This window comes from Halorubellus salinus (genome assembly GCF_020567525.1).
Lineage (GTDB): Archaea > Halobacteriota > Halobacteria > Halobacteriales > Natrialbaceae > Halorubellus > Halorubellus salinus.
Map to the genome: position 1 here is coordinate 54,697 of NZ_JAJCVI010000006.1, position 57,671 is coordinate 112,367.

At 59.9% G+C, this 57,671-nt stretch carries 50 protein-coding genes and 1 pseudogene (1 of these 51 running past the window's edge); 11 read left to right on the top strand and 40 right to left on the bottom strand.

Going from position 1 to position 57,671, the window contains the following annotated elements; genetic code table 11:
* Together LI336_RS16850 and LI336_RS16855 are read right to left on the bottom strand one after the other, a co-directional pair.
* Positions 1-1,010: the beginning of an LUD domain-containing protein gene (locus LI336_RS16850; RefSeq protein WP_227134332.1), read on the bottom strand. Its footprint begins 1,177 nt before the window's first position; only the first 1,010 of its 2,187 coding nucleotides appear in the window; it begins with the start codon at positions 1,008-1,010; the stop codon falls past the left edge of the window.
* On the bottom strand, positions 1,007-1,552 hold the full coding sequence (locus tag LI336_RS16855) for an LUD domain-containing protein (protein WP_227134333.1): 546 nt from the start codon (positions 1,550-1,552) through the stop codon (positions 1,007-1,009). The genes LI336_RS16850 and LI336_RS16855 overlap by 4 nt, the downstream gene beginning before the upstream one ends.
* Positions 1,553-1,696: 144 nt before the next feature.
* On the opposite strand from LI336_RS16855, the gene LI336_RS16860 reads away from it, so the two are divergent.
* A complete protein-coding gene (locus LI336_RS16860; protein ID WP_227134334.1) occupies positions 1,697-2,446 on the top strand; it encodes a hypothetical protein in 750 nt (249 codons plus the stop codon).
* A 21-nt stretch (positions 2,447-2,467) separates the two neighbouring features.
* Here the strand turns inward: LI336_RS16860 and LI336_RS16865 are convergent, their stop codons facing one another.
* The 9 genes from LI336_RS16865 to LI336_RS16905 all read right to left on the bottom strand — a co-directional run bounded on the left by LI336_RS16865 (position 2,468) and on the right by LI336_RS16905 (position 14,462).
* Positions 2,468-3,289 carry an ABC transporter ATP-binding protein gene (locus LI336_RS16865; protein ID WP_227134335.1) on the bottom strand — a complete coding sequence of 274 codons (822 nt, stop codon included), beginning with the start codon at positions 3,287-3,289 and terminating at the stop codon, positions 2,468-2,470.
* Positions 3,286-4,182, bottom strand: coding sequence for an ABC transporter ATP-binding protein (locus LI336_RS16870; RefSeq protein ID WP_227134336.1), 897 nt, complete (start codon positions 4,180-4,182; stop codon positions 3,286-3,288). Before LI336_RS16870 ends, LI336_RS16865 begins: the two co-directional genes overlap by 4 nt.
* Entirely contained in the window at positions 4,179-5,369 is a 1,191-nt protein-coding gene (locus tag LI336_RS16875; protein WP_227134337.1) for a branched-chain amino acid ABC transporter permease, read from the bottom strand. The genes LI336_RS16870 and LI336_RS16875 overlap by 4 nt, the downstream gene beginning before the upstream one ends.
* Complete coding sequence (locus LI336_RS16880) at positions 5,366-6,397, bottom strand: branched-chain amino acid ABC transporter permease (RefSeq protein ID WP_227134338.1); 1,032 nt, start codon at positions 6,395-6,397, stop codon at positions 5,366-5,368. Before LI336_RS16880 ends, LI336_RS16875 begins: the two co-directional genes overlap by 4 nt.
* Before the next feature lie 7 nt (positions 6,398-6,404).
* Positions 6,405-7,676, bottom strand: coding sequence for an ABC transporter substrate-binding protein (locus LI336_RS16885; RefSeq protein ID WP_227134339.1), 1,272 nt, complete (start codon positions 7,674-7,676; stop codon positions 6,405-6,407).
* A gap of 112 nt (positions 7,677-7,788) precedes the next feature.
* Positions 7,789-9,195, bottom strand: coding sequence for an FAD-binding oxidoreductase (locus LI336_RS16890; protein WP_227134340.1), 1,407 nt, complete (start codon positions 9,193-9,195; stop codon positions 7,789-7,791).
* 283 nt (positions 9,196-9,478) lie between these two features.
* Entirely contained in the window at positions 9,479-11,440 is a 1,962-nt protein-coding gene (locus LI336_RS16895; RefSeq protein WP_227134341.1) for a hypothetical protein, read from the bottom strand.
* Positions 11,437-11,922, bottom strand: coding sequence for a hypothetical protein (locus LI336_RS16900; protein WP_227134342.1), 486 nt, complete (start codon positions 11,920-11,922; stop codon positions 11,437-11,439). The genes LI336_RS16895 and LI336_RS16900 overlap by 4 nt, the downstream gene beginning before the upstream one ends.
* A 119-nt stretch (positions 11,923-12,041) precedes the next feature.
* Entirely contained in the window at positions 12,042-14,462 is a 2,421-nt protein-coding gene (locus LI336_RS16905) for a hypothetical protein (RefSeq protein WP_227134343.1), read from the bottom strand.
* Between the two features lie 141 nt (positions 14,463-14,603).
* Here LI336_RS16905 and LI336_RS16910 point away from each other — a divergent pair, with 141 nt between their 5' ends.
* Entirely contained in the window at positions 14,604-16,016 is a 1,413-nt protein-coding gene (locus tag LI336_RS16910) for a sugar transferase (RefSeq protein ID WP_227134558.1), read from the top strand.
* Between the two features lie 35 nt (positions 16,017-16,051).
* Here LI336_RS16910 and LI336_RS16915 read toward each other — a convergent pair whose 3' ends face one another.
* Both LI336_RS16915 and LI336_RS16920 read right to left on the bottom strand, forming a co-directional pair.
* Entirely contained in the window at positions 16,052-17,395 is a 1,344-nt protein-coding gene (locus LI336_RS16915; protein ID WP_227134344.1) for a nucleotide sugar dehydrogenase, read from the bottom strand.
* Positions 17,392-18,387 (bottom strand): GDP-mannose 4,6-dehydratase, encoded by a 996-nt coding sequence (locus LI336_RS16920; RefSeq protein WP_227134345.1) that lies wholly within the window; start codon positions 18,385-18,387, stop codon positions 17,392-17,394. The genes LI336_RS16915 and LI336_RS16920 overlap by 4 nt, the downstream gene beginning before the upstream one ends.
* Before the next feature lie 130 nt (positions 18,388-18,517).
* Here LI336_RS16920 and LI336_RS20435 point away from each other — a divergent pair, with 130 nt between their 5' ends.
* Together LI336_RS20435 and LI336_RS16930 are read left to right on the top strand one after the other, a co-directional pair.
* The gene (locus tag LI336_RS20435; protein WP_227134559.1) at positions 18,518-18,883 is read left to right on the top strand and encodes a twin-arginine translocation signal domain-containing protein; all 366 of its coding nucleotides are present in this window, start codon (positions 18,518-18,520) and stop codon (positions 18,881-18,883) included.
* Positions 18,880-20,130 carry a hypothetical protein gene (locus LI336_RS16930; protein WP_227134346.1) on the top strand — a complete coding sequence of 417 codons (1,251 nt, stop codon included), beginning with the start codon at positions 18,880-18,882 and terminating at the stop codon, positions 20,128-20,130. The genes LI336_RS20435 and LI336_RS16930 overlap by 4 nt, the downstream gene beginning before the upstream one ends.
* 38 nt (positions 20,131-20,168) lie before the next feature.
* Here the strand turns inward: LI336_RS16930 and LI336_RS16935 are convergent.
* A pseudogene (locus LI336_RS16935) lies at positions 20,169-20,839 on the bottom strand (IS6 family transposase).
* A 348-nt stretch (positions 20,840-21,187) separates the two neighbouring features.
* Here LI336_RS16935 and LI336_RS16940 point away from each other — a divergent pair.
* The 4 genes from LI336_RS16940 to LI336_RS16955 all read left to right on the top strand — a co-directional run bounded on the left by LI336_RS16940 (position 21,188) and on the right by LI336_RS16955 (position 26,254).
* Positions 21,188-22,633, top strand: coding sequence for a flippase (locus LI336_RS16940; RefSeq protein WP_227134347.1), 1,446 nt, complete (start codon positions 21,188-21,190; stop codon positions 22,631-22,633).
* A gap of 141 nt (positions 22,634-22,774) precedes the next feature.
* The gene (locus tag LI336_RS16945; protein WP_227134348.1) at positions 22,775-23,602 is read left to right on the top strand and encodes an IS5 family transposase; all 828 of its coding nucleotides are present in this window, start codon (positions 22,775-22,777) and stop codon (positions 23,600-23,602) included.
* 130 nt (positions 23,603-23,732) lie between these two features.
* Entirely contained in the window at positions 23,733-25,079 is a 1,347-nt protein-coding gene (locus tag LI336_RS16950; RefSeq protein ID WP_227134349.1) for a hypothetical protein, read from the top strand.
* Between the two features lie 47 nt (positions 25,080-25,126).
* Complete coding sequence (locus LI336_RS16955; protein ID WP_227134350.1) at positions 25,127-26,254, top strand: glycosyltransferase family 4 protein; 1,128 nt, start codon at positions 25,127-25,129, stop codon at positions 26,252-26,254.
* A 17-nt stretch (positions 26,255-26,271) separates the two neighbouring features.
* On the opposite strand, the gene LI336_RS16960 is transcribed toward LI336_RS16955, so the two are convergent.
* The 6 genes from LI336_RS16960 to LI336_RS16985 all read right to left on the bottom strand — a co-directional run bounded on the left by LI336_RS16960 (position 26,272) and on the right by LI336_RS16985 (position 34,365).
* Entirely contained in the window at positions 26,272-27,387 is a 1,116-nt protein-coding gene (locus LI336_RS16960) for a prenyltransferase/squalene oxidase repeat-containing protein (protein WP_227134351.1), read from the bottom strand.
* On the bottom strand, positions 27,384-29,210 hold the full coding sequence (locus LI336_RS16965; RefSeq protein WP_227134352.1) for a heparinase II/III family protein: 1,827 nt from the start codon (positions 29,208-29,210) through the stop codon (positions 27,384-27,386). Before LI336_RS16965 ends, LI336_RS16960 begins: the two co-directional genes overlap by 4 nt.
* A gap of 1 nt (position 29,211) precedes the next feature.
* On the bottom strand, positions 29,212-30,627 hold the full coding sequence (locus LI336_RS16970; protein ID WP_227134353.1) for a sulfatase: 1,416 nt from the start codon (positions 30,625-30,627) through the stop codon (positions 29,212-29,214).
* Positions 30,628-30,716: 89 nt separating this feature from the next.
* Positions 30,717-31,997: a nucleotide sugar dehydrogenase gene (locus LI336_RS16975; protein ID WP_227134354.1), complete on the bottom strand. Its 1,281-nt coding sequence runs from the start codon at positions 31,995-31,997 to the stop codon at positions 30,717-30,719.
* Positions 31,994-33,082: a non-hydrolyzing UDP-N-acetylglucosamine 2-epimerase gene (wecB, locus tag LI336_RS16980; RefSeq protein ID WP_227134355.1), complete on the bottom strand. Its 1,089-nt coding sequence runs from the start codon at positions 33,080-33,082 to the stop codon at positions 31,994-31,996. The genes LI336_RS16975 and wecB overlap by 4 nt, the downstream gene beginning before the upstream one ends.
* Before the next feature lie 59 nt (positions 33,083-33,141).
* Positions 33,142-34,365: a glycosyltransferase family 4 protein gene (locus LI336_RS16985; protein WP_227134356.1), complete on the bottom strand. Its 1,224-nt coding sequence runs from the start codon at positions 34,363-34,365 to the stop codon at positions 33,142-33,144.
* A gap of 220 nt (positions 34,366-34,585) precedes the next feature.
* Here LI336_RS16985 and LI336_RS16990 point away from each other — a divergent pair, with 220 nt between their 5' ends.
* Both LI336_RS16990 and LI336_RS16995 read left to right on the top strand, forming a co-directional pair.
* On the top strand, positions 34,586-36,136 hold the full coding sequence (locus LI336_RS16990; protein ID WP_227134357.1) for a DUF4330 family protein: 1,551 nt from the start codon (positions 34,586-34,588) through the stop codon (positions 36,134-36,136).
* 78 nt (positions 36,137-36,214) lie between these two features.
* A complete protein-coding gene (locus LI336_RS16995) occupies positions 36,215-36,616 on the top strand; it encodes a hypothetical protein (RefSeq protein ID WP_227134358.1) in 402 nt (133 codons plus the stop codon).
* Between the two features lie 12 nt (positions 36,617-36,628).
* On the opposite strand, the gene LI336_RS17000 is transcribed toward LI336_RS16995, so the two are convergent.
* From LI336_RS17000 to LI336_RS17075, 16 genes are all read right to left on the bottom strand, one after another.
* Complete coding sequence (locus LI336_RS17000; protein ID WP_227134359.1) at positions 36,629-37,786, bottom strand: phage NrS-1 polymerase family protein; 1,158 nt, start codon at positions 37,784-37,786, stop codon at positions 36,629-36,631.
* 42 nt (positions 37,787-37,828) lie between these two features.
* Positions 37,829-39,895 (bottom strand): VirB4 family type IV secretion system protein, encoded by a 2,067-nt coding sequence (locus LI336_RS17005; RefSeq protein WP_438267295.1) that lies wholly within the window; start codon positions 39,893-39,895, stop codon positions 37,829-37,831.
* Positions 39,892-40,899: a TraC-like domain-containing protein gene (locus LI336_RS17010; RefSeq protein WP_227134360.1), complete on the bottom strand. Its 1,008-nt coding sequence runs from the start codon at positions 40,897-40,899 to the stop codon at positions 39,892-39,894. The genes LI336_RS17005 and LI336_RS17010 overlap by 4 nt, the downstream gene beginning before the upstream one ends.
* The gene (locus LI336_RS17015; protein ID WP_227134361.1) at positions 40,896-42,131 is read right to left on the bottom strand and encodes a TrbL/VirB6 family protein; all 1,236 of its coding nucleotides are present in this window, start codon (positions 42,129-42,131) and stop codon (positions 40,896-40,898) included. Before LI336_RS17015 ends, LI336_RS17010 begins: the two co-directional genes overlap by 4 nt.
* Positions 42,132-43,002: 871 nt before the next feature.
* Positions 43,003-44,703 carry a DUF8186 domain-containing protein gene (locus LI336_RS17020; protein WP_227134362.1) on the bottom strand — a complete coding sequence of 567 codons (1,701 nt, stop codon included), beginning with the start codon at positions 44,701-44,703 and terminating at the stop codon, positions 43,003-43,005.
* Between the two features lie 5 nt (positions 44,704-44,708).
* A complete protein-coding gene (locus tag LI336_RS17025) occupies positions 44,709-45,101 on the bottom strand; it encodes a hypothetical protein (protein ID WP_227134363.1) in 393 nt (130 codons plus the stop codon).
* Between the two features lie 668 nt (positions 45,102-45,769).
* Positions 45,770-46,135 (bottom strand): DUF7995 family protein, encoded by a 366-nt coding sequence (locus tag LI336_RS17030; RefSeq protein WP_497007374.1) that lies wholly within the window; start codon positions 46,133-46,135, stop codon positions 45,770-45,772.
* A 65-nt stretch (positions 46,136-46,200) separates the two neighbouring features.
* On the bottom strand, positions 46,201-47,451 hold the full coding sequence (locus tag LI336_RS17035; RefSeq protein ID WP_227134365.1) for an RNA-guided endonuclease InsQ/TnpB family protein: 1,251 nt from the start codon (positions 47,449-47,451) through the stop codon (positions 46,201-46,203).
* A gap of 281 nt (positions 47,452-47,732) precedes the next feature.
* On the bottom strand, positions 47,733-48,221 hold the full coding sequence (locus tag LI336_RS17040) for a DUF8154 family protein (protein WP_227134366.1): 489 nt from the start codon (positions 48,219-48,221) through the stop codon (positions 47,733-47,735).
* Positions 48,214-48,903: an HTH domain-containing protein gene (locus LI336_RS17045; RefSeq protein WP_227134367.1), complete on the bottom strand. Its 690-nt coding sequence runs from the start codon at positions 48,901-48,903 to the stop codon at positions 48,214-48,216. The genes LI336_RS17040 and LI336_RS17045 overlap by 8 nt, the downstream gene beginning before the upstream one ends.
* A 169-nt stretch (positions 48,904-49,072) precedes the next feature.
* Positions 49,073-49,432, bottom strand: a complete 360-nt coding sequence (locus tag LI336_RS17050) for a MarR family transcriptional regulator (protein ID WP_227134368.1) — start codon at positions 49,430-49,432, stop codon at positions 49,073-49,075.
* A 184-nt stretch (positions 49,433-49,616) separates the two neighbouring features.
* Complete coding sequence (locus tag LI336_RS17055) at positions 49,617-50,090, bottom strand: SWIM zinc finger family protein (protein ID WP_227134369.1); 474 nt, start codon at positions 50,088-50,090, stop codon at positions 49,617-49,619.
* Positions 50,091-50,108: 18 nt separating this feature from the next.
* The gene (locus LI336_RS17060) at positions 50,109-51,035 is read right to left on the bottom strand and encodes a transcription initiation factor IIB (RefSeq protein ID WP_227134370.1); all 927 of its coding nucleotides are present in this window, start codon (positions 51,033-51,035) and stop codon (positions 50,109-50,111) included.
* Between the two features lie 222 nt (positions 51,036-51,257).
* The gene (locus tag LI336_RS17065) at positions 51,258-51,599 is read right to left on the bottom strand and encodes a type II toxin-antitoxin system PemK/MazF family toxin (RefSeq protein ID WP_227134371.1); all 342 of its coding nucleotides are present in this window, start codon (positions 51,597-51,599) and stop codon (positions 51,258-51,260) included.
* Positions 51,596-51,955, bottom strand: a complete 360-nt coding sequence (locus tag LI336_RS17070; RefSeq protein WP_227134372.1) for a MarR family transcriptional regulator — start codon at positions 51,953-51,955, stop codon at positions 51,596-51,598. The genes LI336_RS17065 and LI336_RS17070 overlap by 4 nt, the downstream gene beginning before the upstream one ends.
* 187 nt (positions 51,956-52,142) lie before the next feature.
* Positions 52,143-53,126 carry a M48 family metalloprotease gene (locus LI336_RS17075; protein ID WP_438267296.1) on the bottom strand — a complete coding sequence of 328 codons (984 nt, stop codon included), beginning with the start codon at positions 53,124-53,126 and terminating at the stop codon, positions 52,143-52,145.
* Positions 53,127-53,299: 173 nt separating this feature from the next.
* On the opposite strand from LI336_RS17075, the gene LI336_RS17080 reads away from it, so the two are divergent.
* Complete coding sequence (locus tag LI336_RS17080; protein ID WP_227134373.1) at positions 53,300-53,659, top strand: hypothetical protein; 360 nt, start codon at positions 53,300-53,302, stop codon at positions 53,657-53,659.
* A 657-nt stretch (positions 53,660-54,316) separates the two neighbouring features.
* Here the strand turns inward: LI336_RS17080 and LI336_RS17085 are convergent.
* From LI336_RS17085 to LI336_RS17100, 4 genes are all read right to left on the bottom strand, one after another.
* On the bottom strand, positions 54,317-55,276 hold the full coding sequence (locus LI336_RS17085) for an SOSS complex subunit B family protein (protein ID WP_227134374.1): 960 nt from the start codon (positions 55,274-55,276) through the stop codon (positions 54,317-54,319).
* A gap of 568 nt (positions 55,277-55,844) precedes the next feature.
* On the bottom strand, positions 55,845-56,297 hold the full coding sequence (locus LI336_RS17090) for a type II toxin-antitoxin system VapC family toxin (RefSeq protein ID WP_227134375.1): 453 nt from the start codon (positions 56,295-56,297) through the stop codon (positions 55,845-55,847).
* Positions 56,298-56,564, bottom strand: a complete 267-nt coding sequence (locus tag LI336_RS17095) for an AbrB/MazE/SpoVT family DNA-binding domain-containing protein (protein WP_227134376.1) — start codon at positions 56,562-56,564, stop codon at positions 56,298-56,300.
* A 582-nt stretch (positions 56,565-57,146) separates the two neighbouring features.
* A complete protein-coding gene (locus LI336_RS17100) occupies positions 57,147-57,647 on the bottom strand; it encodes a hypothetical protein (RefSeq protein ID WP_227134377.1) in 501 nt (166 codons plus the stop codon).
* Between the last annotated feature and the right edge of the window lie 24 nt (positions 57,648-57,671).

Sequence of the window (57,671 nt, forward strand, 5' to 3'; positions counted from 1 at the left end):
CCGACCTGCTGGAAGTTCGCGCACGAGTTCGAGCACGCACCGCACCGCACGCAGTAGAGGGTCTCGCGGAGGTCGTCGTCCTCGCGCATCGCCATCCGGCCGTTGTCGACGAGCACGAGGTGGAACGCGCGGTCGTCCGCGGGCCTGAACTCGTCGCCGTCGAAGTCCGGGATGGGGGTGTCGACGGGCGGGGAGAGCACGGAGACGTACTGACTGATCGCCTGACCGGTCGCGGCCTTCGAGAGGAGCGCTACGAACGGCTCGAGATCGCTGACGCTGGGGATCAGTTTCTCGACGCCGGCGACGGCGACGTGCACGGGCGGCGTCGCGGCGCACTTGCGCGCGTTCCCCTCGTTCGTGACGAGCGCCATCGTCCCCGAGTCGGCGGCGACGAAGTTCGCGCCCGTCATCCCGACGTCGGCCTCCCGGATGCGGTCCCCGAGGTAGTCCCGGACGAACGCCGTCATCTCGTCGGCCGACTCGAAGGGCTCGTCGGGGTCGAAGTGGTCGTTCAGGAGCGCTGCGATGTCCTCGCGCGAGCGATGCATCGCTGGGCCGACGAGGTGACTCGGGGACTCGTCGGCGAGCTGCACGACGAACTCGCCGAGGTCCGTCTCGTAGGGGTCCACGCCCGCCTCGACGAGCGCGTCGTTGACCTCGAGTTCCTCGGTGGTCATCGACTTCGACTTCACGAGCGTCTCCGCGTCCACGTCCTCGCACACGGACTGGACGTAGCGGTTCGCGTCCGCAGCGTCCTCGGCGAGGTAGACGTGCCCGCCGCGTGCCTCGACCGCTTCCCGGACGGTGTCGACGAGCTCGGGGATGCGCTCGATGGCGTCCTCCTTGATGCGCCGGGCGTCGCTCCGGAGTGCCTCGTACTCGGCGAACGCCTCGGTCGCCTCGACGCGACCCGCGTTCAGGTCGCGGGCCTGCGCCTCGATGTTCGGCCCCTCCGTGTCGAGGAGCGCGCGGATCTTCGCGGCCGTCTCGCGTCTGGACTCGGAACTCATGCGTTGGTGGTGTCGTCGCCGCTGGTTGCCTCGCGGTCGTCGACGAGGACGACGTGGACGTTCGTGGGACCGTGGACGCCCTCGACGAGCGCGCCCATGTCCGCGGTCGCGCTCACGCCGGTCGCGAACACGTACGAGTCGCGGCCGGCGTCGACCTCGGATTGGAGCCAGTCCGTGGCGGCGTCGAGGTCCGGGACGACGTCGCTCGCCGCGAGGACGGCGACGTGTCGTTCCGGGTAGAGCGCGACGAGTTCGTCGCCGTGCTCGCCCGAGGGCACGAGGAGCGACCCGAGTGCGGCGACCCCGAGGCGGGCGGGCGTCACGCCCGTCGTCGCGGCGTGCAGGTCCGACGGCGAGAACTCGGTGTCGACGCTCGCGGGCAGCGACGCGTCGACGTGCACGGGCACGCCAACGGTCGGTTCCTCGACGGCGCGCTCGATAGCGGCGGTCGCCTCACCCAGCGCGACGGTCTCGTGGGTCACGCCGGCCGCCTCGAGCGACGCTCGGAACGCGTCCACGTGGTCGATAGCTGGGTCGGTCATGCGAGTCGTTCGCCGTCGTCGCTCGGTCCCACTGGCGTACACATGCGGCGGAATCTCTAGGGGCTACTGCAGTGAGGACGTTGTATCTTCGGGTGCGGCGACCACATGCTCGCTTCTTTACGTGTGCCGGCTGTTGTCGCAGCTATGAGCGAGAGCCTCCTTCGTCGGTTCGGGAACGCGGTCGAGCGACTGGTCGGCAACCAGACCTATCTCCGCGTCCAGCGAGTCGTCGTGGTCGCGACCGTCGTCCTCCTCGCAGCGAACGCCATCGTCCAGCTCGAGGTCGTCGCGCTCGACGCGGGCCTCGCGGACGCGCTCTGGGACGCCGGGATGCTCGCCGTGGCGCTGTTCGTCCTCACGGGCGTCCTCCAGGTCGTCGCGCTCGGCCGGAGCTTCGACCGGGGGCGCGCGCAGGTACAGCAGGCCGCCGACGAACTCGAGACCACGGCCGCGGACGTCGAGCAGACCGCCGACGAACTCGAGGAGACCGCGGAGACCGTCGAATCGGCCGCCGAGGAGGTCGAGCAGGTCGGTTCGAAGGTCGGGACGGCCGCCGAGAGCATCGACGAGGCGGCATCGGCGGCCGACGTCGACCCGCCGGTCGACCCCGAGGAGGTCAAGTCCGTCGCCGACGAGGTCGACGAGACGACCGACCGCGTCCGCGAGCAGTCCTCGGAGGTCAAGGAGCGCTCGAAGGACATCAAGGACAAGACCGACGCCGCGAAGGAAGCCGCGAAAGGCGCGAAAGCGGCCACCGAGGGCGAGTACGACTTCACCAAGACCGACTCCGAAGGCCCCGAACGCAGGCGAGCCGAGGACGACCCTTCCGAGGACGAAGCCGACGACAGCGAGGGAGAGAACGAAGCGGGCGAGCGCGAACCCGACGACGAGTAAGCGAGCGCGAACCCGTCGCGCTCAGACGCCGAGGTAGGTCTGTCTGAACTCGTCGTCCTCGCGGAGACGGTCGCTCGTGACGGTGTCGACGATGCGGCCCTCGTCGAGGACGTAGTGGCGGTCGGCGATGGCGAGCGCGGCGGCGACGTTCTGTTCGACGAAGAACACCGTGATGCCCTGTTCTGCGTTGATGTCCGCGATGATGTCCTCGATGCGTCGGACGATGTACGGCGCGAGCCCCTCGAACGGCTCGTCGAGCAGCATCAGGTCGGGGTTCGCGGCGAGGGCGCGCGCGATGGCGAGCATCTGCTGTTCGCCGCCGCTCATGTTGCGCGCGTGCTTCTGTCGCATGTCGTCGAGTTCCGGGAAGAGCGCGAGGACGTCGTCGAGCGCCATCGGGTCCGTCGCGTGGTTGATGGCGAGCCGGACGTTCTCCACGACGGAGAGCCGCGGGAAGCACCGGCGTTTCTCGGGGACGAGTGCGATGCCGGCGTTCGCGCGCTTGTAGGGCTGCCAATCGCGGATCGACGTGCCCCGGTAGCGGACGTCGCCGTCGAGGACGGTGGGTTCGTCCGCGCCCATGAGCGCGCGCAGGGTCGTGGACTTCCCGGCGCCGTTGCGGCCGAGGAGACTCACGAGTTCGCCCTCGCGGACGTCGACGTCGACGTCGAAGAGGACCTGCCCGGTCTCGTAGCCGGCGTCGAGGCCGTCGACCTGCAGGACCGTCGACGGCGGCGTCTCCTGGGCCTCGGATTCGACCTGGCTCCGCTCGGCGCGCCCGTCGGCGTCGGTACTCGTGGTCGATTCGTCCGCGGGTGCGTCGGTGGTGTCGTCGGTGCTCACAGTTCTTCCCTCATACCGCCGAGGTAGGCGGACTGGACGGCGTCGTTCTCGCGGATCGATTCCGGTGGGCCCGTCGCGATGACGCTCCCGCGGTCGAGGACGGTGATGCGGTCGCTGATGGAGAGCACGACGTCCATGTCGTGCTCGATGAGGACCACGGTGAGGTCGAGCTCGGACTGGACCTGCTGGACGAGGTCGGCGGTCGCGCGGGTCGCCCCGGGACTCATCCCGGACGTGGGCTCGTCCAGGAGGAGGACCTCGGGGTCGGTTGCGAGCGCCATCGCGATGCCGAGTCGGCGCTGGTCGCCGTGACTGAGGTTCTTCGCGAGCGCCTCGGGGTCGGCGTCGAGCCCGACGGTGTCGAGGAGGTCGAGCGCGCGCTCGCGCCCGACGTCGCGGTGGTCGCGGAAGAGGTCGAAGCTGAACGCGCCACGGTCCGCAGTCTGGACGAACACGCGGACGTTCTCGAGGACCGACTGGTCGGCCATGAGTTCGTTCGACTGGAACGACCGCGCGAGCCCCATGTGAGGGCGCTCGTGTTCGTCGCGGTCGGTGACGTCCTCGCCGTCGAGGTGGACGCTCCCGGCAGTTGCGGGGAGCGATCCCATGATGGTGTTGAAGAGCGTGGTCTTCCCAGCGCCGTTCGGGCCGATGACGGCGCGGAGCTCGCCGGGTTCGACCGCGATCGAGATGTCGTCGACGGCGACGACCTCGCCGAACGTCCGGCGGATGTCCGTCGTCGCGAGCGCAGCCGCCTGCGGCTCGACGACCGGGTCGGGCTGGTCGTCCTCGCGGTCGTCGCGAGCGTGGGGCTCGCCACGGGTGGGTTCCGGTGCCGTCTCCGCGGTCGCGTCCGCGTCGCCCGTGCGAGCGGTTGCGTCGTGGTCGGTCATCGGAGCACCTCCTCGATGCGCGCCCAGCCGCGGGCGGCGTACGCGCGGACGTACCCCCAGATGCCGTCGTTCGGCGAGACGAGGACGATGACGACGAACACGGCCCCGAGGAGGAACTGCCAGTGCGAGAGTTCCCGCGAGATGTCGACCGCTATGAAGCCGAGGTCGAGGACGGCGAAGTCCGTGAGGTAGTCCGCGGTGAACTCCCAGACGAACACGCCGGCGACGGCCCCGAAGAAGTAGTGGACGCCACCGAGGACGGCCATGAGGACGGTATCGCCGCTCGTGAAGACGCTCAGCCACTCCTGGCTGGCGCCGTGGTTGTTGATCGCCATGAGCGCGCCCGCGAGTGCGGAGAACGCGCCGCTGATGGTGAACGCCCAGACCTTGTACCGGGCGGTGTCGATGCCCATCGCGCGAGCGAGGTTCTCGTTCTCGCGGATCGCGATGAGCGAGCGCCCGAACGGCGAGCGCACGACCTGCCAGAGCGCGCCCATCGCAAGCAGGAAGACGAGGCCGACGAGGAGGTACCAGTCGTCCAGCCACCCGAAGACGTCGACGAGTGCGTCAGGCCACGGGATGAGCGTGACGGTGAGTTCCCCGCGGAAGGATTCGATCCATCCGGGTTGGGCGCCGCCGGAGATGCCGTTCGACCCGCCGGTGATGCCGAACGGGTCGCGGTTCGCGATGAAGTAGACGGCTTCGGCGGCGGCGAGCGTGAGGAACGCGAAGTAGATCTCGCCTTTCCCGACGGTGAGTCGCCCGAGCGTGTACCCGACGAACGCGGCGAGTGCGACGCCGACGACGGCACCGACGAGGAAGCCGAGTTCGGGCGCGGGGCCGTGGCCGCTCATGGCGATGGCAGCGCCGTACATCCCGAACCCGAAGAACATCGCGTGTCCGAACGACAGCAATCCAGTATAGCCGAACAGGAGGTTGAACGCGGCGACGAAGAGGACGATGATGAGGATGGTGGTGGCGACGCTCTCGAACCCGAGGAGGAACGGGAGCGCGACCACGGGCCGCAGCAAGAGCACGAACAGCACGAGCCCGATGGGAATCCGGTAGCGCCCCACCCAGTCGGGGAGGCGCGAGAACACGCCGGAGGACGTCGTCTCCGAGTGCGCGCCGCGTTCGGTGTCCGTCTGGGCGTCCCGGTCGGTCGAGGTAGGGTTCGCGTCCGTCATTCGAGCAGTCCCTCCTCGCCGAAGAGCCCGCGCGGACGCACGAGCAGGATGAACAGCATCACGAGGTACGGGACGAGCCCGCGGATGCCGGAGATGTTCAACGCGGCGATACCGGTGTACTCGGCGAGCCCTGCGAGGATGACGGGGGCGAGGTAGTTCGCCTCGCCGATGAGGATGCCCGCGACGACGCTCCCGAAGAGGCTGCCGACGCCGCCGACGACCACGACGACGAACGCGAGGATGAGGAACGTCTGGCCCATCTGGGAGTTCACGCCGTACTCGGCGGCCTGCAGGACGCCCGCGAGCGCCGCGATGGCGGACCCGAGGAAGAACATCGCCGTGAACCGCACGGGGAGGTTCACGCCGACGAACTCCGTCATCTCGCCGTCCTGGACGCCCGCGCGGACGGTCAGCCCGAAGTCAGTGCGCGAGATGAGGACGTACACGGCAGCGACGACTAGGGTCGCAACCGCGACCATGAACAACCGGAAGGAGGCGACCTGGGTGATGCCGAGGTCGACGCTCTGCCGGAGTACCTCGGGTTTCGCGTACCCGAGCGGGGTCGTCCCCCAGTGGTAGCGGATGGCTTCGTCGAGCATCATCGTCAATCCGAACGTCGCCAAGAGGCCGACGATGGGTTCGGAGCCGTAGAGTCGCCGGAGGACGGTGACCTCGATGAGGACGCCGACGACGCCGACGAGGATGGGTGCGACGAGGAGCGCCGTCCAGAACGGCAGCCCCCAGGCGACGACGACCGAGTACGAGAGGTACGCGCCGAGCATGAACAACGCGCCGTGCGCGAAGTTCACCACGCCCATCAGGCCGAGGATGAGCGACAACCCGAGCGTGATGAGGACGAGGATGGCACCGTAGACGAGGCCGCCGACGGCCTGCGTGACGAACAGCCCCGGCTGGTGCGCGAAGCCCGCGACCGTCGCCACGACGAGCGCGAGCGCGAGCGCGAACCACGCCGGCGAGACGTCTGCGAGTAGCTCGCGAGATCGATTGGTGATCGAGGACGTGCTCATCACTCGATTATTCGAGGTCGCACCCGGTCTCCGAGAGCGGACGGACGACGTCGTCGCCGGCGAAGGTCTCCGTCGTCTGGAACCACCGCTTGTAGGGATCGTCCTCCATCTCCTCTTGCGGGCGCGCTTCGACGCTGAACGTCGGCTGGACGAGCTGGTTGTTCTCGCGCCAGTACATGTCGCCGCCGCCCTTGATGTCCTTGATCTTCGAGGACACCTCGTGCCCGACGAGTTCGCCACGCATGTCCTCAGCAGCGGTGGAGTCCGCACGCACCGCCGCGCGCACCGCCTGATCCATCGACATGTATCCGAGGAGGTGCCTGACGTACGGGTCCGTGTCCGCGTTCTCCGCGATGCGCTCGGCGAACTGGTTGCTCGCCTCGTTGTCGACCGCCGGCCCCCATACCTGTCCTGCGGTGTCGAGGATGCCCGCGTTCTCCTTGTCGAGCCCCCAGTACACGACGTCTTCGAGCTGGTGCATCGCGAGCGTGTAGTCGTCCTGGATGCCCTTCGCCATCGCCTGGTTCGCGGCCTTCCGCAGGTCCAGGCCCGCGATGAGCATCCCGATGCCGTCGGCGTCGGAGTCCGCGGCCTCGTTCAGGTACGGCGTGTAGTCGTCGTTCGGGAACGGCGCCGCCGCCGTCCCGACGACCTCCTTCCCGCCGTCCTCGAGCGCGCTCGTCACCGCTTGCTGCGCGGTCTGCCCCCACGTGTAGTCCGAGTAGATGAGGTACCAGGAATCGCCCGCACCGACCATCTGTTCACCGATGGTGTTCGCGAGCATCGAGTTCGCCGCCGTCGGCTGGTACATGTGCGTCGCGCACGACCCGCCGGAGACCGCGTCCGAGTGCGCGCCCGTCGCCATGTACGTCACGCTGTTGTCCGACGCCCACGTCCCCATCTTCAATGCGACCGACGACGACACCCCACCCATCGCGAAGTCGATCTCCTCCTCGGTGACGAGGCGCTTGATGCGCTGCAGGCCCGTCGACGGATTGACCTCGGTGTCCCCCGTCGAGATGTCGATACTGACGTCCAGTTCCTCCTCGAGGTCCGCCGCTGCGAGCTCCGCGCCGTCGAGGCCGGCCTGTCCGAACACCGCGAACGGCCCCGACAGCGACGTCGTGTACCCGACCGACAGGTCGCTGACGTCCGACCCGCCGCCACTCAGCGACGACAGGCACCCCGAGAGTCCCGCGAGCCCAACCGCGCCCGCCGCCCCGGCGCTCTGGAGTACGTTCCGTCTGCAAACACGTGGCTGTCCGTCATCAGTTGCCATACCTCACGAATTGTAACTACCCCGCTTAATGGTATCCCCTCGCACAGAATCCTGGCCGTCGAAAATAACCTCAACCGTTACCGTTGACACAAATTGCCGGACAGCGAAGGCCTCACTTGGACGAGTCGTCCACGTCCGGGACGACCTTCCCCGGATTCATCGTTCCCGCGGGGTCCACCGCATCCTTCAGGGTGCGCATCAACTCGAGCGCGCCGCCGTGCTCGCGACGCATGAACTTGCGTTTCCCGAGCCCCACACCGTGCTCGCCCGTTGCCGTCCCACCCATATCGATCGCCGCCTCCACCACGCGCTCGTGGACCTTCGACGCGCGCTCACGTGCGTCCTCGTCGCCCTCGGGAACGAGTGGGGCGTAATGCAGGTTCCCGTCACCCGCATGTCCAACGGTCGGCGTCAGGACGTCCAACTCCTCGCTCGCATCCGCCACCATCTCCACGAGTTCGGGATAGTTGGCGATCGGCACGACGACGTCGCCGAGGAACGCCGGCTCGAGGTCCTCGCCGTGCGCGCGATACGCCGGGAGCGCATCCCGGCGCGCACTCCAGACGTCGTCCATCTCGCGCTCGCCAACGGCCTCCCATGAAGACGCGTCGTGGTCCTCGCAGATCCCTCGCGCGAACTCGACGTCCTCCTCGATACCCGAGTTGTTCGCGTGGAACTCCAGGATAAGGGTGGGGGCTTCGGTGAGTGCGTCGGCGTCGCGGTACTCGTTGATGAGTTCGGTCGTGAGGGTATCCACGAACTCGATCGCTGCAGGTACCAGGCCCGCGCCGATGACGTCCGCGACTGCAGCGCACGCCTCGGTTCGCGACGGGAACGTCACGAGTGCCGCCCGCTTGTGTTCCGGGATACCGCTTACCGCAATCGTCGCCTCCGTGACGACCCCGAACGTCCCTTCGCTCCCCACGAACAGGTCCTTCAGACTGTACCCCGACGACGTCTTGACGACGCCACGCCCACACTCGACGACCTCGCCGTCCGGAAGGACGACCTCGAGCCGTCGGACGTGATCGCGGGTCTCGCCGTACTTCACCGCGTTGAACCCACTGGCGTTCGTCGCGATCATCCCCCCGATCGTCGCGATATCCCCACTTGAGATACCAGGCGGGAACCGAAGCCCGTGCTTCGCGAGTTCCTCGTTGAGGTCGTCGTACACGACGCCCGGCCCCACCGTCGCCTGCAAGTTTTCAGGTTCGACGTCGACGCCAGTCATGTCCTTGACGTTCAACACGATTCCGTGCTCGACCGGGATGCCACCGCCTTCGAGGCCACTCCCACCCGACCACGGCGTCACCGGCACCCCACGCTCATGCGCCGCCGCTAGGACGTCGGAGACCTCCTCCGTCGACTGCGGCCACACCACCGCATCCGGCATCACCGGCTCGTGCACACTCGCATCCAACGCGAACTCCTCGCGGTTAGACCGGTCGACCGCGATACGGTCCGCTGGGAGGACGTCCTCGAGGAACCCACAATCGTGACTCGAAGCCTTATCTGACACCGAAGCCACCACCGACGGAACGACTCATTGAGAAAACGCAAGTCCGGGGAACCCCTAAGCGTTGGCTTCGACACACCCAGGAGACCAAGACGCGAAGACGCGACAGGGCTCCTTTGGAACACCAAACTACATCGAGGGACGCGAGAACGACAGCCAGCTGAGCTAGGTCGACATTACGACCCAAAGAGAAAACCCACTTTGGAACGGCCCTCGACCGCTCCGGTGCAGCGACCACCTCGCTGTCGAGTGCCACGAGAACGTCTCAGTCCCGCACTCGTCGCGTTCACGACCGCAAGAGCTCCGAGAGTGCGTCGAAGATCGGGATCGCGTACTCGCCGTACGGGAAGTGCATCCAGCCGGCGAGGAGCAGGAAGACCGTGGTGGTTCCAGCGGTCGTCCCGAGAAGGACGGCACCGACGCGGCCTGCGTTCCGCGTCGACAGCCACCGACCGTCGAGGGACACAACGATGCACCAGGCGCTGAGGGTTCCGGCCATCGCGAGCGCGACGAGTGCGTGTAGTTGCACGGCCTCGCCGACGGTCGGCGACAAGAGGACGAGTACGCCAGCGAACAGCTCGCCGCCAACGAGTACCGTCACCGCGTACGCCATCCCGACCGTCCGGAAGCGCTCAAGCAGGACGTTCCGGAGTGCTGGCAGGCGAAGTGCGGCGTACACCGCGAGCGGCATCGTCGGGACGAGGAACCGAACGGTCAACGTCGAGTGCAAGGGGAGGCGTTCCTGGTAGAACAGGACCATGAGCGAGAAGTACACGCCTGCGAGCGCGAGCACGCGAGTCGACGCATCCGCATCCCGGAAGACCAACGACCCGCCGTTCGCCACGCGCCGCAAGGGTTCCGCGTGCCGGACCGCGTGGATCGTGCCGAGGACGGCAGGACCGAGCAACGGCATCGATTCCAGGTACGCGAGGTTGTACGAGAAGCTCGCGCCACGTACAGCCGCTCGTTCGACGTACCCAGACCGCACGAACGTCTGGAAGACGCGCTGTGGTGAGTCGACGAACACGTAGAACGTGCCCTCAGCGTACCGGACTGCTCTACGCAGGAATCCGCCAGCAGTGGTGAGAGCGGCGACGGCAGCTTCGACCACGATTCGAGCGAGGACGCCAGGGACGAACGTCTCCGAGGGCGTTCCGGTTCCCGAGCCACCACCACCGGTCTCCCCAGTCGTCTCGTCGGGGACCGCACGTCCGAGTGGTTGCCCATCGTACTGCGGGAGGAACTGCGGCGGTCGAACGGGATTCCCGGAGACCAGGAGGTTCGTGACGAAGAACGGGAGCAACGACAGGACGAAGACTCCACTCGCGAGTGTCACCTGCGCCCGGTCGTAGGCCGTACCGAAGACGACGTCGACGACGCATACCGCGACGAAGAAGATAGCGCCGTCGCCTGGATGCACCCACGCGAGGAGTCCGGCAGTGGCGTACGGGACCGTCCGTAGGAGGCGGCCTCGGGCTCCACGGACCGACGGTTGGCGCGCGAAGGCGTACGCCGCGACGAGGACTGCGAGCGCGACCACGACGTGCCGTTTCGGGACGGTCGCCCAGAACCCGACCGGTGTGGCGACGACCACGCCGACGCCGACGGCGGCAGCGACACGTCGCGGTAGCTCGAGTTCGAACAGCCGGTACGCTAGCGTGGCAACGAAGCCCGTGCAGAGGAGCGTCCAGAGCTGGAGCGAGACGACGGGGATGGTGACGGGGTCGATTGGGGCTGCGAGGAGGACGTTCCCGACGAAGAGGACACCCATACCGAGTCGCGCGCCGAGGCGCAGTTCGTCCTCGTACCGTCGGCCGTCGGTCAGTTCGTCGATTGCGACGACGCCGAGGAGACACCAAGCACCGACGAGCAGCACGGAGAGACTCAGGACATGCGCGAGCGAGTGGAGGAGGACCGAGATGATGGCCGCTGGGACGACGAGGCCGTACTCGCGTGCGTACCGGGCACCGTCGTGGTACTTCGTTCCCGGTGCGATGCCGTTATTGCCGCCGAAGTGCGGGTCGAGTATCCGGAGGTGGCCGTTCGTGAGGGCGCGGACGCCGTTCGCTAGCGTCTGATTGTCGTTGATCGCGAGGTCCATCCGCCAGAAGGACGCAACGAACAGGACGGTAACGGCGAACACGAGGACGCCGAGTCCGTCTCCGAACAGGACGCGGCGGAGCGCAGTTGCGGAGTGACGCACTCGACGTCGGAAGCGTTCGATGCGTCCGTCGCCAGTTCGGGTCATCCGTCGACCTCGACTGTCACGTTCCGCGTCGCCACCACGCGCGAGCCGGCGTCGCTCCGAACGAGAACGGTCACCGTCGCAGCGTAGGACTCCTCGGTCACCTGGTTCGGTTGGATGGTGTCAGACGTCGCTCGTATCGTCAGGTTTCCCGTTACGTCCGGCGAGAGGATCCGATACGTCTCCTTGTTGTACTCGAGCCCGGGAATCTGAACGTCGTACACGACGAGTGGATTCCCGGAGACGCTCGATACGTTCGTCTCGACCGTGCTCGACTGGAGCTCGTACGTCCCCGACCCGAATCCGTTGCGTTCGAGCGTCAACCCCTCCGGCATCGTGGAGACGCTCACCGCGACCGAACCGGACGCTGGTTCGTACGACTGCGGCGAGGACAACGCGACCCCGGGGACGGCAGGGCCGAACGCCACCGCGACGACCACCACGAACACCGCGAAGAGCGGGATGGAGAGGCCGCGGAGGGTCACAGCTATGACCTGCCGACTGACGAGGATAAGTCTTCCTGCTTTCCGATAGTTCCACCGAAGGAAGACATCGACCCGACCGAGGGAGTGGCGCGCGCTCAACTGCCAGCGGTTCCGCGAGGCTACACTATCGTCCGTTCCAGCACGTCCTCGACCGGGAAGCGGTCGCTCGGAGAGCCGTCGGCCGACGATGGACTCGATGCCGACGGTCCTGCGGCCGACGGGTGTTGGCTCCGGTGGTGCGTGGCGTTCTGGGAGGACTCTCCGGCCCGAATCGTCGCACCTTCCGTCACCGCTTCCGCCGGGACGGTGACCGACTGCCCGGCGACGCTGTACGTGCCCGCGTACGGGACGTGGATGGAGTACGTTCCGTTCGCGTCGGCCGTCGCCTCTCGGACGTACTCGAACGAGTGCGAGTCCAGCGAGACGGTCGTTCGAACCGTCACCGTCGACCCGGGGTCGGCTCGTCCACGGACCTCGGCGCCTGGTACGAGCGTGAACACCTTGTACGCCCCGTCCTGTTCGACGTGCAGGAGGCGATAGTGGCCGACGCCTGGACTGGAGTCCGTTCGGCTGCCGTTGTGGCGGTGGAGCCGCGTGCCGAGCGTGGATTCGTTGGTGAGAACGTCGCGCGTCGTGACGACGAAGCCCACGCGGTCACGGAGTCGCTCGTACCACGCGGTCCCGTTCGTCGACGTGACGAAGTCCGCGTAGTTGCTCCGAGCGTACCCGTAGGACCTCGCTTCGCCGTTCACGAAGTAGTTGTACATCCGGTTGTGGCCCCACTGACTGAGGACGTAGTTCTCCGGATACTCCAGTCCTTCCGATTCGCTGTGCGACGCCATCCAGGCGGCCGTCTCGTAGCCGTCGTTCGTCTGCGTTATCTGACTCGTCTTCACCGGGACCTGAACGATACTGAGTGCGGTCACGAGGAGGAAGAGCCCGACGAGTGCGAACGCCTGCCGTCTGTCCGGTAGTTGGAGGGAATCGACCACCTCGTTCGAGAACGGCGCGGGCTGGTTCGCGACGTCGATCCACTCCGCGAGGTGGACGAAGCCGAGGGCGGCGAAGACGGCGACGACGATCGAGAGCTGGCCGGCGAAACGGACGCTGATGGCTCCGAGCACGAGGAAGTACCAGCCGTAGACGACCAGTGGCGTCCACCGGGCGTCGTCCAGCAGCCGCGTGGACGCCCAGGCCATGTAGGGGAGTGCGAGCAAGAGCAGGAATCCGAACAGGAGCAGCCAGCCGGCGGCGTCACCGAAGAGGCTCTGGAACTCGGCGATGTTCTCGGTGGCGAGCAGTCGTTCGGTCACCTGCGTCGTCATCCGCTCCCAGAGGTCGGGCCGCAGCGAGCGGAAGGCGAACGCGCCGACGGCCGCACCGACGAAGTCGACCACGACGAGTCCCGCGACGTGCAGGTCGGTGCGGTTCCAGAGCACGCCAGTCGCGAGGACGCCGAGGCTCGCGACGCCGAGCAGTAGTGGTGCGCTCACGACGAGCGTCGTGTGCCAGCCGAGCTCCGTATGCACCACCCACGTGCATGCGGTCGCGAGCAGGACCCCGAGGACCATCGGCCCTGCAGCAGCGAGGACCGACTCGCCGCGGGCCACCCGGGTGACGGTCACCGTGGCGATCGTGAGTCCGAGTGCGACGATGAGGAGCGGCCCAGCCTCCCAGGCGAGCGTCTGCGCGGCGACCCCGACCGTAATCGCAACCACGCCACCGACGACCGTCGCGTTCGAGTCCGCGCTCGACCGCACCCAGGAGAGGACGAGTATCGCGCCGAGGAGCGTGAGTGCCAGCCACGGGTAGTCGAACGCGTGATGGTCCGCGAACCCGAGACTCGTCCGGAACGCGTGGGCTGGCGAGACCGCCAGCATGAGGACGGAGGCGAGCGCGATTCGACGGTCTTCGGTGACCGAGCGGGCGGCAGCGTAGACGATACCCGCGGTCACGAGCGCGGACACGACCGGGAACCACGCCAGGACCTGGCCGGCGACGGCGGTCGTCCCACCGAAGGCGAGCGTCGTCGCCCATAGGACCCCGAGCATGAGTGGTTCGCCCGTCGAGACGGTGAGCGGGAGCGTCTCCAGGGTCGTCTCCGGGTTCGTCAACAACTGCTCCAGCCAGTACCGGTAGTAGTACGGGTCGTTCGCGGAGAGGACGACAGCATCCCCCTGGAACACTGCAGGATACGAGACGAGCCTGAGTGCGACGACGAACAGCAGTGCGCCGGCGAGGCCGGCGAGTTCGAGCCGACCGACGGTCGGCCACGAGATCTCGACGCCAGCATCTCCGAGTCCGGGTCGGTCCTCGATCTCGCCGTCGAGAGCACGCTCGATGCTCGCAGGGTCGACGACTCGATACCCGTCGTCTACCTCCTCGACGAGACCGCGCGAGACCAGTTCGCCGAACTCGCCGGAGTCAACGTCGACGTCGTCGAACGTCCACGGCGCATCGGCGTCCAGGACCGCTTCGAGAGCCGGTTCGAGGTCCGGTCGGTCGTCGAGAAGGTCGCTCGCCTCTCGAGCGGTATCCATGGCAGACACCTGTTCGACTCACGTAATCAATGCGTCGCTTCGGTGGTTCTGGCTGTCGGTCCGGGTCCTCGAACCGGCCGAGACTTCGGGTTCCCGACACCTTCGGAGGGTTTAAACCGAATCGCGTCCACCCGACTCATGATGAATGGAGGCTGGCGGTACCGGGGCGCGAGCGTCGTCGGCGTCGTCGTACTCACCGCGTTCGCGGTGACGCTCGTCAACAGCTCCCTGGTACAGTCCTTGCTCGCCTCACTCCCGGTACTGGAGCGACTCTCCGCAGATCCGCCGACTGGCGTCGAGGGGGTAATCGAGACTGCGACGACGGTCGTCGTCGTCGCCGCCGCGTTCGTCCCGCTGTACAAGCCGCGGCCACGCCGGATATACGACACGATCGCGCTCTCCCAGAAGCGCGTCGTCGTCGCCCTCTTCGCGCTCGCAGCGATCGGGTACTTCGACTACTCGTACAAGCTCCCGCGACTCACCCTGCTCGGCGTCGCACCAATCCTCCTGGTCGCACTCCCCGCGTGGTTCGTGTGGATCCGTCGTCGGCCATCGAGTGGCGGCAAACGCGCGCTCGTCGTCGGCGACAACCCCAGCCAGATCGAAGCACTGGCGAACGACGTCGACGTGCCGTTGCTCGGCTACCTCTGCCCGACAATCGCGTTCGAAGACGAAACCCAGTCCGTCTCGACGACGACCGCGACGGACGGTGGTACCGTCGAACTCGAGCGTCTCGGTGGCCTATCGCGGATCGAGGACGTCCTCGTCGAGTACGACGTCGACACGGTCGTCCTCGCGTTCGAGCACACCGACCGCGCGGAGTTCTTCGGCGCACTCGACGCCTGCTACGAGCACGGCGTCGCCGCGAAGGTCCACCGCGACCACGCGGACTCGGTACTCACCGCCGAAGGGGACTTCGGGACGCTCGTCGACGTCCAGGTGGAACCGTGGGACATCCAGGACTACGTGTTCAAACGCGGGTTCGACGTCGCGTTCGCCGGCCTCGCACTCCTCGGACTATCGCCCGTGATCGCGGTGATCGCGCTCGCGATCAAGCTGGAAGGGAACGGCCCCATCCTGTTCAGCCAGGACCGCACGTACCTCCTGGGGGAGACCTTCACCGTCTACAAGTTCCGGACGCTGAAACCCGACCCCGAGGGCGAGGTCGGGACGACGTTCGACGGCGACCGCGAGACGCCACTCGGGAACTTCCTTCGAGCGACGCACCTCGACGAGATCCCCCAGCTCTGGTCGATCCTCACCGGCGGGATGAGCGTCGTCGGCCCACGGCCAGCACAGACCGAACTTGAGGACGACTTCGAGGCCGAGACCGCCCAGTGGCGCAAACGCTGGTTCGTGAAGCCAGGGCTCACGGGGCTCGCGCAGATCAACGACGCCAACAGCCAGAACCCCCGAGAGAAGATCAAGTACGACCTCCAGTACATCCGCAACCAGGGATTCTGGTACGACATCAGAATCGTCGTTCGACAGCTCTGGAAGGTCTTCGAGGACGTCCTGTCGCTCGCGAGAGCCGACGGCGACGAGGACGACTGATCAGCAGACCCGGAAGGAGTCGCGTCGCCGCGAGATCACAGCTGTTCCGTCTCCGGTTCTTCTCGGGGGACGTCTGCTGTCGCGTCCGTCTCGAGTTCTCCCAGTGTGATGACTTCCGCAGCGACGCCGTCGTCCATGGCGTTCTTTGCGTCGAAGACGAGCGACGCCTCGCGACCGACGGCGTCGAGGTCGAACGCGTCGTGGTCGACGAGGAGCACGACGATGTCGGCCGAACGGATCGTCTCTGGGGACAGGTCCCGGACGAGCGTGCGAGCGACCTCGGTCGAGTCCGTATGGGGGTCGGCGACCGTGACGTCGAGTGCGTCGGATAGCTCCGCGACGACCTCAAGCGCCGGCGAGTTCCGGGTATCTCCGACGTTCGGCTTGTACGCAGCACCGAGCACGAGTACGGACGCCTCCTCGGCGTCGACGTCGTGGTCCGCGAGCGTCGTTTCGATGCGGTCGGCGACCAGCGTCGGCATCCGGTCGTTGACCCGCTGCGCGCCGTCGAGCAGCGACAGCTCGGTGCCGAGTTCCTCCGCGCGCCACGAGAGGAACTGTGGGTCGATCGGGATGCAGTGCCCGCCGACGCCGGGTCCGGGATGGAATCCCTGGAACCCGAACGGTTTCGTGCCAGCCGCGTCGATTGCGTCCCACACGTCGGCGTCCAGGCCCTCCGCGAGCCTGACGAGTTCGTTAACGAGGCCGATGTTCACGAGCCGGTACGTGTTTTCGAGTGTCTTCGCGAGCTCGGCCGTCTCCGTCGAATCGACGGGATGCGTGTTCGAGACGGCCGCCTCGAAGAGCTCGGTGGCGGTCGCACCCGCCACGTCGCTGTCCGCACCGACCACGAGCGGAATTTCAGAGAACTCGTATCCGCCACCTGGATTGAGGCGCTCCGGGACCATCGCGTAGTGCGTCGACGCACTCCGGCCGGCGTCGACGATCGGTCGGACAACCTCTCTCGTCGCCCCGGGATACACCGTCGAGCTGACGACCACGAGCGTCTCGCGGTCGCCCGACCGATTGCCGACCGTCCTCGCCGCCGCCTCCACCGCGGACATGTCCGGCTCCCCGCCGTGCATCCCCGTCGGCACGGCGATGACGTACACGTCGCAGTCGTCGACGACCACCTCGTCCGTCGACGCCGCGAACCCGCGCTCCAACCCCGCAGTGAGTCGGTCGTCGGAGACGTCGTCGACGTAACTGCTCCCAGCCTCGAGTTCCGCCATCCGATAGTCGTCGATGTCGAACCCGCGAACCTCGAACCCGGCTTCGGCGAACGAGAGGCTCAACGGCAAGCCGACGTACCCCAGGCCAACGACGCCAATAGTTGCCTCGCGAGTCGCAATCCGGTCGAGGAGCGACTCGGCGGTCACGACGACGCCTCCACGTTTTCGCGACGCTCCTCGACGACGTCCTCGAGGATGCGGTCGAGGCTCGTCTCCGGCGCCCACCCAATCGTCTCTCGGAGCTTCGAGACGTCGGGTTCGCGACGCGTCGGCTCCTCGAAGTCCTCGTCGAACGCCTCCTCGAACGGAATGTGCTCGACCCGGGAATCCGAGCCAGTGATTTCGAGCACGCGCTCCGCGAGCTCGTTGATGCTCACCGGCTGCGACGACCCGATATTGAACACGTGCCCGTTCGCCGCGGGTGTGTTCATCAGCTCGTGCACCGCCTCGACGGCATCCCGAACGTGCGTGAAGCACCGCGTCTGCGTCCCATCACCGTACACCGTGATCGGATCGCCAGCGAGCGCCTGCTCGACGAACGTCGGCACCACCATCCCGTACTCACCGACCTGCCGCGGCCCCACCGTATTGAAGAACCGCCCAACGACCACCGGGAGATCGTTCTCCTCGTGGTGCGCGAGCGCGTAGAACTCGTCCAACGCCTTCGCGTTCGCATACCCCCACCGCGGGACAGTGGTGGGTCCGACAACGCGGTCATCATCCTCACTGAAGGGCACCTCCGGCGACTTCCCGTACACCTCCGACGACGACGCGATGAATACGGGTGTCCCATCACCTGCAGCAGTATCAAGAACGTTCTGAGTGCCTTCGATGTTCGTTTGAAGCGAATCTAACGGGTTCTCGACGATGTTCTCAACTCCTACTGCAGCAGCAAGATGGTAGACAACGTCTGAACGTCTAACTATATCCTCAACGAGCGCACTATCACGGACATCTCCCTCAATTAAATCCACCTGTGACGATTTGGGTAGATTCTCTTTTTGCCCGGTAGAGATGTTATCGATGAGGAAGATTTTGCTATCAGTGTTCCTCAAATAGTAGTTTACAAGGTGTGAACCAATGAAACCCGCACCACCCGTCACCAGTACTGCCATAGTCTCTTCAAACTCTCTTTTCATGCTACAAGTCGTTATCTATCCAGACTCGAAGTCTGAGTACTATACGGTACATAATGAATTCTAAAGAACGCTTAAAATTTGAACCTCGTAAGTAGCAATCCTTTTTACCAGTAGTGTGTTCTTCATCATCATGAAACCAATTATTAATCCCTCACGCAGAGATTTATTGGGTTTAAGTGCTGTGACTGGCGCCGCCGTTCTGATTGGATGTGATGAGGCTGGAAACAGATTGACTATCGCCAACTCAAAGACGACGCAGACACAAAGTTGTAGGAGTCCGTTTGTTATCCCTTCCAAGACTACCACTTCTATTACATCAAATGCAAAGCTAGTACGCACTCCGGCGCGCAAATTTAACTCCTCAAATGATTTTGTAATCCAAAAAAATGATAAAAGGAGACCCCAACGGAGATTGTATCAATGCATAATTTGGGAAGAAACCGGCAGGCTCGCCATTGAAGAGGATGCTGGCATAAGACTTAGCGAGTCAGAATGACTAAAGAGATAGTACTTCGGAACGAGAACGGCAAAATTGTCGGTTACGATGGCGATGGGAACAGAGTCCCCGTCAAATTTGAGGAGGGAGAATTTGAGTCGGTGAGTACAGAGCGAATACGAAACCTAATCACGCAATTCCAGTTCAACAACACTCCGAGCCGAGATCTCGTTTCAAGAGAGCCGATTGAACTATATCTTGATCCAGATGGAAGCGACGACGCCGCTGGAACGCAATCGGACCCAATTTACTCCTTCCAAGAGGTCTTTAACCGGCTTCCGCACATCATCCAACATAAGACCCGTATTTATGTGGCAAATGGCTCCTATTTGTGGGTTGGGAACGTTCCAGAAAGTGACGACGACAACCCGCCTGGAAGCGCACCACATTTAATGAACTACCGGGGTCCAGAGAATTTCTTTGAGATGGTTGGTGACCCTGATAATCCATCTAACGTGGAAATAACCGGAGGACCACAACTCAACTTCGCATTTATTGGTGGTCATCCGTATCGATGTGTCATTCAAGGAATGGATATCAACGCAAAGATTGTGAATTATCACGGTGGGCTCTCAATTCAAGACTGTATCTTACATAGCGACGATTCATTGGGGACTGTAGCCGCAGTTGATGGCTACGCGGGCTTCACAAGTATCCGAAACTGTACATTCGTCTCGCCTGCAGTACATGCTGCGCGTGCCTTCTTTGGGCACCGGATTCATATTGAAAATTGTAACGGGGCGGTCTCCGGTCCGCTGTATGTTGAAGAACGCGGTGGTATAGTCACAAGGACCAACAATTCAATACGCGGATTACAACCAGAAGTAAGACCGGAGACGACAAACGTCCAGCTTGAATTAACGACTGACCTCTCCATTAGCAGTGGGGAGTGGACTACGATACCTTTCCACGTTGCCAAAAACGACCGTGGAGAGTGGGATTCAACGGGCAATTGCTTCAGTCCGGATACCACAAAGACATATTCGATAGGAGCCACCGCAGGGTTTGAGAGTAGTGAAGGAGACGACATCGAAATCAAATTTTACGATACCGTGACTGGCACTCCCGTCATTCGAGAAAGGGATTCTGCCGACAGTGTATATCAGTCAACAATCAGTATATCTAGAACTGTCGAATTAGATGAATCAAACACCTATGAGATACAAGTCCGCAATCTTGATTCGGACGACACAGTGTTGTCAAACGCTGGCACAACCGTCGGATCAATCATAGATAGCGGGTATTGAATACCCCTGAAGAGAACTATCTCAGAGAAGGGCACTGTCTAGTTAAACTCCTGAGCTGGCGTTCTTCCACCGAGCGACTGATGGGGTCGCTGAACGTTGTAGTAATGCACGAACATCGCAAGCCACCGGCGAACTCTCAGCGGACTGCCCACCCATGAGTTGTGAAAACGGTCGACTCGAATCTTCAGTGTCTGAAACCACTTTTCGAGGAGGTTTCGGTCGTGTAGTCGACCCGACTCTTCAATCCCAACCGAGCAAGGGCAGTCCGGTAGCCGAACTAATCGACTAGAAACACAGCGTCTGAGAGTTCGTGTTTCTCAGCGAGTCCAAACAGGAACGCAGCTGCCGGATTCGTACCATGGCGCTTGGACAACGTGGCGTCAAGGATCAACTTTGAATCGAGGTCTATTGCAGCATACAGCCAAGACCATTCGCCGTTGATTTTGATAGCGGTCTCGTCGACCGCGACCCGCCTCGCCTTCGGCGGGTTTGAAACGCTATCAGAAGGTCGACATACCTACTGAGAAATGGCTTGAAACGACCGTTCTACACCAATTAACCGAAGAACTGCTTCTGTTTCTCTGAGCGAAAGTCCTGCTGAATGGAGTCGGACGGCGAACGCCCTGACGGGCGTTGCGGTCCTCTCTCGCTGCCAACATTCAAGCGTCGCCGTGTCTAAACTCTGTTTGAGCAAGTCTGAGAGTAGTATTAGTCACTAACTCTAGGACTTGCTCGCTTCTCAAACTGGCTTATCTAGACAGTGCCCAGAGAAGCATAGTTACAAATATCCGAGTGATTCTAACCGGTCCTCTACGTCTTGATTCGAATTGAGGGACCGCTCTTGCCCGCAATTGTTTTCACAGACTTCTCCTAATACGAATACGATGTACTCCTCTGTTGATCTGAATTCTGTTTCTTCTACCCGCTCTTCTATCCGGCTCAAAATGCGGTCCGGTACATCTATATTGAGGGATTCCATACCCCGGTGTAGGACCGGCGAATAAATAACCCTTGGGCGGGTCAAACCCCAGTAGGTTTAATATCTGGTGTTAAATATTTGGCTTCTGGAACCATTCGTAGATTTAAGTCAGAACTGACTGCACAGATCGTAAATGGTATTTCAAGTGCCCTCTTGTTAATTTCACTTGCTCGGTTACTCAGTGCAGATGACTATGGACTTCTATACCTCTCGATTAGTATCTTCGGTCTAATAGGACTCTTTGGTTCACTTGGAATAGCTAGCTCAGCAGCCAAATATATCTCAGAGTATCGACAAAAAGATGAAGGTCAAATCCCCCACATAATTTCAATATCATTCAAAATTTGTCTATTATTATCCACAACAATCACAATTTTTGTCATAATACTAAACAAGAATTTGTATATGTTGCTCGGTGAAAAAGGCCTTGGGATGGTACTCCTGCTCGGTGCACCATATATCCTGTTTTTTACGCTCTTTCGATACTCTAGAAAAATCCTGCAGGGATTTGAGAAGATATCTCAAGCGTCTATGGTCAAAGTCATTTTTGATATCGGAAAGCTTGTGTTTGCGGTGGTTTTGGTTGCTGCTGGTTTCCAAGCAGAGGGTGGAATCATTGGATATGTTCTCGGTGCTAGTGTTAGCAGTCTAGTTGGCTTAGCACTCGTATACCGCAAGTACAGCAAAACCGATAATGTTCCCATCGAAACTGGTTTGCGACGACGTATATTTGAATATTCGGTCCCATTAACAATTACCCAAGCAGCAGGGAGACTTGATCGGCGAATCGACACTGTACTTGTTGGGTTCTTCCTGACTCCGGTTGCCGTCAGCTACTACGTCATCTCGAAGCAGGTTGTGATATTCGTACAGAAACCTGCTGCAGCACTTGGGTTCACTTTGTCACCGGCATTCGCGGCGGAGAAAGCAGCTAATAACAATAAGAAGCTCTCAAAGATGTTTGAGTTGTCAGTTGTGAACTTCTTACTTTTTTATATACCCGCAGCAGCAGGGCTTGTTCTCATCTCTGAGCCGTTAGTCACCATTGTGTTCGGTTTAAAGTATTCGGGTGCAATTCCCGTAATTCAGGTGTTTTCACTCTATCTGATTCTGTCCTCAGGAAACAGAGTGATGGCGAACGTTCTAGACTTTCTCGGGAAAGCAAAGGCCCGTGCATACGCAAAGGGTGCAGTTTCCTTGTTAAACGTCGTATTGAACGTAGCACTAATTCCACGGATCGGCGTTGTGGGAGCTGCTTATTCTACGGTTGCGGCACAGATGCTCTATGCAATCTACAATATGCATCTAGTCTCTTCCGATGTCAGTATTCGATATGAGTACGTTGCCCGAAGTATGACGAAAATACTTGTAATTACGTCGGTGATGACGCTGGTTGTTCTGATTCTGCGCAATGAGATAACAGGATGGATTTCGCTATTTATTGTAATCGCTGCCGCCGTTATCGTATGGGGAGGACTTTCTATTACCGCTGGCCTTCTGAACCGCCAGATGATTCCCAACTAAGATATGGATCGAATAGGCGAGTCGTCTCTTGGGGGCAGAATCCCCGATAACTACAGCTGAGTCGGCTCTGGTGAATCACTAGACGGCGTTGACTTCGACCGTCAAAACTAGGAAGTTGAAGCGGGAAACCGCCGATGCTCTATGTCGAAGATCTCCCGCTTCACAGAGAAGGCGGTACGGTTAGCTAAAAATGCTGTTGGTGGGCGAGGTGAAGTCGCCGCCCCCGAAGGGGGTGGCGGCTTCGCCGACTACGCGGTGGTGTCGCTGCACTGTCTGCGGGTTTACTTGGAGAAATCGTACAGGGTGTCGGTGGATTTGCTGAGTGAGATGCCCCAAATACTCAGGGAGATCGGGCTTGAGGCGGCTGATCTCCCGCATCATTCGACGTTAGTCAAGTGGTTTGATAGGATCAAGACGGCGCTCTGGCGCGTGCTGCTGCGCCTGTCGGCGCAGCTCCACGAGCCGAGCGGGCATGCCGCCATCGACGCAACGTTCTTCGACCGCGAAAACGCTAGCAAGCACTACTGTCGCCGGACGAACTACCGCGTTCAGACACTGAAAGCGACGGCGCTCGTCGACACAGCAACACAAGCGATCCTCGACGTGCACTGCAGCACCGGGAAACCACACGACACACAGGTCGGCTGGCAGGTCGCCCGCCGCAACGCGGGCGACCTGACCAGCCTTGCCGCCGACAAAGGCTACGACTGGATGCAATTACGCGAAAACCTCAGGGAAGAAGGCGTGAGACCGCTGATCAAACATCGGGTTTTCCAGCCCATCGACCACGCACACAACGCGCGGGTCGATGGGCCTCGCTACCGCCAACGAGCGATGTGTGAGACTGTCTTCTCCACGATCAAGCGCACGCTCGGCGACGCCGTGCGTGCGCGAACCTGGTACGGTGAGTTTCGAGAACTCGTGGTGATGTGTGTCGTCCACAACATCAAGCAGACTGTGAACGAGTGAAATCAAGCGACGTCTGGCGATTCACCACGGCCGCTGAGTCTTATGAAGGAACAGATTGGACAGTCTCAAGTTCTATAAGTTCCAAACGAAAGGGCTTTTAGCGTTCCTCAGCTTTCGCATAAGCAGTAGAATGTCAGAGAGGCAGGGAGAGAAAGATATGCCGCTTCAGTTTTCGTTGCCCCGAAATCCTCAATTGACGATATCAAAACAGAGAGTCTACGAGATTAAACTCATATTCTGCCTCAAGTCGGTTCTCGTATACCTATACGTGGTTTTCGTACACAAATATTTTGATTATCTGTGGCTTCCTTTGGATATTTCCCACCTCAAGCTGTTTGAAGCAGTCGTCGTACTGACTGTCTTAGCAGTCTTCGTGCCAGAAAGACAAAAATCACCAGCCTCAACCGGCCTCAAGATAATCTTAATGATATTGATTCTTCCCCTTGTCAGTTTCTACTGGCTAACAGATGCACCACGCCTTTATTTCTATCAAGCAACCATGGGTTTCTTTATAACTTGTTTAATCGTCCGCTCCGCCCCACAGCTGGCGGCCAACTCATTCTTAATTGAACGGACGTTCGGACGAGAGACAATCCTGTCAATCTGCCTCGGCCTTTCCGGACTGGCCTTCATCACGATATTCCTCCTGAATGATCCACCATCATTAGGTGTGGTCTTGCTGGACTCTGGAGCGGTAGCAGCGCGTCGGGATGCAGTTGATTTCGGTCATCCGATTATAGGATATGTAGTAAACTGGCATGCGCGAGTCATTGCCCCATTCTTCTTGACTATCGGTATTCTATATAAACGATATTGGATCTCGGGGATGGCAATTGTTTCAAACGCAGTTTTATACAGCTACACATCTGATACTTTTTATCTGTTAATACCACTTATGGTGTTTTTCACAGTTATTTCTTCACAAAGGGAGATATTTTTCCCATTCACTTTAAAGGCCACAACAGTTGGATTAGTTTCACTATATCTTTTTCATGTCTTCACCGGTCATATTCGGCTTTTGGGTATATTTGCAAGGCGTATATTTTTCGTTCCCGCCCGGATTCAGTTTGATTACTACACTTTCTTTTCAAAGCCTGAAAATCCATATATGAAGTTAGGGGAAGTTGGCTTTGTTCCGTTTGTTTCATCTCCATATAATTCCCCGTCGCCTCTTCTCATTCGTGGAGACATCGCCTGGACAAGTACTGCTTATCTATCCGATGCGTATATGAATCTCGGAGTGCTTGGTGTTCTTGGGTTTTCAATTGCTCTCGGGGTGTTACTCGTCATCATTGAATCAATTTCACGGGACGTCCCAATAGTCGCGATCGGTGTCTTCGTCACCCCGATATTTTCGCTCATGAACCACGGCCTTACTACTACCTTCCTTACTGGGGGAATTTTCTTTGCGGTCTTCATTATCCTCCTTTATTATAATAGTGAAGACCTATTCTCAACGTCTCACAGTCTCTCTTGACTGGGAAATTCGAAACATAGTTTGGTCCCCCAAGAGATAGCTCAACTATGACTTCAATTTGTGTCCTTTCAACTGTCCATGATCCCCTAAATACGAGAGTTTACCACAAGGAGGCGAAGGCAGCTTCCAATGCCGGGTACGATGTGACGATGGTCGCTCACGATCCCCCCGAAAATCACGAAGGCGCCGTTGAGTTCCTGTCTCTGGGGCAAGCTGAAACACGGTACAAGCGCTGGGCACACCTCCCACGAGCATACACTATCGCGCGAAGCCTTAATAGCGACATCTACCATTTTCACGATCCCGAACTCCTCCCCATCGGCGTTATGTTGCAGCGAACAACCAATGCCCACGTGATTTACGACGCACACGAAGATTATGCATACAATGCAATCGAGTACCGTGAGTGGATTCCAGGCCCGATTCGTCCTGCAATCTCCAAGACATTCCCTCTGATTCAGTCCGCGTTCGCAAACCGCCTCGACAGAGTCATTACGACGACGGAGTCCATCGCAGAACAATTTATACAATTCGGGCACGAAAACGTCGAAGTTATTCACAATTACCCGAAGACGGAAAATATATCCATAGGACGTCCACCAATCAAACAATCAAAGGAGATAACGCTGGTGTATGTTGGGAGTTTCGAACACATCCACGGTCTGATGCCAATGTTGCATCTGGTTCGAGAACTCTCCGACCGTGGGGCAAGCGTTGAACTATGGATGCTAGGGTCGTTCAATGAGGGACACCACGAGCGCTCAGCTAAGGAGTTCATCGACAATCATAATCTTCAGGAGAACATCCATTTCGTGGGGCGGATTCCATACGAGGACATATTCTCGTACCTCAACTGCGCGGACTTGGGATTGTGTTTAGTCGACCAGAAACGATGCGAGCACGCACTCCCCACAAAGATATTCGAGTATATGTACTCGAAGACTCCAGTTGTAGCGACAGACGCTCAATCAATCAGGCCGTACATCTCTAGAGAGGTCGGTCGCCTTGTTTCACAAACAGACCCAGAAGGACAGGCCGACGCCATCGAGGAACTAATTTCGGATTCTACTAGACTTGAAAAGATGGGGAATCGGGGGCGCGAACTGGTGGAAGAGCGATACAATTGGGAACAAGAAGCAGATTTGCTAGTCTCAATATACGAATCATTACTCTGATTGGAGCCATACTATGTTCACACAGTGTTCCGGCAAGGATGCAGTAAACAATCCAGGAAGAATTTCACACTCCAATTGGGGTACCGAAACCGGAGGTACGGTCCCCACACCGGATTCGACCCTTGCACTCCACCGCAAACCTCTGGAGGCCCAGATAACATGTGCTGTGTTTTCAGGAACCTAATCTCCTCAGCGACGGCATCCACGTATCGTTGATTCCCGAACTTTTCGTAAAGTCGTAACCAGATGAGCGCCGTCTGTGCATTCCCTGTAAGACAGGAGAAATCAGCACCCGTCCAAGATTCGTCGAATGTCCCGTCGAGCGGGTCGGCAGGGTCTCCAAGATCGAGCAAGGTGTCGGCCGTGGCTTTCGCAGATTGGATGTACGTGTCGTTGTCGAGAATCAGTCCACCTTCAAGCAGCCCTCGAATCGTGTAAGCGAGCGTGTGAAGGAACGGGGTTTCGCCCTCTGAGAACCCTGCGTTTTCGAACCAGTAGTTGCCTGTCTGTCTAGAGACCACCCAATCCAAGTTCGAAACAGCTGCTTCTCTGAATTCGTCGATTCCAGTCTGTCGCTCGGCTTCAAGTAGCGCCCATGCAACCCGAGAGCAATATGAATGAATTTCCCCACGGTAATCGTATCGATCCCAGTACCCAGACTTGTGTTGGACCTTAACGAGCCAGCGCCCGGCATCTTCAATAGCAGTGCGGTACTCTTCGTCACCGGTCTCTTGGTATGCACGAACAAGGCCGAAAAGGATCTGACCAGTATTGAACACGCTCGGATCAGCTTTCGGACCAGGATTAATACCAGACGGAAACGCCCCGTTATCGAGTTGCATGTTGAGGAGCCAAGAAGCCATTCTTCCTGCCCTCTCATGCGCCTCCTCTGAGTCCGCGTACTCCGCATAGTCGTAGAACGTAGGAATGATGTACCCAGTCGTTTCCGGATACGGACCGGCCCAGCCAGTGAGCAAACTGTAATACGCTGCTGATCCTCCACATCCGGTTACATCCTGGGTTCGATACAACCAATTAATCGCAGCAGAGAGATGCTCTTCGTCCGACCGTGGTACAGTCTTTTTGTCTTGAAGATCCCGATATATCGCCCGAGCAAGCGTCGTCGGTTTCATAATTCCATCTGTGGTAGCACTTGGGTTTGATTGTCGGTACGAACCAAAGCTGGTTCCGAATTGGCACGTTCGAGTTTAGGTTCGATGTCCCGATTCAGGACGAAATACCCGAACCCTCCGGACTCCGATTGCAGTTCCACAACAGGACGTTCTTTCTGTACTCCAAATTCCGGGAAGTACGGTCCATTTTCGATAACCACTTCGTATGTGTCCACTGGGTGGACGTGTAGTATACTTCCCTTCCCGTGGGTTAGCGTGATGGTTGAATTCTGTTCAATCGAAACTTCCGGGTGAGCGTGTAGCCGGCTGATATAAGGAGAAGTTCCCGAATCGATCTCGTCCCAGACCAGTAACCAGTCATCACCAACGTACACCGTTCGTTGATGATGATATGATTCTCTTTTCCTTCCCTGGTATTCAGCTCTAAGTGCAGTGATTTCCCCTTGGGTTGACATCGTGGTAGTAGTCAAAATCGAATCACTCATCCGAAATCGTCCACCATAGTCGACAGGTTCTGACTCGCCTATCTGGACAGTATTATGAGAGGACACACTGCGGGCGACAGAACGTTTCTCTCCCGGTTGGTAATCGTACGCTCCAGTATCGGTGACCATTCGATGATTGTTTTCCCAAATGAGAAGCGTACACGGATCGTTGTGGGTGTGGGCCATTTGATGCACTGGTCCCGAGTTGCCAGCATCAAGCAACAACCTCGTTTGAGCCGTATCGAACCAATAAAGACCAGATTTTCCAGGCGTATTTCGAGACCCAGCGTCAACGTCAATCGAGGAGGCGTAGGCTAGCATCGTTTCGAGTCTGTGTGTCTGATTAAACACTGCGTCATTTAGCAGTGGGATTCGATCGTCAGCGGGACGAATGTACTCGATGAAACTACATGCGTCGGCAGTTGTTTCATTTAACCACTCCGGAACATCGACATTACTGGTCCCGAGCACAGAAATGACAGAGAGCAATCGTTCCGTTACTGCAAGATGGTACATCGGACTCCTCTCAAAGTGGTACCCATCGTCAAGGAATTGTGTTTCAACCGCTTCCCTCAACACGTCTAATCCCTGATCAACGAATCTCCGCCCTGCATCTGAGAATGCACATCCTCCAATGACAAGTGCTGCTCCGTTTTCAATCAAATGATTGCCACCGACGTCATATTCGACGTTACTCGTTAGAAACAACAAATTCTTGAATAGAAATCGGGTTTCAGTGTCAGAAAGTCCATTCCGCCATGCCCCGTATCTGGCGAGCGCAATGATTCGGAGTGAAACAGCGTATGGTGCCCAAAACCCTCGAAGGTAACCAAGTCGGGACCCGATTCGTTCTCTTCGGACGGACGAATCAAGCCAGGAATCAAGCCGGGTAGCGAACTCCGGATTCTCGCCAGGGCTTTCGTACCCCAGAATACCCCAGAGAAATGGCTCGAAGGAAGCCAACTTTATAAACCAGAGACGGGGGAGATCCGAGAGCCGGTCATCATCAGGTTTGACATCAGTTGGATTCGGTATCTCACGCGTCCTATTTAAGAAAGTTAAAGAGCCATTGGCGAACTCGGAGCTCAATTGTCGATAACGTTCCCGTTCTTCCTTGGAAAGAGAAGCGCGCAGTCGATGAAGATCGGTATTCAAAGACCCAAAGTCCGTCTCTAGCTCTTCAGGAACTTTCCGTCGATATCGTTCATCGACATCAATCGGTAATTGTGGAATGATCCGATTGCGAGCTTTCCTTGAGAGGATTCCAACGAACTGTCGCGGACTCTTTCTGGCGGCAGTCTTGGCGAGTAAACGGTAACGGTCTCTTCGGGACTTCATCTCAAATTTCCCCCTCCTCTCTGAGTTCCGCGATGCGCTCCCGGACGCGCTGTTTCTCAGCCACTGTCCGATTTCGTTGTTCTATGAACTCTCGAAAATCGTTAAGTTTGGATTCGAGAGTCTTCCGTCTCTCTTGCTCATTTTGAATGAGAGCACACTCATCAGAATCATCTTCTATGTTATAGAATTCCAGTGACTCTGTATGTTGGTTGCGAATCAGTTTCCACGGCGGTTCAGTTCTTGCTTGTAAGACTCCGTTTTCGCTGTTCTCTCCACGGGCCGGATCAAACTTATAAACGACTTCAGTCGAAACACCGACTCGTTCTTCCGACAAGAGATTAATCCCCTCAAAGGTCTCTGGAAGTGCCTCGTCGCCGACAGTGGCCTCAACGATTGTCCGAGGGATATCAACCAATGCTGCAACGTCTCGATTTGAACTTGGTATTCCCGGTCCCCGAAATAGGAGCGGCACGTGGATAATCTCTTGATAGAGTGTATCTGGGCCATGACTAAAGCCGCCATGGTCGTGCAGTTCAGTACCATGGTCCCCAGCGACAGCCACGGTCGTTTCCTCAAATTCGTGCTGTTGTTTCAAGGCCGAAAGAAGTTTCCCGATAGCGGCGTCGGTGCGACGAATCTCGGCCTCGTATAGTTGTTGAATCTGTGCGACGATGTCAGAATCAATATCAGCGTGCTCTTTTTTATATTCGTGTGCGACAGTATGCCAGATTCGGCCGATTTCCAATCGGGAGAGCTTCACATCTGAATCCTCCGGCAGGTAATCTTCTGGAGGAATCCAGGGATAGTGTGGATCCATATAATGAATCCACAAGAAAAAGGGGCGTTCGTCGTCTCTTTCTTCCAACCAGTCAATCGCTGCTTCTGTGAGTGGTTCGGCAGGTGTAAGTGGTTGTGAACCTACCGCTGCATTCGCCATTCGACCGAACCGTCCGAGTGTATCCGTGAGTGTGTCACTGAACGCGACGCTTCGCTTGGCGAGACGCTTTAATCTCCGTGAGATTCCTCCGGTATTGAATCGGGTTTTATCGTCCGACATGAAGTCCCGATACTCATCAAACCCCCGGTCATATCCGTAGTTTTCGGTCAACCAGGGGTTCTTTGCGTTGAATCCCGCTGTCGTGTATCCTTGTTCACGAAATACCTCGGCAATTGATGTCGCAGTATCGGGCAAGCCGATGTCTCGGTCGTGACTTAGCGATTGGATTCCTCCTAACAACGATTTGAATGAGTAGTATGTCGGAATCCCGTTTGCAATCGCGTATTCGAATGACATCCCGTCATTCGCGACTCCATCCAAAACAGGAGTTGTGTCAGATTCTTCACCAACGAACCCCACTCTGTCGGCACGTAGCGAGTCGATTGTTATGTACAGAACGTTTGATGAACTGTCAACCATTAATTTATTTCCAGGAACATGTCTCTTTCCACACTATAAACATTGAATCGGTGTCCATTCGTTGATACCAAGTCCACACTCATATCGCGTCATACTTGATAAACTTTGAACCCGGCCTTCTCCCACCGCTCCTCGTTAAGCATCGCTCGCGTATCGACAATCACACTACCGTCCATCCAATCCTCGAAATCTGCCGGATTCAGTGCGCCATACTCCGGGTGATCAGTCACGAGTACCGCAGCGTCGCTCCCGGCAAGGCTCTCCTTAAGCGACAGCACATCCCGGTCCAGCCGCGCTTCCTTCACGTAGGGATCTGTGAGCCGGATCCCACCTATTCTTGACTCTTCAAGCTGGTGTACTAGCGCGAGAGCCGGACTCTCGCGCGTATCAGCGACGCCGCCCTTATACGCGACTCCGAGAACAGTCACCGTTGATTCAGCAACCGCCCCAAGTGCTGCCTCTAGTAGCTTCACTACGAACCCGACCATCCCGTCGTTGACCGTCCGGGCGGTCTCAATCAACATGGGTACGTCGTTCCCCTGGCTCAAGAACAGAGGGTCAATCGGAATACAGTGCCCCCCAACGCCTGGCCCCGGACGCAGAATATCCACGCGTGGGTGCTCATTCGCGAGGCCGATTGCGTCCCGCGAATCTACCCCAAATTCGTTTGCCAACTTCGCAACCTCGTTCGCAAATGCGATGTTCACGTCTCTGGAGGCGTTTTGGATCAGCTTTACGAACTCCGCCGTCGTGGCGTCAGTTCTTCGGACGTCTCCCGAGACAAATGCGTCGTACAGCGCGACGATTCGATCCGGAGGCCGACCCTCGACGGTACCGACAAGTCTGTCATTCTCCCGAAGCTCGGAAAGCGTGTCTCCAGGCAGTACCGTTTCTGGACTGTATCCGAGCAACACGTCCTCCGAGACCGACAATCCTTCACGCTCGAGTACTTGTCGGAGTAACCCGTCGGTCGTCCCCGGCGGCACTGTCGAGGAGAGAATCACTGTGTCGCCCGTCCGCAGCAACCCGGCTATCGTCTCGCCAGCAGCCCTGACATATGAAAGGTCCGTCCGATCAAGGTCCTTGTCGTATGGCGTCGGCACACAGATAATGTGGAAATTCGCCACCGAAGGTTCCTTCACGATGGTCAATCCGTCGTCTAGCGCCCGGTCCACGAACCGTTGAAGATCCGGTTCCTCGAAGGAGAATTCACGATTCTGTAAATTTCGTCGGTGCTCAGAGTCAACGTCGAATCCAGCCACCTCGTAGCCGGAGTTCGCAAGAACAGCCGCCATTGGCAACCCGACGTATCCGAGTCCATGCACGCAAATCCGTGGTTCGTCGTTCGATATTCGTGGTTCTTCAGTCATTTCTGATCGTAACCAAGCTTGTCGAGGATTCGTTGCGCTGCCGTTCCGTCTCCGAAGGGGTTCTCCCACTCTGGTTCAATCTTGAGCATCTCCCGAACACCGGTGGCGACGTCGGACGGTTCGATGCCGACAATCTGGTTCGCCCCTACCTCAACCGTCTCGGGGCGCTCGGTGTTGTCACGGAGGGTTACGCAGGGCGTCTGCAAGATACACGTCTCTTCTTGAACTCCTCCTGAGTCAGTGAAGACGATTTCCGCCTCGTCCTCCAATACGAGGAAATCGAGGAAATCCTGAGGCTCCACGAGCTGGATTTCCTCAGGCACGTCGATTCCGAACTCAGATATTTGCTTCTCGGCCCGAGGGTGAATCGGGTAGACCACCGCCAGTCCCTGTTGCTTGGCGGTCTTCGACACGGCGTCAAGTAGGGAGAGGAATCGTTCGCAATCGTCGACGTTCTCGGCTCGGTGGGCCGTCAACAGCCCGAACCTCTCTTCCAGCCCAAGCTCGGAGAGCACGTCACTTCTTTCGTGGGCAATCTCGACGTTCTGAGTTACGGCGTCGACTATCGTGTTCCCAGTGACTGTAATCCACTCCTCGGGAAGGCCCTCGGCGATTAACTGATTCTCCGAGGTCTTTGTCGGGGGGAACAGGTAGTCCGCAGCGTGGTCGGCCAACCGGCGGTTCACCTCCTCGGGCATATTCCGGTCGAAGCTCCGGAGGCCTGCCTCGACGTGACCAACCTCGATTCCGTCCATCTTCGTCGCTGCAATTGTCCCTGCCAGTACTGAGTTGGTGTCACCTTGCACCAGCACGACTTCCGGCCGTTCCTCCTCCAGCACTGCCTCAATCTCGGCAATCATTTTCCCGGTCTGCTCTCCGTGTGTACTTGATCCGACACAGAGATTGTACTCCGGTGTCGGTAGCTCAAGTTGCTCGAAGAACACCGAATCGAGTTCATCGGAGTAGTGCTGTCCTGTGTGTATGAGGGAGAACGGTACGTCACGTCGTTGGCATTCACGAATAACCGGAGAGAGCTTGATTATCTCCGGTCTTGTACCAAGTACGAAATTGAGAGTAGAAGACATCGTCTTTAGCGTGTGTCGTTATCCTGAATCCATCGGTCGAACTTAAAAACTCGCATTCGTTACGAACTGCCGGACTTTCCGGATTCGGTGATCGTCGTCAAGTACTCCTCGGCAATTGTCTCCCAATTGAAGTGCTCGGCCACATATTCCCGTCCCGAAATCGCAAGGTCCTGTCGTTCCTGCGGATTATTCCTGAGCCGCTCTGCTGCTACCACCAGCTCATCGCTGTTTCCTGGTTCTATTACAATCCCCGCGTTTGCTTCCGTGAGAATTCGACCGGCCTCGCCCTGGCCCCCGAGGATTACCGGGAGTTCGGCTGCCATCGACTCTAGCAACTTCGACGGAATTACCGTCTCGAAGACATCGCGGGATTTCAGATGAACAAGCGCAATATCTGACATATCAAGGATGGATGGGACCTCCTCTTTTGGTCGACGTCCGGTGAATACTACATTCTCGAGGTCACCTGCCCGCTCCTCCAGTTCTTCCCGCTCGGCTCCGTCACCGACTAGAACGAACCGGATATCCTCCAGCTCCGGGGCGGCCTCAAGGGCGACCACCAGCCCATGTGCCCGCCCGATTGTGCCGACGTACGAGATCGTGAATTCGTCATCCATCTCGTCGACGACGGGCGAGTCACCTCCATCAACCTGGTAGAAGTCGAGATCGATTCCGTTGGGGTGAAAAGCAATCTTCGACCCGTCAACACCACACGACACAATCGACTCAATGAAGGCCTGGGACACAACAATCAGGTGATCTGCACGATGATATAGGAGTTCCACCGTTCGTTCCAAGAGCCAAATCACAATCTTGTTGTCGAAGTCGCTGACGGCTAGGATTGATTCGGGCCAGAGGTCCCGAACCTCGAATACGAATGTCGCTCGCTTGACTCGGGCGATAACCCAGGCGGAGACGCCTGTCAGTGGTTGGGGAGACGTTCCGACGACCACTGATGGCGAAGTGTAGCGAAGTCCTACGACCATTGAGACGAGCATGAACCAGACGAACTTCAGGCTCCGACGGAGCAGATTACCGCTGGGGGATGTAATTGTCTTGGTATAGAACACGTCGACATCCCCACGGTTCTCATAACGCAACCAAGCGTTGTCGTATCCTTCGTATATCTCGCCCTCCGGATAGTCCGGTGCCGAGGTCAGAACCGTTACGGAAACGTCTTCAGACCAACGCTTCGACAGTTCATCCCATCTCGTCTGGGAAGCCCCAGTCTCTGGTGGAAAATACTGTGTCACGACGAGAATCGAGTCTGAATTATTCGTCATTCTATCGTTTTCTTAAGATTGCAGGTCAATGTTGATGTTCCGATACTGTCTATCCTAACAGGCAAGCTAATATATCCTTTTAATCGAATCACACCCATTGAATCTCAAAATCCAATAATGCATCCTTGTACCATTCAGTTCGCAATCAATGATGAATTTGTTCGTTGGTTATCCGTGGTGCTAGTATAATTTCGGGGGATTCGGGGGGAGGAAAATGTGATTGAATCAATCGTTCTTGCAATCAAAATCCTTGCTGCGACCATATTGGGCCGCCTATTCAAAGTGGCGGACCAGGGATATAACCTTCCGGAACTGTTTTGTCGGTTTGCTCTCCACACTTGGACAATATGAGTCAGGTATTGGAGGGTTATGCGTGATCGACGACGAGGGTCGGCTCTTCGGCGTCGTCAACGTCGTCGATGTGCTCGTCGTGCTGCTCGTTCTTGCGGTAGTCGCGGGTGGGGCAAGCTTGGTACTGGGTACAGGAGATGGAGGAACCTCTGAAACGGAAGTTCGATACGCGACGGTCGACCTGGGACCGCAGCCGTCGTACGTGGCGAACCTCGTAGAGAGCGGCGATCTCGTGGAATACGGCGAGGCGAATAATTTGACCGTAACGGACGTGTATGTCACGGATGAGGGGAACCACGAGCGTGTGCTCGCACGAGTGAAGTTGGAAAGCCCCCCGAACGAAGAGGGTAAGTTCGCGTTCGACGGTGAGGCACCGCGGGTCGGTCGGGAGCTCACTATCGCGACGAACGAGTACCGTGCGTCCGGACGCATCACGGCAGTGAGCGAGACTGATTCGACGCTCAATCTGGTTGAGCGGACGGTTCTCCTCGAGGGGACTCTCTCGATGGAGGAGGCCGAGCGACTGTCCGCGAACGACTCGGTCGTGCGTGGGAACGAGACGATTGCGTCGGTCGAATCTTTCCAGCTATACGGGACGGAAAATCCGAACGAGCGTCGCGTGATCGTCGCGGTGGACCTGCTCGCGCATCAGGACGACGACCGGCCGCAGTTCGGGTCGACGCCGCTCCGACTGGGCGAGTCGGTGGAGTTGAACACGGGCGAGTACTCGCTTTCCGGGTCCATCCTCCGCGTGGGCGGTGGCGACCTCCCGATCACGGAGCGCGACGTCCTCCTCCGAACGGGGATGTCGGCGGACGATGCCGCTGCTCTCTCCGTGGGCGACGAGTATCAGGTGAACGGGCAGACTGTCGCGACAGTGCAGTCCGTCGATGCGTACGGGACGGGGAACCCGGAGCGCCGGCTCGTGTACGTGGGTGTGACGTACGTGACGTACGAGCCGCGAGCCCAACCGCAGTTCGCGGGCACGGTCGTCCGAGAGGGCGCGCATCTCCCGTTCCGGACGGACGAGTACGAGTTCGAGGGCCGCGTCGTTCGTGAGAATGCGCTCGAGCAGCGCGGCGAGGAGACGACGCGTACCGTGACCCTAGAGATCGAGAACGCACAGCCGGACCTGGCAGGCAGTCTCGAAGCCGGAATGGCCGAGCGAATCAACGGGGAAACCATCGCGAGCCTGTCGAACGTGACCGTGGAGCCAGCTGACGTCGTATTGACGAGCGACGACGGGAACGTCTACCTCCGCGAGCACCCCGTCGAGAAGGACGTCGAGATCACGGCCGAACTCCAGGTGCGAGAGTCCATCAACGGCGTGACGTACAAGGGCGAACCCATCCGGCCCGGCGACACCATCCTCATCGACCTCGGGACGGTCACCGTTCGAGCAACGGTCACCTCCCTGTGAGTTCGCATGACTGAACGTTCGGCCAACGGGAATAAGCGTGACCAGCGGTTCGCTGGGATTGTGGTGGAGAATTCGTGGGTGGGGAGAGCCGTATCGCGGGCCGCCTCGAAGGGGAGCGGGGTGGTCGAGAACGTCACGGACTACGTGCAAGAGTCGTATCTCTACCGGTGGTTGACCGCCGAACCGGAACCGGACGTCGTCGTCATCGACCTCCGGGAGACGTACACCGTCGGGCCGTTCATCCGACTGCTGGACGCGACGATTGAGTGGCTCCAGCCGTACTGGGAAGCGTCCACGCTGAAGCGAGGGACTGACGCCTGCATCAGGGGGCTGGAATGGGCGGCGGCGACGAAACCCGGGCGCGTCCTCGCGTCGATACTGGCACCGCCGGAGCCACCAGAACGCGCGGAAACACGGAACGACCGCGCAGGCAAAATCGAGGACACAGACGACGAACGCGAACAACCCGAAGACCAATAACCAGATTCCAGACTACTTTTTCAGTATCTGTTTCAACTGTGTCCAGAGAGAGACCTGACCGTTCGTCTCGCCTTCACTGACCGAACTATCTGGTACTTCGACGTTGGGATGCATCGGTGTCGATTCGACGCGGTCGAGGCGATCGAGTTCGTTCTGTAGGGTGGTGAGTTGTCGTTCGAGGCTACCCACGCGGTCGGTGAGAACCTCGACTCGCTCGGCGAGTACGACGTCGGCAGAGGACTGAGACCGTGCTCGAGACTCGACCTTCCCCGAGGGCTCGTCTCTGGATTCTTCGGGACAGCTTTCGTACGTTTCGTTCGTGACGTTGATGGCGCGCGCGACGGTCTTCTCGCCGTAGGTCGAGCCGTCGGCGTAGTGGACGTCGTCCCACTTGTCCCGGTAGAGTCGGGAGTTTCGGAAGAGGTCGTCGATCCGCGTGGCGTCGTTCCCGGTCCAGAAGGCGAGCAGGCAACATAGCGCCATGTCCGCTTCGGAGTGGCTTTCGTAGCCGAGTGTCGAGCCGTGCCAGAGGCGCTCGAACTTCTCGCCGTTCTTCGCGTCCATCGCTCTTTCGAGGAGTTCGTCGTCCGGGAGCAGGCTCGTGGTTGGTTCTCGCGGCGAGTCTAGTGCTTCGGCGGGTGACTCGGGGTCGCTGTAGACGTACTGGTCGTAGACGCGTGTGAAGGCGTCCTGTCGGGCTTCGATGCGGTCGGGCGTCTCGGCGAGGTGGTCGCCCGTCATCGTGAAGAATCGATTCGTGTCGTAGCATTCGACGTTGTCGCGACGGGACTTCGTGCTCGGGATGTCGCCTTCGATGAGGACGTGCACGCCCTCGCCGGAGGGACTGATTTCGGTGTAGGAGTCGAGTCGGTCGACGATGTCGCGTGCCCACGCGGTGAGTTCACCGTCAGTGCGACAGTCGTCGAGGTCGACGCCGAGGAACGGGTCGTCGTCGGTGAAGACGAATCCGAGGCCGTCCTCGATGTTTGCGACGCCGGCAGCGAGTTCGTAGTGCGTCCACGTGTCTGGGTCGGAGACGGACGCGAACGACCGCGTGTGTGGGTCGATCGGGACCTTCGTCAGCTTCCCGTTCCGTTCTTGGGCACGCCAACACACCCACTGGGGGTACTCGCGGAGTGCAGCCGGGATGGCGTCCGAATCGACCGTCATCGCGCCCTCCGAGACAGCGAGTCCCGAGTCGTCGCTTGACAGTTATACAAGCCGATCACCGCCGTCGGGGTGCGCGCTGATAGTACCGTCCTGTGTCGACCGGGAAATCCCCTTGGATGATTCGTGGGTGTCGGATGGTTGGTCGAGTACTCGTTGTTCGTAGGGGCTGGCGCGGACGCGCAGTGGGAACCAGCCCGCTTCGTCGATTCCGAGCAAGGCTTCGGAGAAGCCGTCCTCGTCGTTGCCGGCTTTGGCGCTGCGGACCCAGTTGATCTCGCGGTCGTTGAGGCCGAACCACTGGGCGAGTTTCTCGGCTTCTTCGTCGACGCGATGGATGAGCGTCATCGAGCAGAGGCTCGCGATGGTCTTCGCCTCCGGCGTAAGTGCGAACTCGCCACCGGTCTGCGTGACGAACTGCAGGGAGAGGTCGTAGTGCCTGCTGTGTCTGACCGCGGTCTCCAGGAACCCAAGCGACGTCGAGTCGTGCATGAGGTAGTGCGCCTCGTCGATGACGAACACGACGCGCTTGTCCGTGCCCTTCGCGCGCTCGTAGACGGCGTTGAACAAGACCTGCATCATCAGACTCGTCTCGGCGTTCCCCCGCACGCCCTCCTCCTGGTTGAGGTCGAGGTACACCACGGGGGCGTCGAGGTCGAACTCGCTCGGGCGGGCGAGATTCGCGAAGTCGCCGTCCGGCCGGAACGACGGCCGAAGGTCGGTGAGGAGCGATTCCGCATCCTGCCTGATGCGTTCCTGCTCGCCGTCCGTCGGGTAGCCGTACGTGCTCGGGTCTGCGAGCAGCGATTCCAGGACCTCGATGAGGTCGGTGATGGTCGGCGAGTCCTCGCCATGTGTTGCGGGGTCGCGCGTGATGCCCGCGTCTGCGTAGGTCTCCTGGACGGCTCTCCGGAGCGTCTGGGTTCGGTCGCCGAGTGGGTTCGCGGCGACGTGCGTGAAGAACGTCTCGAAGAACGTGAGCACCCACGCGATCTGTTCGCCCCACGGGTCCAGGTCGGGCGCGGACGCGAGCACGCTGGCCGGGGTCGCTCGGAGTTCGAGTGGGTTGAAGCCGCGCGTGCCGCCGACGGTGACGCGTTCACCGCCGAGTGCCTGGTTGACGCCCGCGAAGCCTTCGAGGGGGTCGAGCATCACGATGATCGTCTCCGAGTCGTACATCGCGCGCCGAAGGAGCTGGAGTTTCGTCGAGAACGACTTCCCGGCTCCGAGCTTCCCGATCACCATCATGCAGTACCCGGTTTCGCGCGCGAACCGGTCGAGGATGAGTGGGCTCTCGTTGAGCGCGTATGTCCCGTATTCGATGCCTGGTTCGGCGAATGCTCCGGAGACGAACGGGAACATAGCACCGACGGCCCCGCCGAGCATCGGCGTGGACGCATCCAGTGACTCGTCGAGCTTGTTGGTACCTATCGGGCTGGTGGCAACGAGGCTGTCGAGTTGCTGCCAGCGCGGCGTCACTGGCGTCAGGTTCGCGGGCGCACGGCGTGCTGCGTTCCGGACGCCGTCGACGTCCACGCGCTCCGCGGTCGGGTCGCGTTCGCGTGTGGTGAGGTACATGGAGACGTCGAACGCGCCCATCGAGGTGTTCCGGAGGACGTCGTAGAGGTCCTGGTAGTCCTCCAGGTCTTTCTGGATGCCACGAGCGCCGGCGCGGTGGCGTTCGGTGAGGTATTCGACGTCGGCTTCGAGGTCCTCGATCTTGTTCTCGAGTGCGTTCAGGGTGCGCTCGGTGTTCCGGGGGTCGACGTGGATCGAGACGTCCGTCTCCCGGGTCTCGCTCGTCGAGTACAGCGTCTCGAAGAGCCCATCCGTGGGCGAATCCGGATATTCAGCGACCCACTGCGTCCGCGCCAATGACTCACCGATTCGGACCGCATTCGGCTGTTCCTCGATACTCCCAGGAGCAACGAGCCCCTGGTGGATTTCGGGGATGGATTCCAGCTCGCGTTCACCCCGTGAATGGTCACGAATCGCGTGCGGTGTCGTCGATTCGTCGACAGAATCAGTCGTCCATTTGCCCTGCGGTTCGTCTCTCGACTGCGGTTCGTCCGTGTCCGTGCTGCGAAGTTGGTTGAGTAATCGTCGGATCATTTCGTGCGCCTGATGATGGGAGTTCGTCGGAGTCGCTGGGAGAGGTTGCTCTGTGGGAGGTCGTCGTCGTGCCAGAATTCGGCGACGAGCGTCACCAGTTCGCGGGCAGGAACCGGGGTTGCGCTGCAATCGTCGATATCACGGAGGCCCGCGGTGACTCGGCGAACGCGTTCGTCGAGTGCGTCGGCGAGCACAGCGCGCTGTGTCTCGACAGGAGGTGCGGCAATAGCTCGTACGAACAACCCGATGAGGGGTATCCGTGCGACTTGGGCGACGATGCTTTCGTGTTCGAACTGGACGTCCTCGGGTCGGATCGTGATGATGACGTAGTGGTCGCGGATCGTCATGCGTCGCTGTTCGAGCTCGGTCGCGTACCACTCGACGTACTCCTCGATGAGCGCACTCAGCCGTGGGTTCGATTGGACGTCGGGGTCGTCGAGGCGGGCTTCGTACGTGGCGAGGTACTCCTCGACGGGGAACGAGTGCGTGGTTGAATAGAACTGCACCGGGAACTCCACGGTGGAGTTCAGGAACTCCGCGAACGCGGTCGCGGTACGTTCCCATTCGTCGTCGGTGGCGAGCGCGAGCATCGGTGGGTCGACCTGCACGGCCCCAACGAATGCGCCGTCGGTGCGTTCGATGGCGTCAGCGTCCTCGTGGACGCGTTCGAGTTGCGTGTATTCCTTCGCGGCGTCGTGGGAGTGTTGCTTCGGGCGACGGCGGTACCCGAGCATCGTCGTGATCCAGTCGAGACTCGTCGTATACGACGGCGTGAGGTACACGAAGATACCTCCGAGACACATCGCGAGTACCGCGATCGGGAGTGCAATCGACTGCAGGCGATACCCGGCGACGCTCGCGGTCGGAGGTAAGGCGAGTTGTGTGAGGAGGACCAGGACGACGGCCGGGAACAGGCCGACCGCGAGGTCGGTGAGCGTGTAGGTCCCGAAGAGTTTCGCGTCGGTCCCGATCGACTTCGGCACACGCTTCGCTGGGCTCGTCATCGCTCAGAACCACCCTCCTCGTCCGTGTGTTGCTCGCTCTTCGGAGCAGGTGGAAGCGCGCTCGGCGTGCGCTGCTTCGGTCGGAGCGCCTCGAACGACCGGTCACGATCTCCGGACTCAGAAGAGCCATGAGGCCGGTTCTCTCGTCCTGGGTTGGCGTCCCAATTGGTCCGGTCCTCTGAGGCCGAGGTTCGTGGTCCCGCTCTGGACATCCTGGACCCGACGGCGCGGAAGTGTGAGGTACTGGCTGCGGAGTTCGACTGTTCGGTGGTGCCTGGCCCGCTCGTGTTCCGAACTGCACTGGAGACGCGCCTGCCGCCCTGCACTGTCGCCGAGCCGACAGCGCTCGCAGTCTCGAATCGACGTCGAGCACGCGCGGTCGAAACCTGTCGACCCATTCTCGTGGTCGTCTGGTACAGGCTCCCCGCCTGCCAGAACAGCACAACTGGCGCGAGAATCGCGAGCACCGGAATCACGAGCGCTGTAAGCCACGCAAGCAAGCCGGTTCCGGAGAACCCGAAGTTCGCACCGAGGAGTTCTCCGAGCCGAAACAGGAGTGCCGTTGGCACCGTCATGAGCAGGAACGGCACGTAGAATCGAGCCACGCGCTTTGCGAGTCCCGCAACCGCCGCGAACGGCCCAAGTCCCGGAATCCACATCGCGATGAGAATCGGCATCGCGAGCGCGAACGCATAGATTGCGAGCTCGCGCGCCAGATACACGACCGCGAGCGCAATCAGAACCACATTCGACACCGCGACAGACAAGGCGAACGCGAGCGCACTAGCAAGACCGACCGAAACCGTCTGAAAGAGCGAGATATTGGTGAGATCAGGGACGAGGAAACCGCTGAGTGCGTCGACGAATTGCAGGGATAGAGCCGCAATCCACCACCACGAGAGGATACCGAGAAGGCCCGAAAGGGCACGTCGCTTCAACCTCGAGGTCTGGTATCCACTGAAGAGGTTACTCGTCGACTCCAACAATATCACGAGACCGATCGAGAGCCCCCACAACGCGAGCGCCAGCGGAACGATCGATTCCCAGTAGTAGTCGTACAGGGTTGGCCACACGCCATTCGTCGGGCGACCGAAGACCGAATTTGGAGCTTTCGTGCCTATAATGAAATCCAGAATCGCGGGAGCGTTGTCCTGAATTTGTGTTTTGAGAGGATCAAAAAGTTCCTTCAGGAGTTTGGTGAGTGCCTCTATGATGACCTCTTTCAGTCCCATAGAGCCTCCTGGAGATTGTCGAGTTCCACATTAGAATCGCTGCAGAGGTCCCATACGTTACCCTCTTGCAGCGTTCCCGATAAACGGACAGTGAGCCTCCCAATCAAGTCTCTACCGATGGCTGTCCCAATCTTGACTGAGAAGGAGGTTGATTGGCCCGAACATGTCGAATACTCGTCAGTCGGTAGACGGAGTGGGGGCATCAGCCCAACAAATCGTTGTGTCTCGTTTGGGGGAATTAACTGGTCTGTGGGTCTCAATGGAGACTTCAATCTTGGCGTATTGATATCCTCCTCCAATTCGGTATTCGCTCTCCAAGAAGGCGAATCTTCATAAGCGATATCACGAATCCAAGTAGGTGCAGATCCAATATTTTCAATCATGAGGCTGATGTTTCCTCCCTTGACATGGTCATCGTATCGAATGGCTTCAGCAGAGAGTAGTCGCAGTGAGGGTCGTAGTTCGATTTTTCGACGGTAGACTTGGTCATCCCCCACCGCCACGACAGTGTGTTCACCCTGACTGTAGTGAGAGTCAGAAAACGCCCATGAATCATGCGAGAGTAGTCGAATCCGCAGTTTCCGTGCCCCACGGGCGACGGATCTGCGTGCGTAGGCGGTTCCGTCTGGGCCGATGAGGTTCACTTGTGAGACTGGTCTGTCTTCGTCGAGTTCGATGACGAGGTGGGTGCCTGTCGCGTAGGCTCTGGAGATCGGTGATTCGTCGTCGATGGTCGTGGTCCCAGAAGCGTCAGTGGTCGTCTCACTGGGGGTGTCTGAGTTTGCTGCAGTGAGGCAGCCGGCGACCAGTGGCGTCATGAGGCTGGCGCTGGCTGCGAGGAGTGCGCGTCGCGTGTGGTTTCTCTGGTTCTTCATAGTCGCCTCCAGGGTGGCCAGACGTTCCACTGGGTGATGCGGTCCAGAAGGAAGATTCCGAAGAGTGCGATGCCGAGGGGGATGCCGGCTCGGAAGACGACGTCGACGAAGCCGGCGATGGTGCCGGTGACGTAGATGGTGTCGTGGGCTTCGAGGTCGGTTGCGTCGTTCGCCCACCAGGTTCCTGGCTCGTAGGTGGCGCTGTAGACGCGCTGTCGTTCGAGCGTGATGGTACCGTTCCCGTCCTCGTCGGTCTGGACCTCGTGGCCCTCGACGTCGACGATGCCCGTCGTCCAGTCCGTACTCACCGGCGCTCCCGTCTCCGCATCGGCGAGGTGAACGTTGAGCGTGACTGTCTCGCGGGAGACGTTCTCGACTGCGAGCGTGACGGTCCGCGGTCTGAGAGGCTGGTGATCGAGTGATTCGAGTGGTTGGTCGATGGTCATCCCACGGACGAGGCCGTGAATCTGCACGGTCCCATCCGAGTCGCGACTGGGGGTTCGAATGACGATGCGGTCGGTGACGGTGTAATTCTCTGTGGGAACGTCGAGCGTGACGTTCGCTGGGAGCCTTGAGGCTGAGCGTTCTCGGCCGTTGCTGTCCAGCACGTCGACGCGGTCGTCGCCCTCGACGATTGGGCCTACGTCGGTCGACCCTGGGTAGGCGTGGACCTGGAGGGGTTGGGCTGGTGACGGGATGGTGGTCGTCTGGTCTACTTGGTTCTCGTCGAGGGTGTCCCAGTCGGTGTTGCGTGCCGAGTAGAACGCCCAGGACCCGTTCACGCTCGCGTTCCCGAGCTCGAATCCCTGCCAGGGCTGGAGCGCCCGAACCGCAACCCCGAGGTCGCCATTCGGATATTCGACCGTCCGCACGGAGGTGACGAACTCGTACGCGACGACCTCGACCGTATCCGTCACGAGCACGGTCTCGACGGAGGTCGTGGTATTTGGAATCCACACCTCGGTGCACGTCGAGTTGTTCGCGCCCTGGCTCAGGGGTGGGTCACAGAACTCGGCTCGTGTCTCGATTGTTCGTGCGACGGTGACGGTGACGTTCGTCTCGAGCGTGAGCTCGTGGGTGGTCCCCACGTATTCGTCGAGGTCGTCGTACTCGAGCGTCGGGGTGTGGGTGTCGGTGGTCGTGGATTCGAGCGTGCCGTCGACGAGGAGCCGGGTCTCCACTGGGGCGGTATCCAGAAGCCGCCAGGACGTCCGCGTGTCGTTCGTCTGCGTCGACGCGGGGAGTTGGACGCGATAGTCGAGCGTCGCTCGTACGGTCCCGTTCGGCGCGACGTAGAGGGGCGTCTCGTTCGGCGCGAGGTGAACCCGAGTCGACGGCGAGATTGCGAAGGTCTCCACGTACGCATCACGGACGTAGATTCCCTGTGTGAGCGAGACGCCCTCGGGGGCGGTGGACGTCTCCTCGTCGGTGTCTGGGAAGTCCGTGTGGTCGCCGGCGTTCCATTTGTCGACCGCGCGTGGGGGTGCGTCGAGGGGAATGTCGACGTACGCGGCGAGCTCCTCGATCGCGGTCGCGTTGGCGGGAATCTGGTCGTCGTCGACGTCGTTCGACCAGAGCGTGTGGAACGCGCTCTCGTTCACGCCGTGGTCCGTATCGGTCGGTGGCCCTGGAGTGGGGCTGTGGCTGCTCGCGGTGCCCACGAGGAGGACGAGCATCACGGCCGCGAGGGAGCGCATGGGCGTCAGAACGCGCAACTGGTGCCTCCGGCGACGACGTTGTTGAGGATGAACTGGATGATGACGGTGCCGAGCGGGGCGACGATGACGCCCCAGATGATGCCCTGGTTCCGGACTTCCTTGAGTTCCTTCTTGAGGTCGGCGCGACGGATCAGGGGCATCGAGACGGTGGCGCCGAGTGCGAGCAATCCACCGACGAGGGGGCCGCCGAATTGGATCACGGAGAACGCGTTCCGGATGGTGTCTGCCATCTGCGTGTCACAGAACGCCGCGCCAGAGCCCTGAGCGAGCACGGGCGTACTGAACAGACCGATCGCGAGGGTGCCGGCGAACACCCACTTGAGGGCGGGCGTTGAGCGAGCGAGCGTTGCCACTATCGAGTGTCGAATTGCGGTCATGCTGTTGGTCGAAACACGCGTTCCCTCCTCCTCGTCGACAGCTCGCAGACGACTCGCAGGGTTACGTGCTCTCATCTGGTCACTACCCCCTAGCTACCTTAACGGTATCTAGTTCCCTCAAGTATCTTATGCTCGCTAACAACTCTAGCTCAGACGGGGCGGGTGGCGCGTGTGGGAGCGGCCACTCTGGCCGTGATCGCGCGCGAGGGGCGTCCGAGCAACGCGAGGACGCCGGCTGGGGAGGAAACGGCTAGCGCAACAAAACAGGAAACAGCGACGCCCTAGACGTTCCTCCTTGCGCCACAGGACCGTGTTTTTCAGAGTATCGTTCGGAGATCCGCGCCTAGTCAGGCGGCGACTCCTCCGTTACTGCAAGTAACGAACAACCATAGGTATCTACTACGCAAAGTTAGATAGAATCCAATCAAGTCATAATAAATTGTATACTATATTATATATATGACTGGGTGGGGATGTGGTTCTTCCACTCGGACGTGAAGACCACGGCCACGAGGAGCAGCGTCAGGTATGCTCAGCGTCCAAGAGGCTCACGGGAACACGGTTCGAGTGGGCGACATCGTCGATGCCAACACCCGAAGGACTCCCGAGGTTCCATCCGTGGAGCAAGCCGAGTGCCGCAGGGCTTGCCACCGAAGCGGTCTACTGGCTCAATAATGGACGTCGGCAGGGACGACCCACGCCGACTCCAAGCGTTCGAGTACCCTGTCGAGGTGTTCGCGGGTACGGATGCCGTCACCGTGGGCGTCGTAGAGGAATATCGACGGGCCCCGGTACGCGCCGAGATTGTAGCAAGCGTGCCGAACCAGACCCGCGTCCCCCATCACCTCTCGCGTCGAATACTCCTCGAATCCCGCCCGGACGGTTTCGAGGTTCCGCTCGAACTCCGCGACCGTCGCACACCACGCGCGACCGACGAGCTCGGCACCACTCGGAGAGTCCACGGAGGCAGCCACCGGGAACTCACCCCATCGATCCTTCCCTGCGACCGACCCCCCGTCCATATCGAACGTCACGTAGTGACATCCTCCTCGCCGTGAACGGCGAGGCTTCCCGTCCCGCAGGTGGGATATTTGCCGGTCTACGACACGACTTGTTCTCTCGTGCGAAACATCCCGCTCTCGCGGTCGAACAGGTATGTCGATGGCTGTGCCACACAGCCGTTACTCCTATCCTCCCCATGAGGACTTGGAGTTATCTTCTGACGCATGTTCTCCGCCCCGTTACAATCCGCGTTCCCGACCAACTCGCACGACGAGCAGACGTACAGGCCACGTTCGACGCGGTTCGACTTCGTGGTATCACCACAGTTCGAGCATGTCTTCGAGGTGTCCCACTCGTTCTTTTTCAGTACCTCGACGCCACGCATCTCCCCTTTGTACGCGAGGTACTGCGTGATCCGGTCGAACGCCCACGAGTGCAACTTCTTGTTTCCCGTCGTGCCCCAGTCGGACTCACGCACGTCTTCGGGCCAGCTCACCGCGAGCGTGCCCACACCGCGTTCGACACACTCCGTGATGATGCTCTCCGTGAGAACGTGAAAGAAGTGGGTTTCGCGGTCTACGAGTTTCCGACGCGCCCACATCGACTTGCTTGAAGGCCCGTTCTCGCCCTCCGTGTCATACTCGGCTTGTGTGAAGTAGTGTTTGTCCTGTTTGAGCGAGTTCCCGGGGTACAGGACGTACTCGTCGGGGAACGCGACCGTGGCGAGGTTCGTGATACCGAGATCAATCCCGGCCACGTCGTCGCCCGCCGACTCGTTCGTTTCGAGGGTGACCTTGCAGACGAAGTGCAGTTCCCATTCGTCGCCGTTCCAGACGGCGCGAACGTTCTGCACGCTGTTGACTTCCGAAAGGTCAACGTCGGGGCGCGTCTGGTACTCGCAGAGCAGGAAGTCCGAGAAGTGTTCTTTGAGGTTCGAGCCTTTACTGAGTCGAACACGATTGTTCTTGGGGTCGTGTTTGAAGCCGTCTGCTTTGAACGTGACCGTACTCTTCGGTCGAGTATCGCCCTGTTTGCGGTAGCCGGGCGGATTCGCTTTCGAATCTTTTTGTCGCAGGTCGAACCATGACTGGAAAGCGTCGGAAAGTTCTTCGATGACTTTCTGACTGGATTGTGCGTTCAAGTCTTTCCAGCACGACTGGTTTTTCATATACGATTTCAGCACACCCTCGTCTGGGATTTCTCCGATTACGTCCCAGATGCGGTCGGCTGTCCATCGTGCGACGTTCCAGATTTTCGAGGCGGAATCACCGAGCGAATCGAGGCCATCACGTACCTGCCGGTGGTTCTGGATGGAACCGACGTAGGTACGAGTGACCTCGATTGCCATACATAGCCTATATCAGAGCAGTTACTTAAGGGTGGAGATTACCGCAGCGGTGAATATCCGGCCCTGTCATCGACAGGGGACTGAGGAGGAAGTGTCGGATTCACTCCCGGCGTAAACGCCGGGATTCTCTCCTCGTAGAAACATATACATAAATGCGCCGGTGATTCGGCCGAAATACCCGATGTATTTGCACACCCACCTAACAGCTGTTTCAGCGGGAAAGTTGTCGAGACAATAGGATTTCAACAGGGCCGAATCGGTAGAGACAGGTGACTCACCTTTCACTCGCAGATACATTCGTGACCTTGGCTTGACTGGCCGATGATGTAGGCGTGGAGTTCCTGTGCGAGTGCGTGCATTTTCTCAGCACGCTCGGCAGCAGCCAGTCCATCCTGATAGTACGTCTTCGCTCGATGGTTCCGCCAGAGGCCCGCAAGCTCGTTTGCGGTCGTCTCTGAGAAGAGACCGATATGAGCTGCTTCCCTGTAGACACCAGGATGGGTGCCTGGAAGGTCGTCTGGGTCTGTCGTACCTTGTTCGAGCAGTCGAAATTCGACAGTGCGTTCGATGGCAACGAACGAGGCTTCGATGACGAGCGTGTAGAATTCCGGATCGCGGAGTGTGTCTGCGCCAGCGAGCAGCCGGCATGCTTTCCGGAGTTGCAAGAGCGCTGGACTGCTGACATCCAGCCCAGGCTCGATGTGTGTTGGCCGACGGTCAAACGCGACCTGAACGTCGTCGATGAGTTGCTCGATGCGCGTGCTACTCATCGCTGAACACCGCTTTTCGAAGGTCGGTCAGCTCCTCGCCCCCGTATATCGTGATGCCTTCTTGGAAGATCTCCTGCAGTTTAGACCCTGCCCGCGTTGCGCTCTCAGTGGTCTCGACGTAGGGCTCGAATTCGAACCGATCGTCATCGAATCGCTCGCCTTCGAGAGTGGCCACGACTTCAGTGATGGTTCGTCTGGCGGTCGTCCGATCGCCACGAACGACCACGAATAGGTCGATGTCGCTACGCCGGTCAGCCTCACCGCGAGCGACGCTCCCGAAGACGAGAATTCCCACGAGCTCTTCGACCTCGTCAGTCGATTCAAGGGCGTCGACCGCTCGGTAGATGAATTCCCGAATCGGCGCGCGGAACTCCGGTTGCTCGATGGCTAATAGGGGGTCGTCTTTTTCAAGCCGTTCTGGATGGATGGAGACGTAGTTTCGCTGTGGGGTCTCACGGACTCGGACAGCGCTAATGCTCTCGAGTAATTCGACGGCCCGCCACACGGTCGATCTGCTCACACCAGTTTCGTCGACGAGTTCTGGAATCGTGAACTCAGTCTCGTGAGCGTCGGCGAGTAATCGAAGTATCTCGTCAGCTGATTCAATCCTGAAGATGGTGCCATCGCTCGGCGAGGGCACATCCACGCAGATATTTATACCTCGTTTCATCTCATCGGACACTATCTGATACTGTGCAACAGCATATAAACGATGTGCTTGGGTGCAAGAAGTCATATTACTCGTGAGTCCCGACTGAAGAATTGCAGTCAGAGTTTTGGTGCGGATTCCAGCAAAGGCCAGATTTGAACGATGCGGGAGCGACGACGATGCTTCCTTGTCTGTACGCCATTCAGGCGTTCTCACCGAGGTCGGGGGCACTCTCGGTCCAGTCGTCGCTCTCGCCATAGGCGTCGTCGCCGTATTCGGCTTCGATACGCTGGAGACTCACGACGTTGGCAAGCCGCGAGCCTGTGACATCGTCAGCGACCGCCCAGTAGGAGTCGGCTTTCCGAACGAGGCCATCGTTCTTGAGTCGAGCGAGGGTCTTGTGAACGCTGGTGTGCTTGACGTCAGTGAGCTCTGCAAGTTCACGCGGGGAAAATCCCATGTCCGGGTGGTCTAACAGAACTCCAAGTAGTTCGTAGGCGTTCGACCCAGGTTTGACTGGGGGCGAAACGGATGCGTCGTCTGAATCTAGCCTAATCGGCATGATGTCCGTCTTTGTCAGAGTTCGTCTGCAGACGTCAAAAAGAGTTTCTCCGTTCTCGGACGCGAACCACCGGTTAACCAGCGCACCCCCTGAACTACCTCTCGCCTGATCTCTTCACGACAGCACAAATGACGAGAGTGGGGGAGGGCGGACATCTCACGGAGTACGGCTACCGCGGAGGAGTTCAGGACTCTCGGTGGGGGAGCTCGTGCTCCGTTTCGAACGTCCGTTTGTCGTCTCGATAGCACGCCCAGCATGGCACTCCCTCGGGGAGGCCTTCGCAGTCGCATTCCGAATCGTCGTCTCGGTCGACGTCGTGCGGATCGCTCGATGCGACTCCACCGTCGGTCGCGACGGACTGTTCGATTGCGGGATCGAGGATCGACCGTCGGATCGCGACGGCGACGCGGTGCTTGCACGCACCATCGAAGTGGGCGTCAGCCGGACAGGTACAGGATGCTGGGAACCCGTCCTCGACGCGGACGAGGTACTCGTGCTCGCTCGGGTCGGCGTGGCTCGCGTTCGTGACGCGAACGCCCCCGGGAGCGAGCGCGAACTCGAACGCTTCGTACTCCGCTCGTTTCCGGACACGGTTCGTGAACGTCAGTCTCGCCAGTGGATGCGTGGTGTTCTCAGTGAAGATAGTTACTCGCCTCACCCCCCAGGTGAGAATAAATCAGGGAGCGTCAGACTCGGTCAGGGTATCGCGATGCTTCCTGAGCGTCTTCGCCGACGTGTTCGCCACACTCGCAACCTCACCCTGCGTCACGACTCGGGACCCTTCGAGCACTTTGTACAGACACGCCGCTGCGAACCCAGATGGTTGCACGCCGTTCGTCAGGCCCGCCCCTTCGGCCGCCTCGGCAAGACGGAGCGCACGGTGTTGCACATCGTCCGAGACACCGAGTTCAGAACCAAGCCGAGGAACGAACTCGCTCGGTACAACCGGCCTCGCAGGTAACCCGAGTTCGGCGTTCAATACCCGATACGCCCCCTCGACCTTCGCGCGGCCGACTGGCGCGGGCTCGGCAACCTCCTCGACCGTCCGCGGCAGGCCGTTACAGCGAGCGACGGCGTACACGCAGCCCGCGGCCACCGCTTCGATAGACCGACCCGGCAGGAGGCCCTCGCCTTGGGCAGTTCGAAAGAGCGCACACGCCTGGTCGCGAATCGACTCGGCGAGTTCGAGCACGCCCGTGATCCGACGAATCTCGTTGAACGCGTGCATGCGATTCCGGTCGGCCTTCGACTCACACTGGCTCCGCGTGTGCTCGCGACGCAGTCGCCCGAGCTGTCGACGTTTCCGACCCGACAGCGAGTTCCCATTCGAATCTCGCCACCGGCCGATGGTGGTCGAGAGGCCACGGTCGTGCCTCGCTTCGGTCACCGGCGCGCCCGTCCGCTTGCGCTCGGCCCTGTCGCACGCTCGCCACTCCGGCCCACGGTCGAGACGAGGCTCCTCACGAACGAGCCCACAGTCCTCGCAGACGGACTCCCCACCGCTTGGCGCGAATCGACCATCGCATTCAGGACACAGGTTACTGCTCGAATCGAGCGGGACGCTCTCGTCGAACGCGCCCGCATAGACATCGCTAGTTCTCATCTGATACTAGTTCTCCGAGACGCTCGTCGACCCGACGAACCCCTCACCCCAAGGGGGTCAATAAATGTAGAGTGCACTTGCGGATCGTTCAGCGAGTATAGGTGGAGATCCCGTTCACAAACCTTGTCAACAGATGTGAACGCAGCGTTGTCACCACGTTGTTGCACGTCGTAATATCCCAACTGCGGTCGGGATTCCTTCGCCTTCAGGCGGAGGAGGATATCAATCCCCGGTTGGAGGTTTGAGATAGGTTCCGAGAGCGTCGACAACGGTCTGGACGAACGACTCTTCGAGACGACCCTGCCGCCGGACAATTGCGGCGTGTTTCGGTGATGCTACCACCCACGGTGAGGCGTAGCTCTGTCTGGGCATCCCGCCCTCGACCCATACGGCGTCCTCGAGAGGAATCCCATCGTCGTGAGGCGTCGTCGTTAGTGTGACCGTCATATACTCCTCGTCGTCGAACGGATGGCTGTCGTTGTTGAGAATCAGCCACGGTCGTGGGTTTTCACCGGACTTGAACGGGTCTGGGCCCCAAACGACATCGCCGCGCTGGAAGCTCATTCGTCATCCTCGTCATCAACAGCGTGCGCCAGCCATTCGTTCATGTCCTCCTCACCGAAGCGGTCATTCGCAGTGCGCGTGCTCTCGAACATACTCCCGTAGGCCGCCACATCGTCAGCCTCGCCGAGCGCCCAGTAGTTGCCTTTGTGCCGGACAAGCCCGCGATCTTCGAGGCGTGAGAGGACGACACTGATGCTCCCGGCTTTCACCTTGGTCCCATTCCGAATCTCGCTCTGCGTAAACGCCTGATCGGGATGCGCAGCGAGGAATCGCATCACGCGGTCAGCGTTCGTCTCCCCATTGTGCTGGAGTCGATCTTCAGGCGAGGATTCGAACGTCTCGATGTCGATAGGCATATGTATTTCTTTGTCAGCAAATGTATTAGGTGTATTGGTGTATTTTCAAATCACGATTTTTCAATCGTGATTAGCAAGATGTGTCACGGATAGAGAAGAGAGGACTTCCGAAACCGAAATCAAAGGCTGGGACGCTCACTACCTCGTCCGGTTTCGGAAAACGAGAAAGAGTAGAGATGCTCGTCGGTCAATCGGAGACGGCGACAGCGTCGATGATGGTTCGGGCGGTTGTCGTGATGCGTTCGAACCGCTCGCAGATGACGTCGGCTGGGTCGCCTTCCCACGCGGCGACGTAGAAGGCACTCCGTGAGGCGTCGAGTCCGAAGTACCGCGAGACGACGTACGCGGTGCTTTCGGCTTCGACCTCGCGCTTCGCGCGCTCGAGGGGGTCTTCGACGTCGAAGTGAAGGAGTGCGTGGGCGTACTCGTGTGCGAGCACGCTCGCGACCTGTGCCTGGTTCTCGACGTCCTTCACGTCGACAAGAAGCGAGCAGTCGTACGCGCTTCTGTCAGTACACACGCCTGCGGCGTCGCCATGCGTCCATTCTTTGGGAGGAACAAGTGTCGCACGAACGCCGAGTTCAGGCGCGGCATCGAGGAATGCACGAACCAGGCCGTCTTCCATTCCATCACCGTGCGTGGTCGTTTCGAGTTCGGGGAGGGGTTCGCCCTCGGTCTGGGAGACGTCGAATACGGGAACGGGCTTGAATCCGACGAGACCTCGCTCCCACGTTCCGGGTGGCGTCTCCGCGTACTCGCAGTCACTCCCCGCGTGGGAGGACTTCGAGTTCCCACACTCGGGGCACTGCTTGGCGATGATGGGTGCCCAGATCCAGATGGCGGATTCGCCCTGCTGGACCTGCCTATCGAACTCGTTCACCCACGTATTGTAGCCCGCAACCCTCGTCGCCCCCGGGCACTGCTGCTTGATGAGGAGCGCGTTCCGGTAGGAGTAGTCGTGGAAGCGCGACTGGACGTCGAGCCACGCCTGGAGTTCCGCACTCGCCCGGGCCTCGTTCGAGCGCTCGGCGAACTGCTCGACCCACGCTTCGAGCGAATCCTGCATCTCCTCGCGCCGCGTCGCCGACTCCTCGAAACACGTTCGCGCAAGCGCTCGGTCGTTCTCAATGCTATCCTCGGACGTCTCAATGTGGTCGTCTTCTATCGACATCAGTTAGTTCCGAAGCGGACTCGGTGTCCTCCTCGCCCATCAGGGAGGAGAAAAACGGGCTACGTCGAGCGCGCCAAATCAATAGACTGTCTTCGACCGGGAACCGCGTACAGCGGAGATCCAAGGGATTTGCTGGGCTCATGATTATGCCCCAAGCCATCGAAAAGCTGCGTATGGTCGATACCAAGGATGGTCGCGAGGACCAGGCGGCGAACGAGGAGCGACGTCAGCGAGAGCGAGAGATACGGGAAGCGCGCTCGCGGGCTGACGAGCCCGAACCACCTGCTATCGACTGGGACGAGGACGCTGATTCGCCGCCCGTGTGTCACCTCCGTGGCTGCGACGAGGAAGCGACGTTCGTCGTCCTCGAACGATACCAGGAAGAGACCGGGAAAGGCCCGGTCGAGGCACTCGCATTCATGTGTCAAGACCATGCCGACGAAGAGAGCCCGACGAATCTTGACCACGCCTACGACGACTACGTGTTCCGAGTCGACCCACTCCCCGGAATATTTAACGCGGAGAGCACCTGAAAAGTCGGGTCTGAATACTGCGCATTCTCGTGGGGGTTGTCGCGGTCGTAGCTGTCGACATCGTGGCCGTCGTCGACGCGTCCGTAGCGTGACAGCAAACGAACGCATGAGGGGCGTTCCAGGCAGCGGTGTGGGCTAGTGAGGCCACTGGGAGGCCGAAGTCAGTATCGAGAGAATCATTATGCAACGAAGGACCTTCTACGATCGCGAGGACGAGCTTGGGGCACCCACAGCTGCCACTGAGAGGCCGGGTTAGAGTTCTTCGTCGTGTATGGCCGTCGACGGTGTCGGGAAGACGGCACTCCTCAAAGTGCTTTGTCGAAACCGACTGAACGTCTATCATCGAGAGGAGTTTCATCGAGGCGACCCGGAGCTGAACTCCTTGCGGGTTCCTATAGTTCGGAGAAGAGGGTTGTGGCTGCGCGCGCAGCGGGCGTCTCGTGAGCGCTGCGAACGAGCGCCGGTGAGACGAACGTGTTCGTCTCAGCGAGCGAGCACGGAGCGGTGGGTGGGGAGGTGGGGTTGGGGCAGCCAGGCGCGGTGCGCTCAATCCGTCATACTCGAAGAACGCTCGGCCCGGCCTTGGATAGTGCGTTCGAGCCGGCAAAAAAGAGAGAACGCGCGTGGCCGGTCTCCGACCAGCCAGCGTTTCATCAATCAGTTCCGGGGACTTGGTCCGTCGCCGCCTTCGAGGATGGTCACGTTCGAGCGTGACGTTGCCGCGAGTGATGGTCGACCGCCGTACCAGCCCACTTCGACGTTCAACAACCGCACTCGGTCGCCTTCGCTGAGGATATTCCCCACATTCGAGCGTTTCCAGACCGTCAGTTTCGCCGTCCCCGTGTCGTCCTCGATGACGCCGACCTGTTGTTGGTTGCTCGCCGATGGTTCGTAGAGGGTTCGAATCCGGGCTTCCACGTTCGCCTGGATCGAATACCGTGGGTGACCCATCCATTCGTCGATGCTCGCGATGGGCTGTACCGCATCCACGCTCTTCGCCACCTCCGCCTTCGTCTCGAGGACTGCCGCCGTCACGCCCATCCCCTGGCACGCCACCTTCTCCGCGAGTCGCCTCGCTAATGCCGCCCGTGACGGCCCCCGGAACCGCTCAGCCAACTTCATCCCGTATCGGTTCACGTCACCGAGCGTCTTCGCGTCCAGTTGTTCACGAGGGTCCATACCAGGGTCACCACCGGCTCCCAGGACGCCGCGCGCTCGGAAGTCACGCACGCGTTCACCCGACTCCCGACGATTCTGTACGGTCGCCGACCCCGCACGGTCGACACCTGCCTCCGCCGCCGCCAGTGCTCGCTCACGCTGCTCCGCCAACTCCGCCTCCTCGCCCAACTGCTGTTCCTCTTCGGCGAGCGTCCGCCCGTACGGATGCCCGAGATTCGCCTCCCGCGTCCAATCGTAATCGATCCGACCCTGGCGCTCCAACTCCACCGTCGGCCGCAGCTCCTCCCCACGCTCCGTGCACGCCGACCCCGCCAACAACTCATCAGCACCCTCGATCGCATCCCGCACCGTGAACCGCCCCGACCGCTCCACATCGCTCGCTCGTTCATCCGACTCAACACCCGAATCTCTATCACTGACTACGTTCTTACTAGACATTGCAGTATCTCTGAAGGCGCTCACTCGGCGTCTTCTTCCGACACCACGACTCTCCAGCCGTGGCTGTCCACGTCGACCAACTCACTCCTCTCGCGCTCTCGCTTGCGCCTTCGCGAGCGCCCCGGGCGCGAGCGAGAGCGCGCCCACAGGAGGCTACACGACCAGCAGCGCGCGCCGAAGTCGCCCGGTGTGAGCGTCCAGCACGCAAGCCGGTTTCGCGTCCGTCGACCGAACACAGTGAGGGAGACGCGACCGAGAGCGCGCTTGGTGCTGGCGTCGAAGCCAGATGCCCGGAACGGCGAGCATCGCGTGGTCGACCGAAGGGAGGCCACGAGCGCGAGCGGGAGCGAAGCGACATGCGAGCGTGCTCGTCGCATGCCCGGAATGGTCGGTCGCGAGCGAAACGGAGGGCGGACGCGGCGAGCGCTGCGCGCCGTCTGGCGACGAAGGACGACTCGGAATCCAACGAATCGAATGGACAGTTAGTTCTTCGAGAAGGCGCAAATTCGGCGTTAGGATGACCCGTCGTACCTAATCAGAGAGATGAAGACACCGATTTTGAGAGGAGTCAAGAATATGACTCGAACTCGGCTAGCACTTCGTCCGAGACCGGTTGGAGGTAATGGAAATCCTCGTCGTCGCAGAGTCCACGGAAATCTGTGTCCGTGGAAATGATCTTGTCTACGTTCGCGCTGCGTGCAGCGGCGATGTAATAGCAATCATAGACGTCGTGGCCGTTGTACTCCGCGATCTGGTAGGCGTCCTGAACGACGTCTTTCTGGATCTGGGTGAAGTCTATCGGTTGGTCGAGAAGGCCTTTGACTGCGTGTTCAGCGCGGTCTTGGTCGATGCCGAACTCGTTGGTCAGAAGCCATTGTACTCGCAATGGCGCGTACCCGAATGTGACGAGTGTATCTTCACCTCGCAGAGCTGGTGCCAGTTCGGTTGTGACGCCATCGTTGCCGGGGTGGTCTTGAACGAGAAGGATAGCGAGAGAGTTGACGTCAGCGAGTAGTCGCATCTAGTTCGTTCCCCCGAAGGTCGCTTCGCCCGCATCGGGGAACGCATTCGATTCCTTCCATTCGTCTTCGCTCTTCCCTGATTTGACGGTGGTGAGTTCGGGGAGTTTGCGCTCGAGGTGGATGTCACCGCCCTCGATTACGACGTCGAACTCGTCGCCTGCGTCAAGTTGCAGGGCGTCCCTAACTTCTTTCGGGATGGTGAGGCGTCCTCGGTCGTTGAGTTGCGTTGTCGGGTCGTCGCCGTTCTGATCTCGGGTTCGACTCATAGAATCACCACAATTGTCTCTGATTTGTTCCATCAACATAAATCTGTGGGAATGTTCCAGTTCGGGGACTGTCTACGTGTGAGAGGAGACGACGACGTGGCACTGGTTATGAATGTGGGTGGGGTTGAAAGGGGCCGGGGGTGGGGCGAACCCCGGCGATGCAAGCACCGTTGGCGAGCGAGCGTGAGCGAGTGAGTCGCGGCGCGCAGCGAGCCGCGGGAGTCGCACGCCCGGGGGGCTTTCTGGTTCCTAGTTGACCGTTAGCGGGCTTGATGGTGCGATTTATGCGTGGTTTCGGTGTAGGGGTGCTAACGCTCGATTCCGTGTATGTCACGCCAAGCCGATCCTGTTGACGGTCTTCCTGTTCGCTCGGACGATGCTCGAACGTATCTTCGGATTCGACCATCGAACGACCCACTTGATGTCGAGACGGTCCTCACGCAACTCGGGAGTCTCCATCAGCTCGAGTGCCCGCGTGATGGGCCGTGGTACAGGCGTGTGTTCGAGTCCACGCGGCCGACGTTCGAAGTCCTCCTCGTGAGTGATGGGACGACCACGACCTACTACGTCGGTGCGGATACGTCAGTGATCGAGTCGGTGGAGCGGGTGTTCAGGAGCCTCTATCCGGATTCGTACGAGTTCGAGCGGGTGGCGTGGGCGCCTGATCGTGTGCTCGTCGATTGCGATGATCTCGCCGCCGTCGAGTATACTGGGAGAGTGGATCGGCCACGGGATTGGCAGACGCAACTCGCGAGTTTCGAGTCGTTCTGCACCGACGAGCATGCGCGCATCCCCTTGGCGTCGGTCGCCGAGGGGATGGCTGGGGTGGACGTGCCCGTGGTGTATCAGGTGCTCTTTCGGCCAAGGGCTGATTGGACGGGCGAGCGCGACGAGCGGGTTCTCGCGCTCCGAGAGCAACGCGAGACGATAGGGGACCAGTTCGCGAGCGCGCTCTTCGGGCCTCCCGAGGAGCCTGTCGTCCCAACGGGTGACGAGGCGCGGATCGAGGAACTTTCTGAGAAGCATCCGCGGCGGTCGTTCGACGTGAACGCACGCCTCGTCGTCGGCGACCCACGAGCCCAAACCGAGGTCGAAGCAATCGCGCGC

What these genes read in the sequence shown, in the direction of transcription:
- LI336_RS16855 (WP_227134333.1), bottom strand. Translation starts at nt 1,552, where the DNA reads ATGACCGACCCAGCTATCGACCACGTGGACGCGTTCCGAGCGTCGCTC.
- LI336_RS16860 (WP_227134334.1), top strand. Translation starts at nt 1,697, where the DNA reads ATGAGCGAGAGCCTCCTTCGTCGGTTCGGGAACGCGGTCGAGCGACTG.
- LI336_RS16870 (WP_227134336.1), bottom strand. Translation starts at nt 4,182, where the DNA reads ATGACCGACCACGACGCAACCGCTCGCACGGGCGACGCGGACGCGACC.
- LI336_RS16875 (WP_227134337.1), bottom strand. Translation starts at nt 5,369, where the DNA reads ATGACGGACGCGAACCCTACCTCGACCGACCGGGACGCCCAGACGGAC.
- LI336_RS16880 (WP_227134338.1), bottom strand. Translation starts at nt 6,397, where the DNA reads ATGAGCACGTCCTCGATCACCAATCGATCTCGCGAGCTACTCGCAGAC.
- LI336_RS16885 (WP_227134339.1), bottom strand. Translation starts at nt 7,676, where the DNA reads ATGGCAACTGATGACGGACAGCCACGTGTTTGCAGACGGAACGTACTC.
- LI336_RS16895 (WP_227134341.1), bottom strand. Translation starts at nt 11,440, where the DNA reads ATGACCCGAACTGGCGACGGACGCATCGAACGCTTCCGACGTCGAGTG.
- LI336_RS16905 (WP_227134343.1), bottom strand. Translation starts at nt 14,462, where the DNA reads ATGGATACCGCTCGAGAGGCGAGCGACCTTCTCGACGACCGACCGGAC.
- LI336_RS16910 (WP_227134558.1), top strand. Translation starts at nt 14,604, where the DNA reads ATGAATGGAGGCTGGCGGTACCGGGGCGCGAGCGTCGTCGGCGTCGTC.
- LI336_RS16920 (WP_227134345.1), bottom strand. Translation starts at nt 18,387, where the DNA reads ATGAAAAGAGAGTTTGAAGAGACTATGGCAGTACTGGTGACGGGTGGT.
- LI336_RS20435 (WP_227134559.1), top strand. Translation starts at nt 18,518, where the DNA reads ATGAAACCAATTATTAATCCCTCACGCAGAGATTTATTGGGTTTAAGT.
- LI336_RS16930 (WP_227134346.1), top strand. Translation starts at nt 18,880, where the DNA reads ATGACTAAAGAGATAGTACTTCGGAACGAGAACGGCAAAATTGTCGGT.
- LI336_RS16945 (WP_227134348.1), top strand. Translation starts at nt 22,775, where the DNA reads ATGTCGAAGATCTCCCGCTTCACAGAGAAGGCGGTACGGTTAGCTAAA.
- LI336_RS16950 (WP_227134349.1), top strand. Translation starts at nt 23,733, where the DNA reads ATGTCAGAGAGGCAGGGAGAGAAAGATATGCCGCTTCAGTTTTCGTTG.
- LI336_RS16955 (WP_227134350.1), top strand. Translation starts at nt 25,127, where the DNA reads ATGACTTCAATTTGTGTCCTTTCAACTGTCCATGATCCCCTAAATACG.
- LI336_RS16960 (WP_227134351.1), bottom strand. Translation starts at nt 27,387, where the DNA reads ATGAAACCGACGACGCTTGCTCGGGCGATATATCGGGATCTTCAAGAC.
- LI336_RS16965 (WP_227134352.1), bottom strand. Translation starts at nt 29,210, where the DNA reads ATGAAGTCCCGAAGAGACCGTTACCGTTTACTCGCCAAGACTGCCGCC.
- LI336_RS16970 (WP_227134353.1), bottom strand. Translation starts at nt 30,627, where the DNA reads ATGGTTGACAGTTCATCAAACGTTCTGTACATAACAATCGACTCGCTA.
- LI336_RS16975 (WP_227134354.1), bottom strand. Translation starts at nt 31,997, where the DNA reads ATGACTGAAGAACCACGAATATCGAACGACGAACCACGGATTTGCGTG.
- wecB (WP_227134355.1), bottom strand. Translation starts at nt 33,082, where the DNA reads ATGTCTTCTACTCTCAATTTCGTACTTGGTACAAGACCGGAGATAATC.
- LI336_RS16985 (WP_227134356.1), bottom strand. Translation starts at nt 34,365, where the DNA reads ATGACGAATAATTCAGACTCGATTCTCGTCGTGACACAGTATTTTCCA.
- LI336_RS17000 (WP_227134359.1), bottom strand. Translation starts at nt 37,786, where the DNA reads ATGACGGTCGATTCGGACGCCATCCCGGCTGCACTCCGCGAGTACCCC.
- LI336_RS17005 (WP_438267295.1), bottom strand. Translation starts at nt 39,895, where the DNA reads ATGATCCGACGATTACTCAACCAACTTCGCAGCACGGACACGGACGAA.
- LI336_RS17010 (WP_227134360.1), bottom strand. Translation starts at nt 40,899, where the DNA reads ATGACGAGCCCAGCGAAGCGTGTGCCGAAGTCGATCGGGACCGACGCG.
- LI336_RS17015 (WP_227134361.1), bottom strand. Translation starts at nt 42,131, where the DNA reads ATGGGACTGAAAGAGGTCATCATAGAGGCACTCACCAAACTCCTGAAG.
- LI336_RS17020 (WP_227134362.1), bottom strand. Translation starts at nt 44,703, where the DNA reads ATGCGCTCCCTCGCGGCCGTGATGCTCGTCCTCCTCGTGGGCACCGCG.
- LI336_RS17025 (WP_227134363.1), bottom strand. Translation starts at nt 45,101, where the DNA reads ATGACCGCAATTCGACACTCGATAGTGGCAACGCTCGCTCGCTCAACG.
- LI336_RS17035 (WP_227134365.1), bottom strand. Translation starts at nt 47,451, where the DNA reads ATGGCAATCGAGGTCACTCGTACCTACGTCGGTTCCATCCAGAACCAC.
- LI336_RS17040 (WP_227134366.1), bottom strand. Translation starts at nt 48,221, where the DNA reads ATGAGTAGCACGCGCATCGAGCAACTCATCGACGACGTTCAGGTCGCG.
- LI336_RS17050 (WP_227134368.1), bottom strand. Translation starts at nt 49,432, where the DNA reads ATGCCGATTAGGCTAGATTCAGACGACGCATCCGTTTCGCCCCCAGTC.
- LI336_RS17060 (WP_227134370.1), bottom strand. Translation starts at nt 51,035, where the DNA reads ATGAGAACTAGCGATGTCTATGCGGGCGCGTTCGACGAGAGCGTCCCG.
- LI336_RS17065 (WP_227134371.1), bottom strand. Translation starts at nt 51,599, where the DNA reads ATGAGCTTCCAGCGCGGCGATGTCGTTTGGGGCCCAGACCCGTTCAAG.
- LI336_RS17070 (WP_227134372.1), bottom strand. Translation starts at nt 51,955, where the DNA reads ATGCCTATCGACATCGAGACGTTCGAATCCTCGCCTGAAGATCGACTC.
- LI336_RS17075 (WP_438267296.1), bottom strand. Translation starts at nt 53,126, where the DNA reads ATGTCGATAGAAGACGACCACATTGAGACGTCCGAGGATAGCATTGAG.
- LI336_RS17080 (WP_227134373.1), top strand. Translation starts at nt 53,300, where the DNA reads ATGGTCGATACCAAGGATGGTCGCGAGGACCAGGCGGCGAACGAGGAG.
- LI336_RS17085 (WP_227134374.1), bottom strand. Translation starts at nt 55,276, where the DNA reads ATGTCTAGTAAGAACGTAGTCAGTGATAGAGATTCGGGTGTTGAGTCG.
- LI336_RS17090 (WP_227134375.1), bottom strand. Translation starts at nt 56,297, where the DNA reads ATGCGACTACTCGCTGACGTCAACTCTCTCGCTATCCTTCTCGTTCAA.
- LI336_RS17095 (WP_227134376.1), bottom strand. Translation starts at nt 56,564, where the DNA reads ATGAGTCGAACCCGAGATCAGAACGGCGACGACCCGACAACGCAACTC.